The 57671-nt window shown below is 57.0% G+C and carries 49 protein-coding genes and 2 pseudogenes (1 of these 51 running past the window's edge); 35 read left to right on the forward strand and 16 right to left on the reverse strand.

Going from position 1 to position 57671, the window contains the following annotated elements; genetic code table 11:
• Window positions 1-351: 351 nt before the first annotated feature.
• Entirely contained in the window at window positions 352-1653 is a 1302-nt protein-coding gene (locus tag AQ981_RS18235) for an MFS transporter (RefSeq protein WP_058913182.1), read from the forward strand.
• Here AQ981_RS18235 and AQ981_RS18240 read toward each other — a convergent pair.
• The 5 genes from AQ981_RS18240 to trxC all read right to left on the reverse strand — a co-directional run bounded on the left by AQ981_RS18240 (window position 1650) and on the right by trxC (window position 7386).
• Window positions 1650-1958 (reverse strand): YfiM family lipoprotein, encoded by a 309-nt coding sequence (locus AQ981_RS18240; RefSeq protein WP_071608938.1) that lies wholly within the window; start codon window positions 1956-1958, stop codon window positions 1650-1652. The two genes, AQ981_RS18235 and AQ981_RS18240, sit on opposite strands and share 4 nt — an antisense overlap.
• Before the next feature lie 65 nt (window positions 1959-2023).
• Window positions 2024-3379, reverse strand: coding sequence for a CDP-diacylglycerol--serine O-phosphatidyltransferase (gene pssA / locus AQ981_RS18245; protein WP_058913183.1), 1356 nt, complete (start codon window positions 3377-3379; stop codon window positions 2024-2026).
• A gap of 110 nt (window positions 3380-3489) precedes the next feature.
• Window positions 3490-6153 (reverse strand): bifunctional acetate--CoA ligase family protein/GNAT family N-acetyltransferase, encoded by a 2664-nt coding sequence (locus tag AQ981_RS18250; protein ID WP_058913184.1) that lies wholly within the window; start codon window positions 6151-6153, stop codon window positions 3490-3492.
• 33 nt (window positions 6154-6186) lie between these two features.
• The gene (locus tag AQ981_RS18255; RefSeq protein WP_058913185.1) at window positions 6187-6888 is read right to left on the reverse strand and encodes a tRNA-uridine aminocarboxypropyltransferase; all 702 of its coding nucleotides are present in this window, start codon (window positions 6886-6888) and stop codon (window positions 6187-6189) included.
• A gap of 78 nt (window positions 6889-6966) precedes the next feature.
• Window positions 6967-7386: a thioredoxin TrxC gene (trxC, locus tag AQ981_RS18260; protein WP_058913186.1), complete on the reverse strand. Its 420-nt coding sequence runs from the start codon at window positions 7384-7386 to the stop codon at window positions 6967-6969.
• A 210-nt stretch (window positions 7387-7596) separates the two neighbouring features.
• On the opposite strand from trxC, the gene AQ981_RS18265 reads away from it, so the two are divergent.
• The gene (locus AQ981_RS18265; protein WP_058913187.1) at window positions 7597-8637 is read left to right on the forward strand and encodes a tRNA/rRNA methyltransferase; all 1041 of its coding nucleotides are present in this window, start codon (window positions 7597-7599) and stop codon (window positions 8635-8637) included.
• Between the two features lie 49 nt (window positions 8638-8686).
• Here the strand turns inward: AQ981_RS18265 and ung are convergent, their stop codons facing one another.
• Window positions 8687-9376: a uracil-DNA glycosylase gene (gene ung / locus AQ981_RS18270; RefSeq protein ID WP_058913188.1), complete on the reverse strand. Its 690-nt coding sequence runs from the start codon at window positions 9374-9376 to the stop codon at window positions 8687-8689.
• 319 nt (window positions 9377-9695) lie between these two features.
• Between ung and grcA the strand changes: the two genes are divergently transcribed.
• Window positions 9696-10079 (forward strand): autonomous glycyl radical cofactor GrcA, encoded by a 384-nt coding sequence (gene grcA / locus AQ981_RS18275; RefSeq protein ID WP_058913189.1) that lies wholly within the window; start codon window positions 9696-9698, stop codon window positions 10077-10079.
• 93 nt (window positions 10080-10172) lie between these two features.
• Here grcA and srmB read toward each other — a convergent pair whose 3' ends face one another.
• Window positions 10173-11492 (reverse strand): ATP-dependent RNA helicase SrmB, encoded by a 1320-nt coding sequence (gene srmB, locus AQ981_RS18280; RefSeq protein WP_058913190.1) that lies wholly within the window; start codon window positions 11490-11492, stop codon window positions 10173-10175.
• 131 nt (window positions 11493-11623) lie between these two features.
• Between srmB and trmN the strand changes: the two genes are divergently transcribed.
• Window positions 11624-12361: a tRNA(1)(Val) (adenine(37)-N(6))-methyltransferase TrmN gene (trmN, locus tag AQ981_RS18285; RefSeq protein WP_058913191.1), complete on the forward strand. Its 738-nt coding sequence runs from the start codon at window positions 11624-11626 to the stop codon at window positions 12359-12361.
• Here trmN and nadB read toward each other — a convergent pair.
• A pseudogene (nadB, locus tag AQ981_RS18290) lies at window positions 12346-13975 on the reverse strand (L-aspartate oxidase). The gene trmN and the pseudogene nadB overlap by 16 nt on opposite strands.
• Window positions 13976-14412: 437 nt before the next feature.
• Here nadB and rpoE point away from each other — a divergent pair.
• The 11 genes from rpoE (at window position 14413) to acpS (ending at window position 23753) form a co-directional block, all read left to right on the forward strand.
• Window positions 14413-14988 carry an RNA polymerase sigma factor RpoE gene (gene rpoE, locus AQ981_RS18295; protein WP_058913193.1) on the forward strand — a complete coding sequence of 192 codons (576 nt, stop codon included), beginning with the start codon at window positions 14413-14415 and terminating at the stop codon, window positions 14986-14988.
• 31 nt (window positions 14989-15019) lie between these two features.
• Window positions 15020-15667: an anti-sigma-E factor RseA gene (gene rseA, locus AQ981_RS18300; RefSeq protein ID WP_058913194.1), complete on the forward strand. Its 648-nt coding sequence runs from the start codon at window positions 15020-15022 to the stop codon at window positions 15665-15667.
• On the forward strand, window positions 15667-16620 hold the full coding sequence (rseB, locus tag AQ981_RS18305; RefSeq protein WP_058913195.1) for a sigma-E factor regulatory protein RseB: 954 nt from the start codon (window positions 15667-15669) through the stop codon (window positions 16618-16620). The genes rseA and rseB overlap by 1 nt, the downstream gene beginning before the upstream one ends.
• Entirely contained in the window at window positions 16617-17102 is a 486-nt protein-coding gene (gene rseC, locus AQ981_RS18310; RefSeq protein WP_058913196.1) for a SoxR-reducing system protein RseC, read from the forward strand. The genes rseB and rseC overlap by 4 nt, the downstream gene beginning before the upstream one ends.
• A gap of 192 nt (window positions 17103-17294) precedes the next feature.
• Window positions 17295-19094: a translation elongation factor 4 gene (gene lepA, locus AQ981_RS18315; RefSeq protein ID WP_058913197.1), complete on the forward strand. Its 1800-nt coding sequence runs from the start codon at window positions 17295-17297 to the stop codon at window positions 19092-19094.
• Window positions 19095-19110: 16 nt separating this feature from the next.
• Window positions 19111-20073: a signal peptidase I gene (gene lepB / locus AQ981_RS18320; protein WP_058913198.1), complete on the forward strand. Its 963-nt coding sequence runs from the start codon at window positions 19111-19113 to the stop codon at window positions 20071-20073.
• Window positions 20074-20243: 170 nt separating this feature from the next.
• Entirely contained in the window at window positions 20244-20924 is a 681-nt protein-coding gene (gene rnc, locus AQ981_RS18325) for a ribonuclease III (protein WP_058913199.1), read from the forward strand.
• Entirely contained in the window at window positions 20921-21826 is a 906-nt protein-coding gene (era, locus tag AQ981_RS18330; protein WP_058913200.1) for a GTPase Era, read from the forward strand. Before rnc ends, era begins: the two co-directional genes overlap by 4 nt.
• Before the next feature lie 12 nt (window positions 21827-21838).
• Complete coding sequence (gene recO / locus AQ981_RS18335) at window positions 21839-22564, forward strand: DNA repair protein RecO (RefSeq protein WP_058913201.1); 726 nt, start codon at window positions 21839-21841, stop codon at window positions 22562-22564.
• A 77-nt stretch (window positions 22565-22641) separates the two neighbouring features.
• A complete protein-coding gene (gene pdxJ / locus AQ981_RS18340) occupies window positions 22642-23373 on the forward strand; it encodes a pyridoxine 5'-phosphate synthase (protein WP_058913202.1) in 732 nt (243 codons plus the stop codon).
• Window positions 23373-23753: a holo-ACP synthase gene (acpS, locus tag AQ981_RS18345; RefSeq protein WP_058913203.1), complete on the forward strand. Its 381-nt coding sequence runs from the start codon at window positions 23373-23375 to the stop codon at window positions 23751-23753. Before pdxJ ends, acpS begins: the two co-directional genes overlap by 1 nt.
• On the opposite strand, the gene AQ981_RS18350 is transcribed toward acpS, so the two are convergent.
• Both AQ981_RS18350 and AQ981_RS18355 read right to left on the reverse strand, forming a co-directional pair.
• The gene (locus AQ981_RS18350; RefSeq protein ID WP_058913204.1) at window positions 23754-24014 is read right to left on the reverse strand and encodes a YfhL family 4Fe-4S dicluster ferredoxin; all 261 of its coding nucleotides are present in this window, start codon (window positions 24012-24014) and stop codon (window positions 23754-23756) included.
• Between the two features lie 142 nt (window positions 24015-24156).
• Window positions 24157-24762 carry a LysE family translocator gene (locus AQ981_RS18355; protein WP_058913205.1) on the reverse strand — a complete coding sequence of 202 codons (606 nt, stop codon included), beginning with the start codon at window positions 24760-24762 and terminating at the stop codon, window positions 24157-24159.
• A 65-nt stretch (window positions 24763-24827) separates the two neighbouring features.
• Between AQ981_RS18355 and AQ981_RS18360 the strand changes: the two genes are divergently transcribed.
• Complete coding sequence (locus tag AQ981_RS18360; RefSeq protein ID WP_058913206.1) at window positions 24828-25751, forward strand: LysR family transcriptional regulator; 924 nt, start codon at window positions 24828-24830, stop codon at window positions 25749-25751.
• A gap of 10 nt (window positions 25752-25761) precedes the next feature.
• Here AQ981_RS18360 and AQ981_RS18365 read toward each other — a convergent pair whose 3' ends face one another.
• Window positions 25762-26610 (reverse strand): MurR/RpiR family transcriptional regulator, encoded by an 849-nt coding sequence (locus AQ981_RS18365; protein WP_058913307.1) that lies wholly within the window; start codon window positions 26608-26610, stop codon window positions 25762-25764.
• A gap of 122 nt (window positions 26611-26732) precedes the next feature.
• On the opposite strand from AQ981_RS18365, the gene murQ reads away from it, so the two are divergent.
• The 3 genes from murQ to tadA are packed head-to-tail and all read left to right on the forward strand — an operon-like array spanning window position 26733 to window position 28887.
• Entirely contained in the window at window positions 26733-27626 is an 894-nt protein-coding gene (gene murQ / locus AQ981_RS18370; RefSeq protein WP_058913207.1) for an N-acetylmuramic acid 6-phosphate etherase, read from the forward strand.
• Window positions 27627-27679: 53 nt separating this feature from the next.
• A complete protein-coding gene (gene yfhb, locus AQ981_RS18375) occupies window positions 27680-28315 on the forward strand; it encodes a phosphatidylglycerophosphatase C (RefSeq protein WP_058913208.1) in 636 nt (211 codons plus the stop codon).
• A 50-nt stretch (window positions 28316-28365) separates the two neighbouring features.
• Window positions 28366-28887, forward strand: a complete 522-nt coding sequence (gene tadA, locus AQ981_RS18380) for a tRNA adenosine(34) deaminase TadA (RefSeq protein WP_058913209.1) — start codon at window positions 28366-28368, stop codon at window positions 28885-28887.
• Here tadA and mltF read toward each other — a convergent pair.
• Entirely contained in the window at window positions 28884-30428 is a 1545-nt protein-coding gene (gene mltF / locus AQ981_RS18385) for a membrane-bound lytic murein transglycosylase MltF (protein WP_058913210.1), read from the reverse strand. The two genes, tadA and mltF, sit on opposite strands and share 4 nt — an antisense overlap.
• Before the next feature lie 270 nt (window positions 30429-30698).
• Here mltF and purL point away from each other — a divergent pair, with 270 nt between their 5' ends.
• The 5 genes from purL (at window position 30699) to glnB (ending at window position 39047) form a co-directional block, all read left to right on the forward strand.
• A complete protein-coding gene (gene purL, locus AQ981_RS18390) occupies window positions 30699-34586 on the forward strand; it encodes a phosphoribosylformylglycinamidine synthase (RefSeq protein WP_058913211.1) in 3888 nt (1295 codons plus the stop codon).
• 517 nt (window positions 34587-35103) lie between these two features.
• The gene (locus AQ981_RS18395; RefSeq protein ID WP_058913308.1) at window positions 35104-36531 is read left to right on the forward strand and encodes a sensor histidine kinase; all 1428 of its coding nucleotides are present in this window, start codon (window positions 35104-35106) and stop codon (window positions 36529-36531) included.
• Between the two features lie 3 nt (window positions 36532-36534).
• Window positions 36535-37272 carry a two-component system QseEF-associated lipoprotein QseG gene (gene qseG / locus AQ981_RS18400; RefSeq protein WP_058913212.1) on the forward strand — a complete coding sequence of 246 codons (738 nt, stop codon included), beginning with the start codon at window positions 36535-36537 and terminating at the stop codon, window positions 37270-37272.
• On the forward strand, window positions 37269-38606 hold the full coding sequence (gene glrR / locus AQ981_RS18405; protein WP_058913213.1) for a two-component system response regulator GlrR: 1338 nt from the start codon (window positions 37269-37271) through the stop codon (window positions 38604-38606). Before qseG ends, glrR begins: the two co-directional genes overlap by 4 nt.
• Window positions 38607-38708: 102 nt before the next feature.
• Complete coding sequence (gene glnB / locus AQ981_RS18410) at window positions 38709-39047, forward strand: nitrogen regulatory protein P-II (RefSeq protein WP_058913214.1); 339 nt, start codon at window positions 38709-38711, stop codon at window positions 39045-39047.
• A 45-nt stretch (window positions 39048-39092) separates the two neighbouring features.
• Here the strand turns inward: glnB and hmpA are convergent, their stop codons facing one another.
• On the reverse strand, window positions 39093-40283 hold the full coding sequence (gene hmpA, locus AQ981_RS18415) for an NO-inducible flavohemoprotein (RefSeq protein ID WP_058913215.1): 1191 nt from the start codon (window positions 40281-40283) through the stop codon (window positions 39093-39095).
• Window positions 40284-40663: 380 nt separating this feature from the next.
• On the opposite strand from hmpA, the gene glyA reads away from it, so the two are divergent.
• Window positions 40664-41917, forward strand: coding sequence for a serine hydroxymethyltransferase (gene glyA / locus AQ981_RS18420; protein ID WP_058913216.1), 1254 nt, complete (start codon window positions 40664-40666; stop codon window positions 41915-41917).
• 55 nt (window positions 41918-41972) lie between these two features.
• Here the strand turns inward: glyA and AQ981_RS18425 are convergent, their stop codons facing one another.
• Complete coding sequence (locus tag AQ981_RS18425; RefSeq protein WP_058913217.1) at window positions 41973-43172, reverse strand: ROK family protein; 1200 nt, start codon at window positions 43170-43172, stop codon at window positions 41973-41975.
• 115 nt (window positions 43173-43287) lie between these two features.
• On the opposite strand from AQ981_RS18425, the gene AQ981_RS18430 reads away from it, so the two are divergent.
• From AQ981_RS18430 to AQ981_RS18455, 6 genes are all read left to right on the forward strand, one after another.
• The gene (locus tag AQ981_RS18430; RefSeq protein WP_058913218.1) at window positions 43288-46563 is read left to right on the forward strand and encodes a DUF5107 domain-containing protein; all 3276 of its coding nucleotides are present in this window, start codon (window positions 43288-43290) and stop codon (window positions 46561-46563) included.
• 193 nt (window positions 46564-46756) lie between these two features.
• Window positions 46757-47740 (forward strand): substrate-binding domain-containing protein, encoded by a 984-nt coding sequence (locus AQ981_RS18435; RefSeq protein ID WP_058913219.1) that lies wholly within the window; start codon window positions 46757-46759, stop codon window positions 47738-47740.
• 20 nt (window positions 47741-47760) lie between these two features.
• Window positions 47761-49284, forward strand: coding sequence for a sugar ABC transporter ATP-binding protein (locus tag AQ981_RS18440; protein ID WP_058913220.1), 1524 nt, complete (start codon window positions 47761-47763; stop codon window positions 49282-49284).
• Window positions 49285-49311: 27 nt separating this feature from the next.
• Complete coding sequence (locus AQ981_RS18445; RefSeq protein WP_058913221.1) at window positions 49312-50307, forward strand: ABC transporter permease; 996 nt, start codon at window positions 49312-49314, stop codon at window positions 50305-50307.
• A gap of 22 nt (window positions 50308-50329) precedes the next feature.
• Window positions 50330-51391, forward strand: coding sequence for a zinc-dependent alcohol dehydrogenase family protein (locus AQ981_RS18450; protein WP_058913309.1), 1062 nt, complete (start codon window positions 50330-50332; stop codon window positions 51389-51391).
• A gap of 12 nt (window positions 51392-51403) precedes the next feature.
• Entirely contained in the window at window positions 51404-52291 is an 888-nt protein-coding gene (locus AQ981_RS18455; RefSeq protein ID WP_058913222.1) for an aldose 1-epimerase, read from the forward strand.
• A gap of 43 nt (window positions 52292-52334) precedes the next feature.
• Here the strand turns inward: AQ981_RS18455 and AQ981_RS28560 are convergent.
• Window positions 52335-52439, reverse strand: a pseudogene (locus AQ981_RS28560) (hypothetical protein); the annotation flags it as partial.
• A gap of 541 nt (window positions 52440-52980) precedes the next feature.
• On the opposite strand from AQ981_RS28560, the gene AQ981_RS18465 reads away from it, so the two are divergent.
• Window positions 52981-53730 (forward strand): YnfC family lipoprotein, encoded by a 750-nt coding sequence (locus AQ981_RS18465; protein WP_058913224.1) that lies wholly within the window; start codon window positions 52981-52983, stop codon window positions 53728-53730.
• Window positions 53731-53845: 115 nt separating this feature from the next.
• Entirely contained in the window at window positions 53846-55000 is a 1155-nt protein-coding gene (locus AQ981_RS18470; protein ID WP_058913225.1) for a 3-phenylpropionate MFS transporter, read from the forward strand.
• Here the strand turns inward: AQ981_RS18470 and csiE are convergent.
• A complete protein-coding gene (csiE, locus tag AQ981_RS18475) occupies window positions 54982-56262 on the reverse strand; it encodes a stationary phase inducible protein CsiE (protein ID WP_058913226.1) in 1281 nt (426 codons plus the stop codon). The two genes, AQ981_RS18470 and csiE, sit on opposite strands and share 19 nt — an antisense overlap.
• A gap of 121 nt (window positions 56263-56383) precedes the next feature.
• On the opposite strand from csiE, the gene AQ981_RS18480 reads away from it, so the two are divergent.
• Together AQ981_RS18480 and AQ981_RS18485 are read left to right on the forward strand one after the other, a co-directional pair.
• Entirely contained in the window at window positions 56384-57022 is a 639-nt protein-coding gene (locus tag AQ981_RS18480; RefSeq protein WP_058913227.1) for a DUF1007 family protein, read from the forward strand.
• On the forward strand, window positions 57013-57671 hold the 5' portion of the coding sequence (locus tag AQ981_RS18485; protein ID WP_058913228.1) for a nickel/cobalt transporter. Its footprint extends 325 nt past the window's final position; the window shows 659 of its 984 coding nt (coding positions 1-659); its start codon is at window positions 57013-57015; the stop codon falls past the right edge of the window. Before AQ981_RS18480 ends, AQ981_RS18485 begins: the two co-directional genes overlap by 10 nt.

A 57671-nucleotide genomic window follows, 5' to 3' on the forward strand; every position in this document is an offset into this window, starting at 1 on the left:
AAAAGCCTCATGCGCAAGCATGGGGCTTTTTTGTTTGTCAGAAATTACCCGGGGAGTCCGGAACGGGCCCGTGACCATGGTCTGCCGGAGCAGAGAGACAGGGAAGCTTCATGCGCAGGCACGGGGCTTTTTTGCATTTTAAATCCTGGATGTTAAAACGGTAGGTAGTACCAGGCTTGATTTTATTTACTATCAGGCCCCATCTCAACTGAGTCCATTTCATCGTTTCATCAAAATCAGATATTAGTCACAAAAATAATTTATCAAATAATTAACACTTTATTTACCTTTTGCGGTGGCGCACTCTATGCGACTGGCTTTCGCTGGATTTAAAAGCAAGAGAGAAATGTCATGTCTGAGACAACAACCATTAACAACAGGATGACTCAGTCAGGGGATGACACACGGCACCGTATCCGGGCCATTGTAGGCGCTTCTTCAGGGAACCTGGTGGAGTGGTTCGACTTCTATGTTTATTCCTTTTGTTCCATTTATTTCGCCCATATCTTTTTCCCTTCCGGTAATACCACCACTCAGTTGTTGCAAACCGCTGGCGTCTTTGCCGCCGGGTTTCTGATGCGGCCTATCGGTGGCTGGTTGTTTGGTTATATTGCCGACAAGTATGGCCGTAAGCGCTCAATGCTGATCTCAGTGTGCATGATGTGTATGGGCTCGTTGGTCATCGCCTGTCTGCCGGGATACGCCGCTATTGGCACCTGGGCGCCAGCGTTACTGCTGGTTGCCCGCCTGTTTCAGGGATTATCGGTAGGCGGGGAATATGGCACCAGCGCAACCTATATGAGCGAAGTCGCTGTAGAGGGACGTAAGGGATTTTATGCGTCATTTCAATATGTCACGCTGATCGGCGGGCAACTTCTTGCGTTACTGGTGGTAGTGATATTGCAGCAGACGATGGCGGAGAGTTCTCTCAGAGAGTGGGGATGGCGCATTCCTTTTGTCGTCGGCGCCGTGCTGGCGATTGTTGCGCTATGGCTGCGCAGAGCGCTGAATGAGACTTCGCAGAAAGAGAGTCGCAATCTGAAAGAGGCCGGTTCTCTGAAGGGGTTATGGCGAAACCGTAAGGCGTTCCTGATGGTGCTCGGTTTTACCGCCGGTGGGTCTCTCAGCTTCTATACCTTTACGACCTACATGCAAAAATATCTGGTGAATACTGCCGGTATGCATGCCAATGTCGCCAGCACACTGATGACGGTGGCGCTATTTATCTTTATGCTCCTTCAGCCTCTGTTTGGGGCGCTTTCTGATAAAATTGGTCGTCGCTCGTCGATGCTGTGTTTTGGTGCGTTATCTGCTCTGGGCACGGTGCCGATTCTCACTGCATTGCAGAATGTCAGCTCCCCGTGGGTCGCTTTTATTCTGGTGGTTATGGCGTTGCTGGCAGTGAGTTTCTATACCTCGATCAGCGGGATACTGAAAGCCGAAATGTTTCCGCCGCATGTGCGGGCTCTGGGAGTGGGGCTTTCTTATGCGGTGGCGAATGCGTTATTCGGTGGCTCAGCGGAGTATGTGGCGCTGTCGTTGAAATCCATAGGATCGGAAAGCGCCTTTTTCTGGTATGTCTCCGGAATGGGGGCGTTGGCGTTCCTGGTATCGCTGATGCTGCACCGCAAGGGTGGGGGCAGCAAGCTTTAGTAACGACTAAGCTGCCAGAGAGCGTAGCCGGTGGTCGCGCCGGCTACATCCCAGGCGAAATCTTTCCAGCTCCAGCCAGTCCCGGATGGACGACTATCCCAGCTTTCCTTTGCCGCGCCAAGGCTGACAGAGAATAGCAGGCCGAAGGCCGCACTGCGGTCAGCGCTCATTCCCTGATGGCGGGCGTATTCATTACCGGCGGCAGCCAGCATGGCAGAGGCAATAAAATGTTGAGCTTTGTCCTGGCCGGTCCAGCTATCCTGGGCCATATGGCTGCATCCGGTGGTAGCGAAAGTAGTCACCATCAGCAAAACAGGTATGATTTTTCCGGCGCAGGCCCTGCTTCTACAGGGCCATATACGGTGTGCCATTAAAGAATACGGCTGATGAGTTTGTCGATACGGATCCGTCGCAGGCGGCGGATCAGCTTACGCACTTTAACCGGATAGTCGGCAATACTCTGTAGATCCCGGTAGTGCTGAACGACAGTGGTATGAGTGCGGATTTGTTCTAACTCACGGGCTCTGGCCTCCGCCAGTTGATGCTGAGGATCGTGGATCAGGATCGCATTTTCCAGATCCAGGCGCCAGGCGCGGGGGTTGAGGTTATTCCCGGTCAGCAGCATCCACTCATCGTCGACCCACATCCCTTTGAGGTGGTAACTATTGTCCTCGTCTTTCCACAACCGCACTGTGAGCTGACCGCTATTGACGTAATATTGTAAGCGGCTCAGGAAGCGGCGCAGATTGATTTCATACAAGTACGGCAGGGCGCCGATAATTTTAAAAGGCTGATCTTCCGGAATATAGAAGTCGTTTGCCGTTTTATCCCCAACGATGATCTCTACCTGCTTACCGTCCCGCAGTAGCTGGATAATATTGCGCACCAGTACAGCTGGCAGGTTGAAATAAGGCGTGCAGATGGTCAGCTTATGCTCCGCGCAGGGCATCAGGTGATAAATGGCTTTATTCAGCGGGCTGGATTTCCCCAAACCGACCAGTGGGGTAACTGAAAGCTGATCGTTATCGGCATTACCATTATAGTGATAAACCGCATCACGCAGTTGCTGGCGGTACACACGGATATCGTTTTTGATCTCCTGGCTTTTAGGCCGATCGGCGCTGTCCAGCCGGTTAACGGCGCAGCCGTGTACCAGATACTGGCGTACCCAGTCATACATAATATCGGCAAGCTGCGGGTTACGGATCAGATGATAGCGGTCATAGCGATATTTATCGTGCTGATGGAGGTAAACGTCATTCAGACTGGCGCCGCTGTAAAGAACGCAGTCATCAACGATGAAACCTTTAAAATGCAGTACGCCCAGCGCTTCGCGAGTATTGACCGGCACGCCATATACTGGAATATCGACACCCGGATGGTCAGCGGCCATGCGGCAATACCAGTCTGCGTTGGTGTCGGATGCCGCTACGCCGATGCGGCCGCGCTGAGCGCGGTGCCAGTCGACAAGGACGCTGACTTCCAGCTCCGGACGCAGGCGCTTAGCCTGGTACAGGGCGGAAAGAATACCGCTGCCGCCGTCGTCCTGCTCAAGATACAGGGCGACCAGACAGATACGGTGAGTGGCTGATGCAATCTTTTGCAGCAACGTTTCCCTGAAGTCCGCCGGCGAGTAAAAAATAGCGACATCGTCCGCAGACTGAGCAAGCTTCGGTAGTTGGGCAAGGTGTTGTTGGTGCTTGTTACGCTTAAATTTAGACAACATCACAGTGCTTATCTTCTCTATACATTTGATGGCTTTCTGCTCAGGTCACATGACAGAAGCAGACGATAATACCACTACATTCGAAAAATGTGGTTAAGATTTCCAGTACCTTACACATCTTCCTCACGGTTCTGCAGTGGAAGCATCAGGCTGACAATGCCATCTTCCAGCTGTATATCGACATGAAAACCTAACTTTCGCGCCAGAGCGATCATGCCCTGATTGTTTGGCATGGTGATGCCATTAAGCTTGATGATCCCGTGTTCGCGGGTATAGGCGATCAACTTTTCCATTAACCGACGCCCGAGGCCCAACCCCTTGAGATCGGATCTCACCAGCACGGCAAACTCGGCGTCAATATTGTCCGGATCGGAGATGGCTCGGGAGACGCCGATGATCTCCTCTTCGCTGTCACTCTGGCGCACGGCCACAAACGCCATTTCTCGATCGTAGTCGATCTGCGTCATGTTGGCTAAATCATCATGGGTAAATTCGGTTATTTCACTGAAATAGCGGTAATAGAGATCTTCTTTGGTCACCCGGGAAATAAATTGCTGCAGCTTGGGTTCATCTTCCGGCAGGATAGGTCTGAACAGACAACCAGTACCGTTCTTCAGTACAATATCTTCTTCAAGATGGTGCGGATATGGGCGGATAGCGAGCCGGCTGTCGGCATCGCCTTCGAAAGGCGCAAGATTTAGCGTCACATCCAGCAGCGTAAACTCGTTATTACTGGCCAGCAGCGGATGAATGTCCAGGCGACGAATCTGCGGGCAGTCGATAATTAAATTCGATACCTGAACCAGTAACTGGCTTAGCCCGGCAATATCCAGCGGTCGCAGCGCGCTCTGGCCGCGAATCTTTCTTTTCTTTATCGCCTGGATGACCAGATAACGGGCCAGGTTCATGTTCAGCGGAGGCAGGGCGACGGCGGCCTGATCGCCGGATACCCATTCAACGCCGCCTTCTCCCAGCATAATTAGCGGGCCGAAAAGCGGATCGTATTCCACGACGATCCGCAGCTCCTGGGCGCCAGCGCGGTGGGCCATTCCCTGAACCAGCAGGCCGTGAATTCTGGCCTGTGGCCACGCCATCTTAACGCGGTCAAGAATCGCTTCCGCGGCGCGCTGTACCTCGCTGGCGGTGCGCAGATAGAGCATTACCCCCTGAACTTCCGATTTGTGGGGAATATCCGGCGAACGCAGCTTCAGCGCCACCGGGTAACCAATCTGTTCGGCAATATGTACCGCTTCAGCGCTGTCGCCGGCAATCCAGGTGGGGAGTGTGTTCAGCCCGTAGGCCTGGAGAATGGGCTGTACTTCATGGGTGTCCAGCGTAGTGGCGCCGTCCTGCAGCGCCTGGTGGATAAGCTGGTGCGCGGTGGCGGCATTGGCGCCCAGATTGGCCGGCAGAGCAGGGGTCTCGCGCAATTGCTTCTGGTTGCGGTGATATTCCACCATATGCATAAAGGCGGTGACGGTTCCTTCCGGCGTACGGTAAGTGGGAATGCCTGCGTCGCTGAATAGCCGTCGGGCGCCCTGAGATGAGTACTCGCCGCACCAGTTAGTGAGCAATGTGACCATTTTGCCGCGCGGATGGCGCTTTACCAGCTCGATAATTTTCGCAGCGGTTTCCGTAGCGGCCGCTACGGCGCTGGGAGCATGGATAATCATTAAGGCTTCGGCATCGTGGCTGTCGAGCAAAATTTCCAGTGCTTTCAGGTAGCGATCGATAGAGGCGTCATCGCGCAGATCCAACGGATTGGCGGCTTCTACGCCTTCCGGCAGGGCGCTCGTCAGCCGGGACAGCGTCTCTTCGCTCAGGCGAGCGAGTTTTCCATTACGCAGTTCCAGCCCGTCGAGCGCCAGCGCGGCGGGGGCGGCGCCATTGCTGACAATCATCAACTTTTCGCCGCGCAGGGGGCGCATGTGGCTCAGGGTTTCCACGGCGGAAAACAGTTCATGGGTGTCCTGAACGCGCAGCAGACCCGCGCGCTGGATCGCCGCGTCCCAGGCGACATCCATCCCGGGCGGCGTTTTTAATAACGTCTGCGCGCCCGGCGTGCGGCCGCTTTTAATCACCAGAACCGGTTTATTGCGCGAGGCGCTACGGGAAGCGGAAATAAAGCGCCGCGCATCGCTGAGATGTTCGAGATAGAGCAAAATAGCGCTGGTTTTGCTGTCCCTGGCGAGATAGTCCAGCAGTTCATCGACATCGATGTCCAGGCTGTCCCCCAGAGAGATAAAGTACGAGAACCCCATTTCCCGCTGCTGCGCCCAGTCAAGAATGGTATTGGATACTGCGGCAGACTGGGACACAAAGGCCAGCCGGCCTTTCTTGATAGGCACTGGCGAAAAGCTGGCGTTCAGCCCCTGCCAGGGGGCCAGCAGACCGAGGCTATTCGGGCCGAGAATGCGCATTTTCCAGCGGGCGGCGCAGGCCAGCAATTCGCTACGCTGTTCCGGCGGAGAGGAGAGAATGATACAGGTTTTACAGCCTTTCTGGCCCAGCGCTTCCAGCAGCGCGATATTGCGGCGCGCATTGGTACACAGAATAGCCAGATCGGGGGTAAATGGCAGGCTCTCCACGTTCGGCCACGCCAGGACGCCACAAACGGCTTTACGGGTCGGGGTCACGGGTAAAACCGGCCCATTAAAACCGCCGGCGAGCAGATTGCGCATCATCAGGTAACCGGCGCGATCCGGCTTCATCGAGGCGCCGATAACGGCAATCGATCCTGGACGTAACAGAGCTTCTAATCCACGCTGGCTCATGGGCCTTTCTCCTGTGCAAAAGACCCGTTGAGTTTAAACGCTTTCCGTTACCTGCGCTGTGATGGCTCCCGGATGATGCGCTTTTCCTGCCAGGTAGTGTTCACGGAACTGGATGAAATAGTTATTCAGATTATCGGCCGCATGACAGTCGCCGGCCAGTTCCAGCAGCGCCATTGCCACCTCCGCGGTGCAAAGCTGACCGGGAGCGTGGGGTTCCCGCAACTGATAGGCCGACGTTTGCTGTAGGTTGACCGAGATAACTGGCAGGTGATCGAGCCACGGACTTTTGCGGAACATTTTCCGGGCCTCGGTCCAGGTTCCGTCCAGCATAATAAACAGAGGTGGTTTACCGTCTGCGGGGGGCGCGGATAATACCTGGCGAGGAGGCTGTGCATAGCTGGCGGGGAAGACCACCATCGGCTGGCGCCGGGTATCGTTAACCAACTCCAGGAGATCACGGGGTGGTTCGGTACGCGACCACAGAAATGCCGTGGTATCCGGCAAAATATCAGCGATAAGTCGCCCGGTATTACTGGGCTTCATCGGCTCGGTATCGTACATCACCAGGCAGAACTGACTGCGCGCCTGGCTGGGAAGGATGGCGTGGCAAACGCACAGTTTCTGCGCCAGCAGGCAGTGCGGGCAGCGGCGAACCCGGTTGCCCCGGGCCAGAAAAGGTCGAGTGGAACGGGCGATGCGCTCGGCACGCAGGCGCAGGACGGCATTGTCAGTCATGGAGTTTTTAGCGGCTAAAAGCGCTATTCTAACGTGGCAAATAAAAAGGGCACTCTATTTGTGCCCTTTGTGGTGGGATTACAGGCTTTCGTTCAGCCAGCTATCAAAAGGCGCTTTCGGCACCGCGCCGTTAAGCATATCCACGACCTGACCCTGCTTAAAGATCATAATTGTGGGAATACTGCGGATGCGGAAGCGCGCGCTCAGTTCAGGTTCGGCTTCGGTATTTACCTTTACAAAACGGACCTGGCCGCTGCGCTCTTCTGCAACGTCTTCAAAAATCGGCGCGAAGTTACGGCACGGACCGCACCATGGCGCCCAGAAATCCACCACTACCGGCAGATCGTCTTTCAGTAAGGTATCCAGGGTTTCACTGGTAGCATTGATTACATCGCCGTCAAACAACTCATGGCCACAGCGCCCGCATTTTGCGCCATCTTCTTTACGATCTTCAGGAAGACGGTTAATCGCCTGGCAGGCGGCACAAACGGTATTCATAGCTAACCTCTGCAACAACAGATGTAAGAAAAAACCGGCGGCGGCCGGTTGTGTTTCATAATTGTTGCATATTATTGGCATTAATGTTTGCAACAGCAATTTGTTTTATTCGATAAGTACAATAGTTATTAGCTTTTGACGAAAGATAATGGCGCCGCGTGGGTACATCGGGTAATCTGCGCGCTTCGCGCAGAGCTGGTGGAGAGAAGCATGAACGACGAATTTAAAGGTAAAAGCGGCAAAGTCAAAGTGATGTATGTCCGTTCGGATGACAACAGCGACAAACGCACCCAGAACCCGCGTACCGGTAAAGGCGGTGGGCGGCCTGCTGGCGCGTCCCGTTCAGACGGCGGTCGCCGTGGTACCCGTGAGGGTAAGCCCTCCACCGGGCGCGAGCGCGGCGGGGAGACTTCTCCGTGGCGCACTGTTTCCCGCGCGCCGGGCGATAGCGAACCGACTACCCCGGATCATGGCGGCATTAGCGGTAAAAGTTTTATCGATCCGGAAGTGTTGCGCCGCCAGCGGGCGGAGGAGACGCGGGTGTATGGCGAAAACGCCTGCCAGTCGCTGTTTAAAAACCGCCCGGAGTGTATTGTTCGCGCCTGGTTTATTCAGAGTGTTACGCCGCGCTTTAAAGAGGCTCTGCGCTGGATGGCGGCAAACCGCAAGGCCTACCATGTGGTGGATGATGCGGAACTGGCGAAAGCCTCCGGTACCGAACATCACGGCGGCGTCTGTTTCCTGATCAAAAAGCGTAATGGTATTCAGGTTAATCAGTGGCTGGAACAGGCTGATGACAATGACTGCGTACTGGCGCTGGAAGAGATGGGCAATCCCCACAACCTTGGCGGCATTATGCGCACCTGCGCTAATTTTGGCGTCAAAGGGTTGCTGGTGGATGATGCTGCGCTACTGGAATCCGGCGCTGCGGTGCGTACCGCTGAAGGCGGCGCCGAACACGTGAAAGCTATTACTGGTGAAAGCTTCTCTCAGGCGCTGGAAGAGTTCCGGCGCGCCGGGTATGCCATCGTGACCACCTCCGGGCGGCGTGGTACTTCGGTATATCGCGCCAGCCTGCCGAAGAAGATGGTGCTGGTGCTTGCCCAGGAGCGCGATAGTATGGCGGATACCATGGTCAGTGATGCCGATCTGTACTTATCGATTGATGGCTCAGGCAATGTGGAAGGGCTGAATATTTCCGTCGCCGCCGGAGTTCTGCTGGGCGAATGGTGGCGCCAGAACCGCACCTGATGTTTTAGCTGCAGTGAATAAACCCCGGCGTTGCCGGGGTTTTGCGTTTTTAGTTCATTTGGTCCGGTAGCAGCGGCGTCCAGTCAATGGGGGCCTCTCCACGGCTGGTCAGGTACTCATTGGCCCGGACAAAATGTCCACAGCCAAAAAAGCCGCGGTGCGCTGACAGCGGGGACGGATGCGGCGCCTGTAAAACATGATGGCGCTGCCTGTCGATAATGCGTCCTTTCTTCTGGGCATGGGATCCCCACAGCAGGAATACCACCCCTTCACAGTGTTCATTGATCAGGCCAATCACTTTATCGGTAAACGTTTCCCATCCCAGATTGGCGTGGGAGTGGGCCTGCCCCGCTTCAACGGTAAGCACGGTGTTAAGCAGCATCACCCCCTGGCGCGCCCAGCTTTCCAGATAACCATGGGGCGGACGCGCGAAACCGGCGATCGACCCTTCAAGTTCTTTATACATATTGACCAGCGAAGGGGGCGGGGCGATGCCCGGCTGAACAGAAAAGGCCAGACCGTGCGCCTGCCCCGGACCGTGATAGGGATCCTGGCCAAGGATAACCACTTTCACATCGCCGAGTTCGGTATAACGGAAAGCGTTAAACACATCCTTCTGCGGCGGATAAACGGTGACGCCAGCGGCCCGACGGGCGGCGACGCTCTGCAGCGTATGAATGAAGTAGGGCTGTTGCTTTTCATCTGCCAGCACATCGTGCCAGGTAAGTTGACTGGTCATCTCGCGCTCCTGCGATATTTTTCATGGCGATAGCTTAACTGCTTATTCTTCAGGAACAAAATCCACAGGACATTTTCCGGTTATGCCTGTAAAAAAATTTGAAAATTTACAATTTTTCGTAGAAATAAGGCGATGCTAAGTTGATGTAAAACAAATAAATGCATTTATACCCACTTTTGGTGAGTGGTTTTTATTGATTTTAATCAAAGAATGCCGCCGAAACGGCTGGTATACAGAACAACAAAGAAACAAAGGTTTTACCAATTAGCCATGTAGCGGCTAAAAATTATCAAGAATGACGCCCATAGGGAGGCAAATTATGATTACTGGTATCCAGATTACTAAAGCGGCTAACGACAACCTTCTGAACTCTTTCTGGCTGCTGGACAATGAAAAAGGCGAAGCGCGTTGCGTGTGCGCCAAAGCGGGCTTTGCTGAAGATGAGATCGTTCCGGTAGGTAAACTGGGCGAGATCGAGTATCGCGAAGTGCCGATGGAAGTCAAACCGGAAGTACGCGTGGAAGGTGGTCAGCACCTGAACGTTAACGTCCTGCGTCGTGAAACCCTGGAAGACGCCGTTAAGCATCCGGAAAAATATCCGCAGCTGACTATCCGCGTTTCCGGTTACGCTGTGCGTTTCAACTCCCTGACGCCGGAACAGCAGCGCGACGTTATCGCCCGCACCTTTACTGAAAGCCTGTAATTTCCGGGCTGATATAAGCAAACCGCCGGCACAGAGTGTCGGCGGTTTTTTTGTGCCAGAAAAAACTGCCAGACAGGCTGGCGGTCGGTCAGATTATTCGTCACTGGACTGGGCGCTGGGTTTGCGACGCTTACCGATATTTTTAGTATCGCGATGGCGCTTTTTAACCCGTGGTTTGGCTTTTTCCTGTTCTTTTTTCTTTTCTTCGCGTTTAGCCTGCACTTTTTTCGACGGTTTGCCTTTCAGTTTCTCGCTGGGGGCGCGGGTGGAGGGGCGTAACTCGTCGATGACCCGCGCTTTTAACGGCTCCTGAACATAGCGGCCAATTTTACCCAGTAGCAGATGGTCGTGAGCTTCAACCAGCGAAATCGCGGTTCCTTTACGTCCGGCGCGGCCGGTACGGCCGATACGGTGCAGATAAGTATCCCCGCTGCGCGGCATATCAAAGTTAAATACGTGGCTAATATCGGGCACGTCGAGTCCGCGGGCAGCGACATCAGTGGCGATGAGCACGTTCACCCGGCCATCGGCCAGGCGTTTAATGGCTTCATTGCGTTTTACCTGCACCATCTCGCCTTCCAGATAGCAGTTCTGGATACCGGCTGCGCGCAGCCACTCGGCCAGTTCATGTACCCGTTCGCGCTTGCGGACAAACACTATCGAGCGGGTGACTTCCGGCTGCTTTAGCAGGTGAACCAGCAGGGCGGTTTTATGTTCGATATCATCCGCGCGGTAATACCATTGATGGATCTTTTTGCGCTCGCGGGTGGATGGCGTGGCGGAAACCTCAATGGGATCTTCCAGCAGCCGTTCGGCAAACTCCTGCACCGCATTGCCTTCGAGGGTTGCGGAGAACAGCATAGTTTGTTTGCGCCAGCGGGTTTCACCGGCAATATGCTCGATATCCTGAGCGAAACCCATATCAAGCATCCGATCCGCTTCGTCGAGAATCAGCAACTCTACCGCGCGACAGTCAAAGTTTTCTTCTTTTATATACTGCAGCAGGCGGCCGGTGGTGGCGACCACGATGTCCTGGTTTTCACTGAACACTTCGGCGTGGTTCATATAAGCGACGCCGCCAGTGATCGTGGCAATATCCAGATGGGTATGCGCGGCCAGTTCCCGGGCGTGATCGGCAACCTGCATCGCCAGCTCACGGGTGGGGGTCAGAATCAGAACGCGCGGCGGGCCGGACTTTTTACGCGGGAAATCGAGCAGATGCTGCAGCGCGGGTAAAATATAAGCGGCCGTTTTGCCGGTGCCAGTGGGCGCTGAGCCCAGCACATCGCGCCCGTCAAGCGCGGGCGGGATCGCCGCGGCCTGAATAGCCGTCGGGCGAGTGAAACCTTTATCCTGGAGCGCATCCAGCAGGTTTTCATCAAGTTCGAGTTCGGAAAAAGTGGTTACCGTCATGATCTACCTCTGTGTGGGGCGCCGATTATAGACGTTATAGCCGCGATCTTCATCTGTTTGTCGTCAACTTAGCCTTTTCCCGGCGCGTGCTTTCCCCTATGCTACACCGGTTTCAGCGACAGGTAGCGAAGATGTCCCGGCATAAACAGGTTTTGCCCCGTAACGGTTTTACATTCAAACAGTTCTTTGTCGCCCACGATCGATGCGCAATGAAAGTGGGAACCGACGGTATTCTGCTTGGCGCGTGGGCGCCGGTGGTGAATGTCAGCCGCATTCTGGACATTGGCACCGGCAGTGGACTGCTGGCGCTGATGCTGGCGCAGCGCACTGAGGGAAGCGCGCAGATCGACGCCGTGGAACTCGACGCCGACGCCGCGCAGCAGGCCGGTGAAAATGTTCAGGCTTCGCCGTGGCGGGAACGGATTCAGGTGCACTGCGCCGATATTCAGACGTGGGCCGGCCAGCAAACCCGGCGCTATGAGTTGATTATCAGTAATCCGCCTTATTTTGAGAAAGGGGTGCCCTGCGCCAGTGCGGAGCGTGAACTCGCGCGCTACACTGCCACGCTCGATCACGACACGTTACTTGCCTGCGCATCGCAGTTGATCACTGAAGAAGGTTTTCTATGTGTTGTGCTGCCGGAATCAGTAGGGGGCTATTTTGTCCAGCGGGCGCTGGGGCAGGGATGGCACCTGCGTTTTCGCACTGACGTGGCGGAAGCGGAAATGAAGTTGCCGCATCGGGTATTGCTGGGCTTTTCGCCCACGGCGGGAGATCTGTTCAGCGAAAGGCTGGTCATTCGCGGGCCAGACCAGCGCTATTCCGACGCTTTTTGTGGCCTGACCCGGGCTTTCTATCTATTTATGTGATGGTGTGCGGGGCGTCAGCACCGTAGGGCCGGAGACCGCCAGCGGCTGCGGGTAATCCAGTGTGTAATGCAATCCGCGGCTTTCTTTGCGCATCATTGCGCAACGCACAATTAACTCTGCCACCTGCGCCAGATTGCGCAACTCCAGTAAATTATTGGAAACCCGGAAGTTTGCATAATACTCATCAATTTCCTGCTGTAGCAGGGTGATACGCCGTAACGCCCGTTCCAGCCGTTTGGTGGTGCGTACAATCCCGACATAATCCCACATAAACAGACGCAGTTCATGCCAGTTGTGTTGGATAACGACTCGTTCATCTGCGTTGTCGACCCGGCTCTCATCCCATTCCGGCAGCGGCGATACTTCGTGCAGGTGTGTGATGCGCTGATGAATATCCTGTGCGGCGGACCAGCCGTAGACCAGGCACTCGAGCAGCGAATTTGATGCCATGCGATTAGCGCCGTGCAGGCCGGTGTAGGTGACTTCGCCAATCGCATACAGACCATCGACATCGGTTCTGCCATGCTCATCGACCATCACGCCGCCGCAGGTATAGTGGGCGGCGGGCACCACCGGCACAGGGTCGCAGGTCAGGTCGATACCCAGACCGAGCAGTTTTTCATAAATCGTCGGGAAATGATGGCGCACAAATTCAGCCGGTTTGTGGCTGATATCAAGGTACATACAGTCAACCCCCAACCGTTTCATCTCATGGTCGATGGCCCGGGCGACAATATCCCGCGGCGCCAATTCTTCCCGGGGATCGAAATCCGGCATAAAGCGACTGCCGTCAGGCCGTTTCAGGTATGCGCCTTCGCCGCGTAATGCTTCGGTGAGCAGGAAATTGCGCGCCTGAGGATGAAAAAGCGCGGTAGGGTGGAACTGGTTAAATTCCAGATTGGCGACCCGGCAGCCGGCGCGCCAGGCCATGGCGATGCCATCGCCGGAAGAGATATCCGGGTTAGTGGTGTATTGATACACTTTTGAGGCGCCGCCGGTGGCCAGAATCACCGCTCTGGCGCCACAGGTTTCGACTTTTTCCAGGTTACGGTTCCAGATCCAGGCGCCAACCACCCGGCGCGGGCCGGGCAGGCCGATACGATCGGAAACAATAACGTCGACGGCATTGTAGCGTTCCAGAATACGGATATTCGGGTGGTTCAGCGCTTTGCCGACCAGCGTGGTTTCGACTTCTTTCCCGGTTGCGTCGGCGGCGTGCAGGATGCGGCGGTGACTGTGGCCGCCTTCGCGGGTTAAATGATAACCTGAATCGCCATTGGGCTGGGTTTCGGTATCAAAAGCGACGCCCTGATCGATGAGCCACTGTACGCAGTGGCGGGCGTTGCTGGCGACAAACTCTACCGCCTGGCGATCGCAAATACCGGCGCCGGCAACCAGGGTGTCTTCGACATGGGAATCAATACTATCGGTTTCGTCGAAGACCGCGGCGATACCCCCCTGGGCATAGAAGGTAGAGCCTTCGCTAACCGGGCCCTTGCTGAGGACGATAACCTGGTGTTGTAACTGGGCGAGGCGCAGCGCCAGAGAGAGTCCGGCAGCGCCGCTGCCGACTACCAGAATATCGCAGTGAAATGGGGTGCTGTTGTTGGTCATGATCTTTTGTTTAATTTACTAAACATTGTTGACCGAGAATAGCATCGAACTGGCCGGTTTAGTATGTGTTTTTTGTGTTTTTGTCATTCAGGCTAAACATCAGCTGTGGTCCGAAGGATGTACTGGCGATGGGTTGTTCGACAAAATCTCACAGAGCGATCGGTAACTTCAGATTTTGTGATAAAAAAGGTGCATTCGTGCGATACTCTGTTTATCTCTGTCTGTGAATAATTAAAACAGCAAGTGTTCGTCTTTTGTGTTGCGGAACTTATAATGAGAGATAACGCATATTTCGCTAAACATGAGAGAAAAAACAAAGGCGTAACGGAACTTCCTGCATCACCGACACTCTTAGGGGTGCTTGCTCATGCATTTTGGCAACGTTCGGGTGGCATTTCGATTACGCGTGGAATTGGTTTGAGGAGACATTACCTCGGATGAGCGAGCAGTTAACGGACCAGGTTCTGGTAGAACGGGTCCAGAAAGGAGATCAGAAAGCGTTTAACCTGCTGGTGATTCGTTACCAGAACAAGGTGGCGAGTCTGGTTTCCCGATATGTGCCTTCGGGTGATGTACCTGATGTTGTACAGGAATCATTTATCAAAGCGTACCGGGCGTTGAGTTCATTCCGGGGCGAGAGTGCATTTTATACCTGGCTGTACCGCATCGCGGTGAATACGGCCAAGAATTATCTGGTAGCTCAGGGGCGCCGTCCGCCGTCCAGCGATGTGGACGCGATTGAAGCAGAAAACTTCGAAAGTGGCGGTGCGTTGAAAGAAATTTCGAACCCTGAGAACTTAATGTTGTCAGAAGAGCTGAGACAGATAGTTTTCCGTACTATTGAGTCGCTTCCGGAAGATTTACGTATGGCAATCACCTTGCGGGAGCTGGATGGACTGAGCTATGAAGAGATAGCTGAGATCATGGATTGCCCGGTGGGGACTGTGCGTTCCCGTATTTTCCGGGCCCGGGAAGCTATTGATAATAAAGTTCAACCGCTTATCAGGCGTTGAAGATAGCGGGATACTGAAAAAGGTATTTGGTATGCAGAAAGAAAAACTTTCCGCTTTAATGGATGGCGAAACTCTCGATAGCGAACTGCTTAACCAGCTGTCGAACGACAAAGCGTTACAGCAGACCTGGGGGAGTTACCACCTGATCCGCGATACCCTGCGCGGTGATACCAGTGAAGTGATGCATTTTGATATCTCTGCCCGGGTTATGGCGGCTATAGCGAATGAATCAGTTCAGACGGTTACGCCGATCATCCCGGAACAACAGCCTGCGCCGCACCTGTGGCAGAAAATGCCGTTCTGGCAAAAAGTACGTCCCTGGGCGAGCCAGATAACCCAGGTTGGCGTTGCGGCCTGCGTCTCGCTGGCGGTGATCGTTGGCGTTCAGCAATACAACAACACCTCGGATGCGACCGGTCAGCCGGAAACGCCGGTGTTTAATACCCTGCCGATGATGGGCAAAGCCAGTCCGGTGAGCCTTGGCGTACCGTCTGACAATACCGTCGCGACCGGCGCCGGGCAGCAGCAGGCGCAGGAACAGCGTCGGCGGATTAACGCTATGCTGCAGGACTATGAATTGCAGCGTCGCCTGCACGCCGAACAGCTTCAGATGGAGCAGTCGCAGCAGGCTGCCGTTCAGGTGCCAGGAAACCAAACTTTAGGAACCCAATCGCAGTAATGAAGCAGCTTTGGTGTGCCGTGTCTTTTCTGGCTGGCTGCCTGTTATCTACCAACGCCTCGGCGGATACTATTTCGACCGGGGCGTTGTTGCAGCAGATGAATGTGGCAAGCCAGTCACTCAACTATGAGTTGGCGTTTATCAGCATCAATAAGCAAGGCGTCGAATCCTTGCGCTATCGTCATGCCCGTCTCGATAACAAAGCGCTGGCCCAGCTTTTACAAATGGATGGGCCGCGTCGTGAAGTCGTCCAGCGCGGCAGTGAGATAAGCTATTTTGAGCCCGGCCTGGAGCCGTTTACCCTTAACGGCGATTACATCGTCGACTCACTCCCTTCTATTGTTTACACCGATTTTAAACGCCTGGCGGCGTGGTACGACTTTATCGCCGTAGGGCGTACGCGTATTGCCGATCGCCTGTGCGAAGTGATTCGCGTCGTCGCCCGGGACGGGACGCGCTATAGCTACATTGTCTGGCTCGACAGCGAAACCAAATTGCCGCTGCGCGTGGATCTGTTAGATCGCGACGGTGAGACGCTTGAGCAGTTCCGGGTGATCTCATTTACCGTGAACGATCAGGTCAGCAATATGATGCGCGGCCTGGAAAAAGCCAGTCTCCCGCCGCAACTTTCCGTCCCTGGCGGAGAGAAGATCAATTTCAACTGGGCGCCTTCCTGGGTACCCCAGGGATTTAATGAAGTGTCCAGCGGTCGGCGTCCATTGCCAACTATCGACGTGCCGGTTGAATCGCGGCTCTATTCCGACGGATTGTTCAGTTTCTCGATTAACGTCAATCGGGCGGGGACATCGGATGGTGAACAGATTTTGCGTACCGGACGACGTACGGTGACAACGGAAGTACGTAACAGCACGGAAATTACCGTGGTGGGCGAACTGCCGCCGCAAACGGCTAAACGTATCGCGGATAGCGTTAAATTCAGGGCTGCGCCATGATGAAAGAGTGGGCCACGGTTGTTTCGTGGCAGGATGGGCAGGCTGTGGTGCGCTGCGATGTTAAAGCATCCTGCAGCAGTTGCGCCTCCCGGGCTGGCTGCGGTAGCCGGGTGCTGAATAAGCTCGGCCCGCAAAACCAGCACCTCATCACCGTACCCTGTGAACAGCCGCTGACCAGGGGCCAGAAAGTCGAACTGGGGATTGCCGAAAGCAGCCTTCTGGGCTCGGCGGTGCTGGTGTATCTGTTCCCCTTGCTCGGGTTGCTGCTGATGGCCGGGGTTTTCCAGGGGCTGTTCGGCGGCGACCTTGCCGCGCTGTGCGGTGCGGTGTTGGGCGGCGTTGGCGGTTTTCTGGCGGCGAAAGGACTTTCTCCGCGCTTCAGTCAGCGAGAATCCTGGCAGCCGGTGATTCTCAGCATCGGCCTGGACCCGGATGCATTGCGGGTTATTTCGCCATCTGCGGGCGAAAATCACCATCCATAAAGCCATTATGGCCGCTGCCCGTTTAGTTTATCCCTCTCCCTGCCGCTCGTCAGGCTATGCTTGTCTGATGAGCAGTTTCCTCGCTTTCTGGTTGTAGTGTAGAATGCAGCGTTTCAGGCACAAGACAGCCACTATTTGCAGGCTCACGACGCCGGGCCATCTCAGGATTTGTAAGGCATAAAATTACATTATATGAAGAACATACGTAACTTTTCGATCATTGCCCACATTGACCACGGTAAGTCGACGCTGTCTGACCGTATTATCCAGATTTGCGGTGGCCTGTCTGACCGCGAGATGGAAGCCCAGGTTCTGGATTCCATGGATCTGGAGCGCGAGCGCGGAATTACCATTAAAGCGCAGAGCGTCACCCTGGACTATAAAGCCTCGGACGGTAAAACTTATCAGCTGAACTTTATCGATACGCCGGGGCACGTGGACTTTTCGTACGAAGTTTCCCGCTCTCTGGCCGCCTGCGAAGGGGCGTTGCTGGTGGTGGACGCCGGTCAGGGGGTAGAAGCCCAGACCCTGGCGAACTGCTACACCGCGATTGAGATGGATCTGGAAGTTGTGCCGGTACTCAATAAAATCGACCTGCCCGCCGCTGAGCCGGATCGGGTGGCGGAAGAAATTGAAGATATCGTGGGTATTGATGCGACGGATGCCGTGCGTTGCTCCGCCAAAACCGGCGTTGGCGTTCAGGATGTGCTGGAGCGCCTGGTGCGTGATATTCCGCCGCCGGAAGGCGATCCCGATGCACCCCTGCAGGCGTTGATCATTGACTCCTGGTTTGATAACTACCTTGGCGTGGTGTCGCTGATTCGCGTGAAGAACGGCACTCTGCGTAAGGGCGATAAAATTAAGGTGATGAGCACTGGCCAGACCTATAACGCCGATCGTCTGGGGATCTTCACGCCGAAACAGGTTGACCGGACCGAGCTGCAATGCGGCGAGGTAGGCTGGCTGGTATGCGCCATCAAAGACATTCTCGGCGCCCCGGTGGGGGATACCCTGACGCTGGCGCGTAACCCGGCGGACAAAGCGCTTCCGGGCTTTAAGAAAGTAAAACCCCAGGTCTACGCGGGGTTGTTTCCGGTCAGTTCTGATGATTATGAAGCTTTCCGCGACGCGCTGGGCAAACTGAGCCTCAACGACGCTTCGCTGTTCTTCGAGCCGGAAAGTTCTACGGCGCTGGGCTTTGGTTTCCGCTGCGGCTTCCTCGGCCTGCTGCATATGGAGATTATCCAGGAGCGCCTGGAGCGCGAATACGATCTGGATCTGATTACCACCGCCCCGACCGTGGTCTATGAAGTTGAAACCACGGCCGATGAAGTGCTGTACGTGGACAGTCCGTCCAAACTGCCGGCGGTGAACAGTATCAAAGAGCTGCGTGAGCCGATCGCCGAGTGTCACATGCTGATGCCTCAGGAATATCTGGGCAACGTGATCACCCTGTGCGTGGAAAAGCGCGGCGTGCAGACCAACATGGTTTACCACGGCAATCAGGTGGCGCTGACCTATGAGATCCCAATGGCCGAAGTGGTGCTGGATTTCTTTGACCGCCTGAAGTCCACTTCCCGCGGCTATGCCTCGCTGGACTATAACTTTAAGCGTTTCCAGGCTTCCGACATGGTGCGGGTAGACGTATTGATTAACGGCGAGCGGGTTGACGCGCTGGCGCTGATCACCCACCGCGATAACTCGCAGTATCGTGGCCGCGAGTTGGTGGACAAGATGAAAGACTTGATCCCGCGCCAGCAGTTCGATATCGCGATCCAGGCGGCTATTGGTAACCATATTATCGCTCGCTCGACGGTGAAACAGTTACGTAAGAACGTGCTGGCAAAATGCTACGGCGGTGACGTAAGCCGTAAAAAGAAACTGCTGCAGAAACAGAAAGAGGGTAAAAAGCGCATGAAGCAGGTCGGTAATGTCGAACTGCCTCAGGAGGCTTTCCTGGCGATTCTGCATGTGGGTAAAGACGGCAAATAAATTCTAAGGAGCTGGCATGGCTAACATGTTCGCGCTGATCCTGGTGATAGCCACCCTGGTGACGGGCATTTTATGGTGCATTGATAAGTTTATTTTTGCGCCGAAGCGTCGCGAGAAGCGGGCCGCCGCTCAGGCTGCGGCAGGTAATACGCTGGATGCGCAGACGCTGAAAAAGGTCGAACCAAAGCCGGGCTGGCTGGAAACCGGCGCATCGGTGTTTCCGGTGCTGGCGATTGTGCTGGTGGTGCGCTCGTTTATTTACGAGCCTTTCCAGATCCCATCCGGTTCAATGATGCCGACGCTGCTGATCGGTGATTTCATTCTGGTAGAAAAGTTTGCCTACGGGATTAAAGATCCCATCTACCAGAAGACCCTGATTGAAACTGGTCATCCGAAGCGCGGCGATATCGCGGTATTTAAATATCCGAAAGAGCCGACGCTGGATTACATTAAGCGAGTGGTCGGGCTGCCGGGCGATCGGGTTACGTACGATCCGATCAGTAAAGAGGTGACGGTTGAGCCGAACTGCAGTTCCGGTCAGGCCTGCGGTAAAGCGCTGCCGGTCACCTATTCCAACGTCGAGCCCAGCGATTTTGTGCAGACTTTCTCGGCGCGTAACGGCGGGGAAGCCAGCAGCGGCTTCTTCCAGTTGCCGCTCGACCAGACTAAATCCGGCGGTATCCGGCTGGACGAACGTAAAGAGACGCTCGGCGAAGTGTCGCATAATATCCTGATGGTGCCGATCGCCCAGGATCAGGTGGGGATGTACTACAACCGCACCTCAACCTGGATAGTACCGCCAGGCCACTATTTTATGATGGGCGATAACCGCGATAACAGCGCCGACAGCCGTTATTGGGGCTTTGTGCCGGAAGCCAATCTGGTGGGTAAGGCGACAGCTATCTGGATGAGTTTTGAAAAACAAGAGGGCGAATGGCCTACCGGCGTACGTTTGAGCCGTATTGGCGGAATTCATTGAGAATTACCGCAATCAAATAACGACATCCCTTGTCGTTGTGTATAGAATATCCCCCCGAGTTTTCCGGTTGGCTCCCGTAAGGGAGCCACGGCACACGAAACCGTCATTTTGATACTTTTCAGATCGGTTCCGTGTGCTGATCTATCGACGCATTCATTAACTGGTATCGCATGAACCCCATAGTTATTAACCGGCTTCAGCGGAAGCTGGGCTACACTTTTCAACATCAGGAACTGTTGCAGCAGGCTTTAACGCACCGCAGCGCCAGCAGCAAACATAACGAGCGGCTGGAGTTTCTGGGTGATTCTATTTTGAGTTTTGTTATCGCCAATGCGCTCTATCACCGCTTCCCACGCGTGGATGAAGGGGATATGAGCCGTATGCGCGCCACGCTGGTGCGCGGCAATACGCTGGCGGAAATCGCCCGCGAATTTGAACTTGGCGAGTGCCTGCGCCTTGGGCCGGGCGAATTAAAAAGCGGCGGTTTTCGCCGGGAATCTATTCTCGCGGACACCGTTGAAGCGCTGATCGGCGGCGTATTTCTGGATAGCGATATTCAGACCGTGGAACGTTTGATCCTCACCTGGTACCAGACGCGTCTGGACGAAATCAGCCCCGGGGATAAACAAAAGGATCCCAAAACCCGCCTGCAGGAGTATTTGCAGGGGCGCCATCTGCCGCTGCCCTCCTACCTGGTGGTTCAGGTGCGGGGAGAAGCGCACGATCAGGAATTTACCATTCATTGTCAGGTTAGTGGCCTGAGCGAGCCGGTGATCGGTACTGGCTCCAGCCGCCGCAAAGCGGAGCAGGCGGCCGCTGAGCAGGCGCTGAAGAAGCTGGAGCTGGAATGAGCGAACAGAAAACATATTGCGGCTTTATCGCTATCGTCGGGCGCCCGAACGTCGGCAAATCGACTCTGCTGAATAAGCTGCTGGGACAGAAAGTCTCCATCACCTCCCGTAAGGCGCAGACTACCCGGCACCGGATTGTCGGCATCCATACCGAAGGCGCCTATCAGGCGATTTATGTCGATACCCCGGGCCTGCATATGGAAGAGAAGCGCGCCATTAACCGTCTGATGAACCGCGCCGCCAGCAGCTCGATCGGCGATGTGGAACTGGTGATTTTCGTGGTTGAAGGGACCCGCTGGACCCCCGATGACGAGATGGTGCTTAATAAGCTGCGCGACAGCAAAGTGCCGGTCATTCTGGCGGTAAACAAAGTGGATAACGTGGCGGAAAAGGCCGATCTGCTGCCGCACCTGCAGTTCCTTGGCAGCCAGATGAGTTTCCTGGATATCGTGCCTGTTTCTGCGGAAACCGGGATGAATGTTGATACTATCGCGCAGATCGTGCGTAAACACCTGCCGGAGGCGATTCACCACTTCCCGGAAGATTATATTACCGATCGCTCGCAGCGGTTTATGGCCTCAGAAATCATCCGCGAGAAGCTGATGCGTTTCCTGGGCGCCGAGCTGCCGTATTCGGTTACCGTTGAGATCGAGCGTTTTGTCACCAATGAGCGCGGCGGTTATGACATCAACGGGCTGATCCTCGTGGAGCGCGAAGGGCAGAAAAAGATGGTGATCGGCAATAAAGGCTCGAAAATCAAAACGATCGGCATTGAAGCCCGTAAAGACATGGAAGAGATGTTCGAGGCGAAAGTCCATCTTGAACTGTGGGTGAAAGTGAAGTCCGGCTGGGCGGATGACGAGCGGGCGCTGCGCAGTCTCGGCTATGTCGACGATCTGTAGCGGGTAACCGTGATGGAAGGCTGGCAGCGGGCGTTTGTCCTGCATAGTCGACCCTGGAGTGAAACCAGCCTTCTGCTTGATATTTTTAGTGAAGAGTCCGGGCGGATACGCCTGATAGCCAAAGGCGCCCGGGCTAAGCGCTCCAGCCTGAAGGGCGCTTTGCAGCCCTTTACCCCGCTGCTGGTGCGCTGGGGCGGACGTGGGGAGGTCAAAACCCTGCGTAGCGCCGAGGCAGTCTCCCTGGCGTTACCCTTATCCGGCATTGCTCTCTATAGCGGCCTGTATGTTAATGAACTACTTTCCCGGGTTCTGGAACAGGAAATCCGCTTCTCTGAACTTTTTTTCGACTATCTGCACTGCCTGCAGGGACTGGCGGAATCGGTGGGATCGCCGGAGCCCGCGCTGCGCCGTTTTGAACTGGCATTGCTTGGGCACCTCGGTTATGGCGTGGATTTTTTACACTGCGCGGGCACCGGCGAAGAGGTCAGCGATACCATGACCTACCGCTACCGGGAGGAGAAAGGTTTTATCGCCAGCCTGGTGGTGGATAATAACAGCTTCACTGGGCATCAGCTTCGGGCGCTGTTTCACCGTGAATTTCCGGATGCCGACACGCTACGCGCCGCCAAGCGTTTCACACGTATGGCGCTTAAACCTTACCTCGGCGGCAAACCGCTGAAGAGCCGCGAACTGTTTCGCCAGTTTGTCCCGAAAGCGAAGCCCGGCGCCACTTCCTGATGTTAACAGCGTAGCCACGCTTTCCTGCTCCGGTGTACACTGCGGCAATTCTCCCGTCGTTAATCATGAGGACAGTCATGGCTGAGCTATTGTTAGGGGTCAACATTGACCATATTGCCACCCTGCGTAACGCCCGTGGAACCGCCTATCCGGATCCGGTTCAGGCGGCATTTATCGCCGAGCAGGCCGGGGCCGATGGTATTACGGTGCATTTGCGTGAGGATCGCCGCCATATTACCGACAGAGACGTACGTATTTTGCGTCAGACGTTGCACACCCGTATGAATCTGGAAATGGCGGTCACCGAAGAGATGATTGCTATCGCCTGCGAAATCCGTCCTCATTTTTGCTGCCTGGTGCCGGAAAAGCGCCAGGAGGTGACGACGGAAGGCGGTCTGGATGTGGCGGGGCAGCTCGACAAAATGCGCGATGCCTGCCAGCGCCTGGCGCAGGCCGGAATTCTGGTTTCCCTGTTTATTGATGCCGACAAGGCGCAGATTGACGCCGCCGTTGCCGTTGGGGCGCCATATATTGAAATTCACACCGGCTGCTATGCTGATGCGCCGGATGAAGCTACCCGGGCGCAAGAGTTGGCGCGTATCGCCGGCGCCGCCAGCTATGCGGCGGGCAAAGGGCTGAAGGTCAATGCCGGCCACGGGCTTACCTACCATAATGTGCAGTCCATTGCCGCACTGCCGGAGATGCATGAGCTTAACATTGGGCACGCCATTATTGGCCGGGCGGTGATGAGCGGCCTGAAAGAGGCGGTGGCGGAGATGAAGCGCCTGATGCTGGAAGCACGCCGCTGATGGCAATCCTCGGACTGGGTACTGATATTGTGGAGATTGCCCGTATCGAAGAGGTCATCGGGCGTTCCGGCGATCGGCTGGCGCGACGTATACTGACGTCGGCGGAATGGCAGCGCTACCAGGCGCATCAGCAGCCGGTGCGTTTTCTCGCTAAACGCTTTGCGGTGAAAGAAGCCGCGGCGAAGGCGTTTGGTACCGGGATCCGCAATGGTCTGGCGTTCAATCAGTTTGAGGTATTCAACGATGCGTTGGGTAAACCGCAGCTGCGTCTGTCTGGCGCGGCATCGGCGCTGGCCGGGCAACTGGGGGTGACCAGTATCCACGTTTCTCTGGCGGATGAACGCCGCTACGCCTGCGCGACGGTCATTATCGAGAGCTAATCAGAGCTTGTCGGCATGATGGAGCAGCACGAATTTATCCCACAGCTGCTCCTCATTTTCCTGGCGATCGGGATCCTGAATGATAGTATTCGGGATCGGGCACACTTTCTGGCAGGTTGGCGTTTCGTAGTGACCGATGCACTCGGTACAGCGATCGCTGTCGATCTGGTAAATCGCCTCGCCCATCGAAATCGCCTCATTCGGGCATTCCGGTTCGCACATATCACAATTGATACAGCGTTTGGTAATCAATAACGACATTTCACAAATAATATCTGAGTGGTGGTAAATCGGTATCCGGCGCTGCCGGACCGCGATGGCGACGGCGGGAGGCGTCGGGCACGCGAGTGTAGCACAGAAACCGTATCACCCCAATAATGTGATGCTGAACCCATACTGCACTTCAGCGTATGGCCAGCACCAGGCCGAATCCCACCAGAAAGGCGCCAAACAGCCGATCAATCCAGTGGCGCAGGTTGAGCAATGATTCACGAAAGATCCCTGAAGAGAAAAGATACGCGACCAGGCTAAACCAGGCGATATGGGCCACCGAAATAAACGTGCCATAAGCCACCTGACTTACCAGCGGCGTCCGGGGATCCACAACCTGCATAAAGAGGCTAACGATAAAGATCGTCGTTTTGGGATTCAGCACATTGGTGAAAAAACCGCGGCGCAGGGCGGAAAAATCGCTGAGAGGCGCGAGTCGATACTGTGACGTCAGTTCACCGGCACGGCTACGAAGCATTTTTATCCCCAGCCAGATCAGGTATAGCGCGCCGGCAAATTTAATCACATTGAATAGCCATAGCGAATTGCGGATTAATAGTCCAACGCCGACCAGCGTATATGTCACATGAACCACAACACCGAGCCCGATACCCAGAGCAGTGAGTAGCCCGGCGCGGCGAGAAAGGATCAGGCTGTTGCGCGTCACCATCGCGAAATCCGGACCCGGACTGATGATAGCCAGTGTGCTAATGGTGATAATAGCTAACCATTCTGTCATTAAACATATTCCTCTGAGATAATGAATCTGGCAATGTTATCGGTATATTACCTGGATGAATAACGATGATTAGTGACCGTTATGGTGATAAAAAATCACCATTAGAAATTGAGCGGGCGCCGTCACTTAACGCGTTACGCTGCTTTGCCGTGGCCGCTCGTTTTGAAAACTTTACCCATGCTGCAGAAGCGCTGTGCCTGACGCACGGAGCCGTTAGCCGCGCAGTGCGCGCCCTGGAAGATGAGTTGGGGGTGAAACTTTTCGAACGCCGCAGTCGGCGGGTATTTTTAACGCTGGAAGGGAAAGCGTTGGCCCGCGCCGTGGATGAGGGGCTGGCGGTGATTCACCAGGCGACGGAGACACTGCGTGCCAGCGCCAGACAGCCCAGGCCGCTGGTGCTGTCCTGTGAACCGACGTTGCTGATGCGCTGGTTATTGCCGCGCTGGCCGGATTTTCAGGCCCGGTATCCGCAGGCTCGTATACATCTGGTGGCCGGTGGCGGCGCGTTTTCTGCGCGTGATGGGATCGATCTGGCGATTCGCCGTAATGATTTTGACTGGCCGGAAGGCTGGCAGGCTGAGCGGTTGTTTCCTGAAAAAGTTGGGCCAGTGTGCCGCCCGGATAAAGCCAGAGAATGGTTTTTAAGCGAGGGTCGTATATCGCCGCATGCGCCATCTCTGCATACTCACACGCGTCCCCAGGCGTGGCATGAGTGGGAACAGGCGTCCGGGCAGACTTGTCCGTCTGGCCCGGCGCTATTTTTTGATCACTTCTATTTTAGTCTGCAGGCCGCGGTTGTCGGACTGGGGGTTGCTGTGGGGCCCTGGCAACTGGTGCGGGATGATATCGACGGCGGTATGCTGGTGGCTCCGCAGGGTTTTGTGAACGATGGGAGCGGATATTACCTGCTATCGTTGTCAGCGTCGCCTGTGGCAGGCGTTGGTCACGAGCTTTGCGAATGGCTGCGTGAGATAGCCCGGCAGGGGTAAGCTGACGCCCCTACACCAGCTTTTTCACCAGCTCTTCACTGTGACGAATATGTTCAGGAGCATGGTCCAGATCCTGCTGTACCAGCGCCATAAATAACAGATCCGCCAGCATCATTTGGGCGCTGGTGGAGGAGATAGCCGCACTACGGGTGGCCTGCTCTTCAGCGATAGTGTACAGACTATGGGTGGCTCTCTGCTGCAGCGCGTTAGGGGTAAACCCGGTAATGGCGAGGATCTTCGCGCCAACGGCAAACGCCTCTTCCGCCGCCAGATTGATTTCCCGCCGCTCGCCGGAATAGGAGATAGCCAGCAACAGATCCTGCGGCTTCAGGGCCTGGGCGCTGGCCAGCAACGCGTGGGTATCCAGTTCGGCCACGGCATTAATGCCGATCTTCATCAGCTTCCAGGCAAAGTTTTTCGCCACCAGGCCGGAGGCGCCAATTCCAGCCAGCAGAATGCGCCGCGCATCGCGCAGCATCGCCACGCTGTCCAGCAGCTTTTCTTCGCTGTTGATGTCCAGTGTGGCGTGCATAGCGGCGGTATTATCTTTGATCAGCTTTTCCCCCACCATGCGTAGCGGATCGTCGCCGAGGATCGCGTTATGTACCGGTACCGAGTGTGGGGCTGGCGCGCTGGCGAGGGCCTCGCTGATCGCCAGTTTCAGGGCCGGGTAACCTTTGTAGCCCAACTTCTGGGCGAATTTCACCACGCTGGACTGACTGACGCCGGCTGCGGCGGCCAACTGCTGGGAACTGAATTCGAGGGATCTGGCGGCATTCTCCAGCAGAAATTCGGCCAGCTTTCTGTCACTCTGCGCCAGGGCCGGGTAGCGCTGGCGAATACGTATCAGACAATTCACATCACTCTCCGGGAATGCAAATGCGATTTCATCCTGTTGTCCGATGAAATCCACTCGCCAGATTGAATTTTCTATTCCATTATAGGGTTATTATTATGAATTAAATATTCTGAGGCGCAAATATGAATCTTGGCTCGCTGCTGTCGGAAGCGCGTAACCCGCAGACCATGGATTTGGATACCCTTTCAACGCTGGAACTGGTGCAGCGTTTTAATGAGCAGGATGCTCAGGTCGCGGCGGCGGTGGGGGCGACCTTGCCGGAGGTCGCAAAGGCGGTCGACGCGGCGACGACGACGCTGCGTGCCGGCGGGCGCATTATCTATATGGGCGCCGGAACCAGCGGCCGGCTCGGAGTACTGGATGCTTCTGAATGTCCGCCCACCTTTGGGGTTCCGCACGGCCTGGTGATCGGCCTGATTGCCGGCGGCCCTGGCGCGCTGCTCAAGGCGGTGGAGGGGGCGGAGGATAATCCGCAGTTCGGGGAAGACGATCTGGCGGGATTGTCGCTTGAACCACGGGATCTGGTGGTCGGGCTGGCGGCGTCAGGCCGCACGCCGTATGTGATTGGCGGCCTGCGCTATGCGCGCCAGCTCGGATGTACCACCGTCGCAATCTCCTGTAACCCTGCTTCGCCGATCGCCGGGGCGGCAGATATCGCTATCTCGCCGCTGGTGGGCCCGGAAGCGCTCACCGGCTCCACGCGTCTGAAATCCGGCACAGCCCAGAAGCTGGTACTGAATATGATCTCCACCGGCGCGATGGTGAAATTTGGTAAGGTGTATCAGAACCTGATGGTGGATATGAAGGCGACGAATGTGAAACTGATCGATCGCGCCTGCCGGATGGTGATGGAGGCGACGGGCGTCGAGCGCGCCGCGGCGGAAACTGTGCTGCGCCAGACGGATTATGACGTTAAGCCGGCAATATTGATGGTACTCAGCGGCCTTGACGCGACTGCGGCCCGGGAGCGGCTGGCGGCCCATCATGGTTTTCTGCGCGACGCGCTGCGGGCCTGATCTCAGGACTACCCCGGCGCCTCTGGTTTTTCAGGCAGATTCAGGAGTACAGTTTGCAACCTCAGACCCGACGTACGGTTTTCTTCGATCTGGATGGCACTTTGCATCAGCAGGATATGTTTGGCGCTTTTTTGCGTTTTCTAATCCGTCGCTCGCCGCTGAACGGGCTGCTGGCGCTGCCGCTGTTGCCCGTCATTATTATCGCCCTGGCCGTGCAGGGGCGCGCGACGCGCTGGCCAGTGAGTCTGTTGCTGTGGGCCTGCACCTTCGGCCATAAAGAGGCCACGCTACGGCGGCGGGAAGCTGAGTTTGTGCGCTGGTTTCGTGAACAGGTAGTCGCTTTTCCGGTGGTGCAGGGGCGGCTGACCAACTATCTGAAAAAGGGCGATGCGGATGTCTGGCTAATCACGGGCTCCCCTGAATCGCTGGTCCGCCAGGTCTATCATGATTCGCCGTGGCTGCCAGGCGTGCGTCTGATCGCCAGCCAGATGGCGCGCCGCTGCGGCGGCTGGGTGCTGACGTTGCGCTGTCTGGGCCATGAGAAGGTGGCGCAACTGGAAAAGCAGCTCGGTAGCCCACTACAGTTGTATAGCGGCTACAGCGACAGCAGCCAGGATAACCCGCTACTCGCTTTCTGCCTCCATCGCTGGCGGGTGACGCCGGGCGGCGATCTCCAGCAGCTTGAGTAAGCGCCTGGTCCGGGTATAATGCCCGGCCATTGATTTCCCCGGAGACAGGTGTGTCAGCGAACGAATCTATCCATGAATACTGGATGCGTCATGCCTTGGCGCTGGCTGAACGCGCCCGGGAAGAGGGCGAAGTTCCGGTTGGCGCGGTGCTGGTGCATGGCGAGCAGGTGATCGGCGAGGGGTGGAACCGGCCGATCGGGCGTCACGATCCCACCGCCCATGCGGAAATTATGGCGCTGCGCCAGGGGGGAATGGTATTGCAGAATTACCGCCTGCTGGACACCACGCTGTATGTCACGCTGGAGCCCTGCGTGATGTGCGCCGGGGCGATGGTCCATAGCCGGATTAGTCATCTGGTGTTCGGCGCTCGGGATGCCAAAACCGGGGCGGCGGGTTCGTTGCTGGATGTGTTGCATCACCCGGGTATGAATCATCAGGTCCAGGTCAGCGAAGGGATACTGGCCGGCGAGTGCGCGGCGATGTTGAGCGATTTTTTCCGCCAGCGCCGCCAGCAGAAAAAAGCGCTCAGGCAGGCCGCTCGTCAGGCGGGAGAGGAAGACGCCGGCGCTTAATGGCCGGAAAGGGCAAACAGCGCCGATGACGCCTGGCTCGGGAGCGGAAGTGGCGCGAAGCTGGCCAGCGATGCCGGCGCTGGCGCCAGAATCACGTCATGCATTTCCTGCGGCGATACCACCGGATATCCCTCGGCCAGTTTCTCCATTTGCTGCGCTTTGCGCTCTTTTTCCAGCAGATACCCTTCCAGACTCAGTTGATACTTGCGGATATTTTCCACGTAAGCATAGGCTTCGTGGCCGCGCGCGTAGCCATAGGTCGTTTTGCTATACCAGGCTTTCTGGCTCAGCAGCGGCAGGCGCATCTTGACGTCCGCCCAGCGATCCGGATTGCCCTTCTGCTTTGCTGTCAGGGCGACGGCGTCCAGCATATGGGCATAGCCCATATTGTAGGCGGCGAGGGCGAACCAGATTCGCTCTTCTTCCGGCACGCTGTCGGGAACCTTGGCCATCATTTCCTGCAGATAACGGGCGCCGCCGCGAATGCTTTGTTCAGCGTCCAGCCGATCGGTCAGTCCGAGACTCTGGGCAGTATTCCTGGTCAGCATCATCAGACCGCGCACACCGGTCGGCGAGGTGGCCTGGGTATCCCAGTGCGACTCCTGATAAGAGATGGCGGCCAGCAGCCGCCAGTCAATATCGGTGGCGTATTTTTCAAACAGCGGCCGCAGGTCGGGCAGGATATTGTCTACCGCGCGCAGGAAGCTGCGGGTATCCACATAGTCGAAGTCGCCCACGTGACCGAGATACTTTTCTTCGAGACGCGCCAGGGTGCCGTCTTCATTAATGTGGTTAAAAAAATCGAGCAGCGCGGCAGAAAGCGTATCGTCGCGATCTCTGGCGCTGAACCAGGTGACCGGCTGTTCTTCCGAAACGTCAAAGGCCACCGCCAGCTGTGGGTGGACGCGCTGGAAAATACTAATCGCCACAGAATCTCCGATGGTGTAGCGAATCGAGCCGTCCACGACTTGCTTCATCAGGTTAACGCTGTTTTGTTCTTTATCGACAATCCACGACAGGTCGGGGTATTTCTCTGCCTGAAGCTGCTGCAAATCCGACAGCACGGCATGACCGGATGAGATTACCAGTTCGTCCGGCTTCAGGTTATCTAACTGGCGTGGGCGAACGCTACCCATTTTATAAACCAATTGCTGGGAGACGGAATAGAAGGTCGGACTGGCCTGGTAACGGCGACTGCGTTCAACATTATAGACCAGGCCGGCCGCCAGTAAATCGGCGTGCCCGCTGTCAAGGTCGTCAAACAACTGGCTGAAGTTCTGGCGCACGGTGACCTGTAACTCCACGCCCAAATAATCGGCAAACTCCCGGGCCAGTTCATAATCCAGCCCGGCAGGTTTATCGCCGATTTTTATCCAGGTCAGGGGGGAGTTGACGGTACTGATACGCAAAACCCCCCGCGACTGAATCGCGGCGATACGGTTTTCGGCTTTTCCGAACCAGGGAATGGAGGGCCAGAGCGCCACTGCCAGCAACAAGGTAACGACACCGATAAGCAGATAGTTAATCTTTAATTTTTTCAATAAGTTAATTCTCTGCGATGCGACGAATCTCAGCTGGTAATGACCATATAACACACAACAATGTAACGGGAATGGACGGCATTTTGCTTAACAATACGCCAGTTGGCAACCAGGCAGGGCAATTTATGCATATAATGCATAACCGCAATCGGTAATTTTATTTCTACGCAAACGGTTTCGTCGCCGCGTCGGATTCTCTATAATATCGCCCGTTTTCCCCCCTTTGCGCCCCTGTGAGCGTCACATAGCGCTTCGAAGACGAGAGATCTGATGATGGAAATTCTGCGTGGTTCCCCTGCTTTATCGGCATTTCGTATTAACAAACTGCTGACTGGATTCAGGGCGGCTCAACTCCCGGTAGATGATATCTATGCCGAATATGTGCACTTTGCCGATCTCGATGCGCCGCTGAGCGATGAAGAGCTCACACGATTGCAGCGTCTGCTGAAGTATGGCCCGAGCCTGGCGGAGCACGCGCCGACCGGGCAGCTGATTCTGGTCACGCCTCGTCCCGGCACCATTTCTCCCTGGTCTTCCAAAGCGACTGATATCGCCCATAACTGCGGTCTGCAGCAGGTGAAACGCCTGGAGCGCGGCGTGGCTTACTATATCGAAGCCCGTTCGTTGACCCCGGAGCAGCGCCTGGCGGTAGCCGCCCGGCTCCACGATCGCATGATGGAAACTGTCTTCGCCGATCCGCAGGAGGCGCAGCAACTGTTCGCCCACCATCAGCCGGCGCCGGTACAGAGCGTCGATCTGCTGGGCAAGGGGCGCGGCGCGCTGGAAGAGGCCAACCTGCGTCTCGGCCTGGCGCTGGCCGACGATGAAATTGACTATCTTCAGCAGGCCTTTATGGCGCTGGGGCGTAACCCGAATGATATCGAACTGTACATGTTCGCGCAGGCGAATTCAGAGCACTGCCGCCACAAAATTTTCAACGCTGACTGGGTGATTGACGGCGAACAGCAGCCGAAGTCGCTGTTTAAAATGATCAAGAACACCTTTGAGACAACCCCGGACTACGTGCTGTCGGCCTATAAAGACAACGCCGCGGTGATGGAAGGTTCTGACGTTGGGCGCTTCTTTGCCGAACGCGGTAGCGACCGGTATGACTATCATCATGAGCCCGCCCATATTCTGATGAAGGTGGAAACCCATAACCACCCGACCGCTATCTCTCCGTGGCCGGGTGCGGCAACCGGATCCGGCGGTGAAATTCGCGATGAAGGGGCGACCGGTCGCGGCGCTAAACCGAAAGCCGGGCTGGTGGGGTTCTCGGTATCCAATCTGCGTATCCCGGGTTTTGAGCAGCCCTGGGAAGAGGATTTCGGTAAGCCGGATCGGATCGTTTCGGCGCTGGATATCATGACTGAAGGCCCGCTGGGGGGCGCGGCGTTCAACAACGAATTCGGCCGTCCGGCGCTTAACGGCTACTTCCGTACATACGAAGAGCAGGTAAACAGCCATAACGGCGTTGAACTGCGCGGCTACCATAAGCCGATCATGCTGGCGGGCGGTATTGGTAATATTCGCGCCGAACACGTGCAGAAAGGCGAAATCACGGTGGGCGCCAAACTGATCGTGCTCGGCGGGCCGGCGATGAATATCGGTCTTGGCGGCGGGGCGGCTTCCTCAATGGCCTCCGGCCAGTCGGATGCCGATCTGGATTTTGCCTCGGTACAGCGCGATAACCCGGAAATGGAGCGCCGCTGTCAGGAGGTGATTGACCGCTGCTGGCAGCTTGGCGACGCCAACCCGATCCTGTTTATTCATGATGTCGGGGCCGGCGGGCTGTCGAATGCGATGCCGGAACTGGTGAGCGACGGCGGGCGCGGCGGGCGCTTTGAGCTGCGCGATATTCTCAGCGACGAACCGGGCATGAGTCCGCTGGAAGTGTGGTGTAACGAATCTCAGGAGCGCTATGTCCTGGCGGTAGCACCGGAGCAAATGGCGCTGTTTGATGAGCTGTGTCGCCGCGAACGCGCGCCCTATGCGGTGATTGGCGAAGCGACGGCCGAGCAGCATTTGACGCTCAACGACAGCCATTTTGACAATCAGCCGATCGATATGCCGCTGGATGTGCTGCTCGGTAAAACCCCGAAGATGACGCGTCGCGTTGAACGCCTGCAGGCGCAGGGGTGTGAACTGGATCGCCGGGGTATTTCTGTGGCGGAGGCGGTGAAGCGCGTTCTGCATTTGCCGGCAGTGGCGGAAAAAACCTTCCTGGTGACCATTGGCGACCGTACCGTAACCGGGATGGTGGCCCGCGACCAGATGGTTGGCCCGTGGCAGGTGCCGGTAGCGAACTGTGCGGTGACTACCGCCAGCCTTGACAGCTATTACGGCGAAGCGATGGCGATGGGCGAGCGCGCGCCGGTGGCGCTGCTTGATTTTGCCGCTTCGGCGCGCCTGGCGGTCGGCGAAGCGCTGACCAATATTGCCGCCACGCAGATTGGATCGCTGAAGCGCGTGAAGCTGTCCGCTAACTGGATGGCCGCTGCCGGCCACCCTGGCGAAGATGCCGGTTTGTATGAAGCGGTGAAAGCGGTTGGCGAAGAGTTGTGCCCGCAACTGGGTCTGACGATTCCGGTCGGCAAGGATTCAATGTCCATGAAAACCCGCTGGCAGGAGGGCAACGAACAGCGCGAAATGACTTCGCCGCTGAGTCTGACCATCTCGGCGTTCGCGCGGGTGGAAGATGTGCGTCGTACCGTCACTCCGCAGCTCAGCACCGGCGACAACGCGCTGCTGCTGATCGATCTGGGCAACGGCGTTAACGCGCTGGGCGCGACCGCGCTGGCGCAGGTTTACCGCCAGCTCGGCGACAAGCCGGCGGATGTACGCGATGTGGCGCAACTGAAAGCCTTCTGGGACGCAATACAGGAACTGGTCGCGCAGCAGAAGCTGCTGGCCTACCATGACCGCGCCGACGGTGGTCTGCTGGTGACGCTGGCTGAGATGGCCTTTACCGGCCACTGTGGTGTGGAAGCGGACATTGCCACGCTGGGCGACGATCGTCTGGCGGCGCTGTTCAGCGAAGAACTGGGCGCGGTGATCCAGATTGCCGCTCAGGACCGGGCGGCGGTGGAAGCGCTGCTGAGCGCCCATGGTCTGACGGATTGCGTACACTACCTTGGCCGGGCGGTGGCAGGCGATCGCTTTACCATTACCGCCGACGGTCACCCGGTGTTCAGCGAAAGCCGCACTACGCTGCGGGTCTGGTGGGCGGAAACCACCTGGCAGATGCAGCGCCTGCGCGACAACCCGCAGTGCGCCGACCAGGAGCATGAAGCGAAGAAAAACGACAGCGATCCGGGGCTGAACGTCGAGTTAACTTACGATATTAATGAAGATGTCGCTGCGCCGTTTATCGCCCGTGGAGTGCGTCCGAAAGTGGCTGTGCTGCGTGAGCAGGGGGTGAATTCCCACGTTGAAATGGCGGCGGCTTTCCACCGCGCCGGATTTGACGCCATTGATGTGCATATGAGCGATCTGTTGTCCGGCCAGCGTGGCCTGGAGGATTTCCATGCGCTGGTGGCCTGTGGCGGCTTTTCGTATGGCGATGTGCTGGGGGCCGGGGAAGGTTGGGCGAAGTCGATCCTGTTTAATAACCGGGTGCGCGATGAGTTCGCTACCTTCTTCCATCGTCCGCAGACCCTGGCGCTCGGGGTATGCAACGGTTGCCAGATGATGTCTAACCTGCGTGAGCTGATCCCGGGCAGCGATTTGTGGCCGCGCTTTGTGCGTAACCAGTCCGATCGTTTTGAAGCGCGCTTCAGTCTGGTGGAGGTGACCGCCAGCCCGTCCCTGCTGTTGCAGGGGATGGTCGGCTCCCATATGCCGATTGCCGTTTCACATGGCGAAGGGCGCGTGGAGGTGCGTGACGACGCCCATCTGGCGGCGCTGGAGAGCAAAGGGCTGGTGGCGCTGCGCTATATCGACAACGCGGGTCAGGTTACCGAAACCTATCCGGCCAACCCGAACGGCTCGCCGAACGGTATTACGGCGCTGACCAGCGAAAGCGGGCGGGTGACGATTATGATGCCGCATCCGGAGCGGGTATTCCGCACCGTCAGTAACTCCTGGCATCCGGCGGAGTGGGGGGAGGATAGCCCGTGGATGCGTATCTTCCGCAACGCCCGTAAACAGTTGGGCTGACAGCGGCAGGGCGGCGCTGTTGTTATTTGACGCCGCCGCCCGGGGTTGAGTGTCTCCATAAGGAGACATTTAACTGGCTGATTTTATTGAAGTGCTTTTGCCGTTGTCAGCAGTGTCGCTCTGCGGAGACATTTCAGGCGTCGGTATGCGAGGGAATTGCCAGAGCTCTTATTTCATCGTATTGAAAATAAAAGATAAATTTAATTTTCTTTTGTTTTGGCACGGTATGTGCATAATATAACGCAGTGGCTCATTCACCTCCTTATGTCAGCCCCTTGCGGTTGTGCTACATAAAACACCGAATGACGCACTCACAGGTGCCTGCCGTCCAACTTTTGATAACAGTCGGTTTTACCGCTTTATCATGCATCGGGCGAAACGTTGAGTTAGGCACCGCCTGTTTCTATAGCAAAGGCAGAGTTTTTAACTCTGCCTTTGCTGTTTCTGATGTTCTTCTTTCCTGTCCCGGCTGGCTCGGTTAGCATTTGTCCTTTGACTTGCCATGCGAGGTTATCTGGTGAACCGCTGGTCTGTTTTCCCCCGCTCTTTGCGCCAACTGGTCATCATGGCGTTTTTGCTGGTGCTGGTGCCTTTACTGGTACTGGCATGGCAGGCATGGCAGAGTCTCAACGCTCTTAGCGCCCAGGCGGCGCAGACCAATCGCACCACTCTGGTAGAGGCCCGGCGCAGCGAGGCGATGACCAATGCGGCGCTGGAAATGGAGCGCAGTTACCGCCAGTACTGTGTGCTGGATGACCCGACGCTGGAAAAGGTTTACCAGAGCCAGCTGCGGCGCTATGTCGGTATGCTTGATGCCCAGGTTGGCGTACTGCCGGATAATCACATCTGGCAGGCGCTGCGTGACGATCTCGACCAGCTCAGCGAGTTAACCTGCCATAACAGCAGCCCGACGCCGTCGGCGGCAACGCGGCTGGAGTCTTTTGCCGATGCCAATGCGCAGATGGTTCAGGCGACCCGGGCTGTGGTCTTCTCCCGTGGGGAGCAGTTACAGCAGGCGATAGCTGAACGCGGGCAGTTTTTCGGCTGGCAGGCGCTGGTACTGTTTCTGGTGAGCCTGGCGCTGGTGATGCTGTTTACCCGCATGATTATCGGTCCGGTGAAGGGCATTGAGCGGATGATTAACCGCCTCGGGGAAGGGCGATCCCTGGGGCAGGATGTGGTATTTAAAGGGCCCCGCGAACTGCGTTCCGTGGGGCAGCGCATTATCTGGCTTAGCGAGCGCCTGGCGTGGCTGGAATCGCAGCGTCACCAGTTTTTGCGCCATATCTCCCATGAACTGAAAACCCCGCTGGCCAGTATGCGCGAAGGCACCGAACTGCTGGCCGATCAGGTGGTTGGCTCTTTGACGGCGGAGCAGAAAGAGGTGGTGGAGATCCTTGATGAGAGTAGCCGTAACCTGCAGAAGCTGATTGAACAACTGCTGGATTACAACCGCAAACTGGCAAACGGCAGCGTCGAGCTTGAGAAAGTGGATCCTGCGCCGCTGGCGGAAATGGTGATTTCCGCCCATAGTCTTCCCGCCCGGGCTAAGCTGATGCACACTGAGGTATCGCTGGCGCCAGCCTGCTGCATCGGTGAACCGATGCTATTAATGAGCGTACTCGACAATCTCTACTCCAACGCAGTGCACTACGGCAGCGAATCCGGTAACATTTACATCCGAAGCAAAACGGCTGGAAATCAGCTACATATTGACGTAGCCAATACCGGAACCCCAATCCCTGAAGCAGAACGCAACATGATTTTCGAACCTTTTTACCAGGGAAGCCAGCAGCGTAAAGGCGCCGTTAAGGGAAGCGGCCTGGGGCTCAGCATCGCGCGGGACTGCGTGCGGCGTATGCATGGAGAACTTCATCTGGTGGACGACGGCGAAGACGACGTCTGCTTTCGAATTACACTGCCCGTTTTTACCGGGAATGAATAACTAATGATACAAAAGCGTTATTTTTTGCTGTGGCGGCTATGGCCGCAGTTTGTTCGTTTCAGTACCGCGGCGGCGCTGCTGGCGTCGCTACTGCTGACTGGCTGTGTGCAGGGGAGCGCCACCAGTGTTATCAATCCGGAGCGCCAGCTTGCGCAGCCGGATCACCAACTGGCGGATTACCTGATTACCGATTGTGCGGATATCTGGCAACTGAGCGGCAGTGTGGTGGAGTCGAATCCGCTTTACTGGCTACGCGGGATGGACTGCGCCGCGCGTCTGCTGCCGTCAGAAGCGCGGGCCGCCGCCCGGCAATGGTCGGACGATACCTGGCAGGCGGCATTTCGCCGCGGCATTTTATTGTCGGACGCCCGCATTACGCCGCTGGAGCGTCGGCGCTATATGACGATTCTCAACGCGTCGGTCTCTGAAGTGCCCGCTCCGGTGCGGGCGCTGTTTGAAGTCTGGCGCGAAGGGCAGAACCGCGAACTACGCCTCGCCGATGAGCGCAGCCGTTATGCGAAGCTTCAGCAGTCTGCGGACAGCGAGCTCGATCATCTGCGCCAGCAGGAACAGCAGTTGCGCGGCGAGCTGGAGGTGACTACCCGTAAACTGGAAAACCTGACCGACATTGAACGTCAGCTTTCCAGCCGCAAACCACGCGCCAGCGATATTCAGGACAGCCATAGCGCGGCAGACGATAAAGCGCCGGCCGCCGCAGCGCAGGAGAAACCCGCCCCATGACCCAATACCCCTCCGCTCGCCTGTTACTCGTCGATGACGATCCCGGTTTGCTGAAATTGCTCGGCCTGCGCCTGAGCAGCGAAGGCTATGTGGTCGTCACCGCGGCCAGCGGTCCGGAAGCGCTGCGAGTGCTGGGACGGGAAAAAATCGACCTGGTGATCAGCGATTTGCGTATGGATGAGATGGACGGTATGCAACTGTTCAGCGAAATTCAGAAAGGCTGGCCGGGGATGCCGGTAATTATCCTTACCGCCCACGGCTCGATTCCCGATGCCGTGGCCGCTACCCGCCAGGGAGTGTTCAGCTTCCTCACTAAACCGGTGGACAGGGACGCGTTATATAAAGCGATTGATGATGCGCTGTCCCATACCGCCACCGTGGCGGATGACAGTTGGAAGGGCAACATTGTCACCCGCAGCCCGCTGATGCTGCGGTTGCTGGATCAGGCCCATATGGTGGCGCAGTCTGACGTCAGCCTGTTGATTGCCGGCCAGAGTGGTACCGGGAAAGAGGTACTGGCCCGGGCTATCCATAACGCCAGCCCGCGTAGTACAAAGCCCTTTATCGCCATTAACTGTGGGGCGCTGCCGGAGCAGTTGCTGGAATCAGAGCTGTTTGGTCATGCGCGCGGCGCTTTTACCGGCGCGGTGAGCAGCCGGGAAGGGTTGTTCCAGGCCGCGGAGGGCGGCACGCTGTTCCTGGATGAAATTGGCGATATGCCGGCTCCGCTGCAGGTGAAATTGCTGCGGGTATTGCAGGAGCGTAAAGTGCGGCCCCTGGGCAGCAACCGGGATATCGATATTAATGTGCGGATTATCTCCGCCACCCACCGCGATCTGCCGAAAGCGATGGCGCGCGGCGAATTCCGGGAAGATCTTTTCTATCGTCTGAATGTCGTCAGTCTGAAGATCCCCACGCTTCAGGAGCGCGCCGAAGATATTCCTCTGCTGGCTAACCATCTGCTGCGCGAGGCGGCGAACCGCCACAAGCCTTTTGTACGCAGCTTCTCCACCGACGCGATGAAGCGGCTGATGACCGCCAGTTGGCCTGGCAATGTGCGCCAACTGGTGAATGTTATCGAACAGTGCGTGGCGCTGACTTCGGCGCCGGTGATCGGCGATGCGCTGGTGGAGCAGGCGCTGGAGGGAGAAAACACGGTGCTGCCGACCTTTGTCGAAGCCCGCAGCCAGTTTGAACTGAACTATCTGCGCAAACTGCTGCAGATAGCCAAAGGCAATGTCACCCATGCGGCGCGAATGGCGGGACGTAATCGCACCGAATTCTATAAGTTGCTGGCGCGTCATGACCTGGATGCCGGCGATTTTAAAGAGTAGTTTTGTTACCGCAAAATTGACCAGGATATGGTAACTTGAGCGACCACTGAAACGTTCACCGCTGCTTCGGCCCGGCGTGCTGAGGAGATTTAAGGATCCACCATGAAAAAGATTGATGCGATTATTAAGCCTTTCAAACTTGATGACGTGCGTGAAGCGCTGGCGGAAGTCGGTATCACCGGCATGACCGTCACGGAAGTGAAAGGCTTTGGCCGCCAGAAAGGCCACACCGAGCTGTATCGTGGCGCGGAGTATATGGTTGATTTTCTGCCGAAAGTGAAAATTGAAATTGTCGTTAGCGACGATATTGTCGATACCTGCGTGGACACCATCATTCGCACTGCCCAGACCGGTAAAATCGGCGACGGGAAAATCTTTGTCTTTGATGTGGCGCGCGTGGTGCGTATCCGTACTGGCGAAGAGGACGACGCGGCTATTTGACCGCGCCCTGTCCCGGCCCGTCAGGGCCGGGGAGCCGCAGAGTTCTTACAGAACTTTATGCGGCCCGAAGCATTCGTAGTGAATACGCGCGCTATCCACACCCAGCTTTACTAACTGCCCCGCGGCATACTGCATAAAGCCGACCGGTCCACACAGGTAAAATGCCATATTCGGAACGCTGAAGGCGCTCTCCAGCGGGCTGAGATCCATCATTCCTTCACTGTCGAATCGCCCCAGTTGGCGATCCTGCCGATCTGGCATCCGGTACCAGACATGGCGACTGAAATCCGCCAGCGTATTGCCCAGCGTCTCCACTTCGTCGGCGAAAGCGTGTACGGCGCCGTTTTCCGCGGCATGGAACCAGTTGACCCGCGGCTGGTGGCGGTTTTTCGCCAGCGTATCCAGCATTGCCAGCATCGGCGTCTGGCCGACGCCGGCGGAGATCAGGGTGACAGGCGTGCCGGGTTCCACGACGAGGAAGAAATCCCCGGCGGGAGCGACCAGTTGCACGACATCGCCGGGGCGGGCGTGGTCGTGCAGCCAGTTTGATACCTGGCCTTGCGCTTCGCGCTTCACGGCGATGCGATAGCCTTTACCGTCCGGCCGGCGGGTCAGGGAGTACTGGCGAATTTCCTGATGCTCAAAGCCTTCCGGTTTAATCCAGATACCGAGATATTGACCCGGCTGGTAATCTGCGACTGCGCCGCCGTCCAGCGGTTCAAATTCAAAGCTGGTGATCAGGGCGCTGCGCGGCTGTTTGCTGACGATACGGAACGGGCGCGTGCCCTGCCAGCCGCCATTTTTATCCGCGTGTTCCTGATAGATTTCCCCTTCGCGCTGGATAAATACGTCAGCCAGCACGCCGTAAGCTTTGCCCCAGGCGTCCAGTACTTCCTGGCCGGGGCTGAGCATCTCGTCGAGCGTCGCCAGCAGGTGGCTGCCGACAATGTGGTATTGTTCCGATTTTACCTGAAAACTGGTGTGTTTCTGAGCGATTTTTTCCACTGCCGGCAGCAGGGCCGGAAGATTCTCGATATTGGTGGCATACGCGCAGATGGCGTTGAACAGCGCTTCGCGCTGATCGCCATTACGCTGGTTGCTCATATTAAAAATGTCTTTGAGCTCCGGATTGTGTTTAAACATCCGGTCATAAAAGTGGGCCGTCAGTTTCGGGCCGGTTGCCGCCAGCGCCGGGATGGTGGATTTCACAATAGCGATGGTTTGCGCGTCTAACATAAGAGCTTCCTTAGTACACTGTTATTTAAAGTTGTATTTTTAATGAATCTTATAAAAAATACCCCTGGCTTGTAAATGGGGTTTGCTGATTTATGTTATCTCGCGTCGGACATGAAAATTTCGCATCATCAACCTGAAAAGAAATCCGTTGACCCGCAGGCGCTTTTATCGGCGAAAAACCCTTGTATTCCGGCCAGCCAATCGTTTGCGTAAAAACCTTTGTCAAGACCTGTTATCACAATTTTAATCAGTTATACTGTTCACCGTTGCCTGAAAGACCCCCACCGATGGTTATCGCTGCCGCTGTTGTTCCCCCGGAACCGCGTGGCCGGGAAAGGTCTGATGATGAATATTATTGTTAGCTGAGTCAGGAGATGCGGATGTTAAAGCGTGAAATGAACATTGCCGATTATGATGCCGAACTATGGCAGGCTATGGAGCAGGAAAAAGTACGTCAGGAAGAGCATATCGAACTGATCGCCTCCGAAAACTACACCAGCCCGCGCGTCATGCAGGCGCAGGGTTCTCAGTTAACCAATAAATATGCTGAAGGCTATCCGGGCAAGCGCTACTACGGTGGCTGCGAATATGTGGATATCGTTGAGCAACTGGCTATCGATCGCGCTAAAGCGCTGTTCGGCGCCGATTACGCTAACGTTCAGCCGCATTCCGGCTCTCAGGCTAACTTCGCTGTTTATACCGCGCTGCTGGAGCCGGGCGATACGGTTCTCGGCATGAACCTGGCCCACGGCGGCCACCTGACTCACGGTTCCCCGGTTAACTTCTCCGGTAAACTCTACAATATTGTTCCTTACGGCATCGATGAATCCGGCAAGATCGACTATGACGATCTGGCAAAACAGGCTGAACGCCACAAACCGAAAATGATCATCGGCGGTTTCTCTGCCTATTCCGGCGTAGTGGATTGGGCGAGAATGCGCGAAATTGCCGACAGTATCGGCGCTTATCTATTTGTCGACATGGCTCACGTAGCCGGTCTGATCGCCGCTGACGTTTATCCGAACCCGGTGCCGCACGCGCATGTGGTGACCACCACCACTCACAAAACTCTGGCGGGTCCGCGCGGTGGCCTGATCCTGGCGAAGGGCGGTAGCGAAGAGCTGTACAAAAAACTCAACTCCGCGGTGTTCCCGGGCGGCCAGGGCGGCCCGCTGATGCATGTGATCGCCGGTAAAGCGGTAGCGCTTAAAGAAGCGATGGAGCCTGAATTTAAAACCTACCAGCAGCAGGTCGCGAAAAACGCCAAAGCGATGGTCGAGGTGTTCAAAGCGCGCGGCTACAAAGTGGTTTCTGGCGGTACCGAAAACCATCTGTTCCTGCTCGATCTGGTGGACAAAAACCTGACCGGTAAAGAAGCAGACGCCGCTCTGGGTCGCGCTAACATCACCGTAAACAAAAACAGTGTGCCGAACGATCCGAAGAGTCCGTTCGTGACTTCCGGTATTCGCGTAGGTACCCCAGCCGTTACCCGTCGCGGCTTTAAAGAAGCGGAAGTGAAAGAACTGGCCGGCTGGATGTGCGATGTGCTGGACAGCATCAATGATGAAGCAGTGATTGAGCGCGTCAGGAAACAGGTGCTGGATATCTGCGCCCGCTTCCCGGTTTACGCCTGATTTATCTTTAGCATCTCGTCTGTTATCGGCCCCGCGGCAATTGCTGCGGGGTTTTTTATATCGCGTTCAGCATCTCTTCCACATACAGATAGCCAATGCCTAACACCTGCTGCGCGCGGTTTAGCCGGCCGAACTCAATTTGAGTGGCCCGGCTTTTCGGGGCGTCGCCGTGGTCGAAAGGGTTAAAGCCTGACTGACGTCGGATGGCGTCCAGCCAGGGCTCGCCAAACGCGCAGCAGCGTCCGTACAGCCAGATCTGGTTAATATTCAGGATATTGAGAAAATTATACAGGCTCAGCCCGATAGCGCTGGCGGCGCCGTCGGCCCATGTCTGTAGCCAGGGATTGCCGTCCTGCCAGGCCTGGATGAGCTGCTCTGAGGTGAGCGCTGCGGGGTCCAGCCCACCGCCGGCGTTGGGGTGGGTTTTCAGCCAGGTGCGCGCCTGCTTTTTTAGGGCGTTCAGGGAAGCTATCGTTTCCAGACAGCCATAGCGCCCGCAATCGCAGGGCAGGCCGTCCGGATTGACGATGGTATGTCCTATCTGGCCGCTACCGTACAGGCTGCCGCGGTAAATCTGGTGATTAATAACGAACGAAGAGCCAATGCCATAATCAACGTTGATCACGCAAAAGTCCTGAGGGGCGGCGGCGTTCTGCCATTTTTCCGCCAGCGCCAGCATGACGCAGTCGTTGTCGACCAGTACCCGGATGCCGAGCTTTTCTTCCAGCAGATACTTTATTTCCAGCGTGGTTTTCCATGGCGCCTGGGGCATGGTTTGCGAAGCGCCGGTCACCGGGTCGACCTGGCCGTGAACGCCCAGGGCAAGATTAATGGTTCGCCCGGGCCAGAGTTTGCACTGGCGGCGCCAGTGGTTTTCGATTTCGGCGAGCAGCGCCTGCGGCGTTGGCGCGTTTACCGCATCGCGCCGGAAACCGCCCTGTGGCACCAGCCGGGCATCCGCCAGCTGGCTTTCAATATAGCGCGGGGTGACCGCCATACACAAAATCCAGTCGCCCTGTGGCGTTATCTGATACAGCCCTGCGCTATGGCCGCGCTGGCGCTGCGGCGCAGGCTGCTGTATCACGCGCTGTTCTGCGGTCAGTTCGTCGAGAATCTTGCTGACCGCCGGAATGGAAAGCTGCGCCAGGCGCGCAAGGGTGGATTTCGCGGCGCATTTCTCGCGGTATAAATGTTCCAGCAGCACACATTTGTTATAGCGGCGGATATGCTGGTTATTAATGCTTACTCTCGCCATTCATTAAACTCTGTTTAGTTTATTGCGTGATTATTGTGCAAAAAGGCGCCGATTAAGTCTATTAGACTGCCCTCATTGTGTTACTTCAGTATCTTTTATTTACTTTGAGGGTGTTATGAATAAGGTAAACGTGTGGCAGGAGTGGGTCGCCATTCCGGCGTATGAAACGGGGCCGCAGGATGTCCATCCTATGTTTCTCGAGCATCGGGTTTATCAGGGGTCATCCGGTGCGGTTTACCCCTACGGCGTGACGGATACGTTGACCGACTCCCGGGTAGAGAAAAACTGGCAGGCGGTGTGGCTGGAAAACGACTACCTGAAGATTATGATCCTGCCGGAACTTGGCGGGCGCGTTCACCGGGCGTGGGATAAAGTCAAACAGCGTGATTTCGTCTACCACAATGATGTGATCAAGCCGGCGCTGGTCGGATTGCTCGGGCCATGGATTTCTGGTGGCATTGAGTTTAACTGGCCGCAGCATCACCGTCCCACCACTTTTATGCCGGTGGACTTTACGCTTCATGAGAGTGACGACGGCTCGGCGACGGTGTGGGTTGGCGAAACGGAGCCGATGCACGGTTTGCAGGTCATGACCGGCTTTACGCTGCATCCACAGCGTGCGGCGCTGGAAATCAGCAGCCGGGTCTTTAATGCCAATAACACGCCGCGCCACTTCCTGTGGTGGGCGAATCCGGCGGTAAAAGGCGGCGATGGTCACCAGAGCGTATTTCCACCGGATGTCACCGCGGTATTCGACCACGGCAAACGCGCGGTGTCATCTTTCCCGATCGCGACCGGTACCTATTACAAAGTGGATTACTCCGCCGGCGTGGATATCTCGCGCTATAAGAACGTTCCGGTGCCGACCTCCTACATGGCGGAAAAATCAGAATACGATTTTGTCGGCGCCTGGTGCCACGATGAAGACGGCGGGCTATTACATATTGCCGACCACCATATTGCGCCGGGCAAGAAACAGTGGAGCTGGGGCTATAGCGAATTCGGCCAGGCCTGGGACCGCAATCTGACCGATGAAAATGGCCCATATATCGAGTTGATGACCGGAATTTACGCCGATAATCAGCCGGATTTTACCTGGCTTGATCCGTTTGAAGAAAAGCGCTTCGTCCAGTATTTCCTGCCTTACCACACGCTGGGCATGGTGCAGAACGCCTGCACTGACGCGGTACTGAAACTGGAGCGGGGCGAGGCGGGGGTTATCTGGGGCGCGTATGCTATTGCGCCGCTGGAAGGATGGCGGTTGATCGTCTGCGATACGCGGCGTACGCTCCTTGACGAGCCTATCAATCTTGCCCCCTGCGAGGTGCTGAAAGGGACGCTGGCCGCTGAGGTAGCAGGGCGGCTGACTATCACGCTGTATGATGCCGACGGTAAAGCCGCACTGTGTTATGTCGAGCACCAGCCTCAGGCGGTACCGCTGCCGGAGGTCGCGCAGGCGCCGCTGGCGGCTGCGGCCATTACCAGCAGCGACGAAGCCTGGTTTATCGGCCAGCATCTGGAGCAGTACCACCACGCCAGTCGCTCGCCCTTTGATTACTACCTGCGCGGGCTGGAGATTGATGCGCTGGATTACCGCTGTAACCTGGCGCTGGCGACGCTGGAATACAATCGTGCCGATTATTCTGCGGCGGTACGCTATGCCTCGCAGGCGCTGCGGCGCGCCCATGCGCTGAACAAAAACCCGCAGTGCGGCCTGGCCAGCCTGATCCGCGCCTGCGCCCGGGAACGCCAGCAGCAGTGGTCGGCGGCGCGGGAAGATTTCTGGCGCGCGGTCTGGAGCGGCAATAGTAAAGCTGCCGGTTATTACGGGCTGGCGCGTCTGGCCGCGCGCAGCGGCGCTGATGACGAAGGTCTGGAATTTTGCCGGCACAGCCTGCTGGCCCTCCCCTCCAATCAGGAGGCTATCTGTCTGCAAATCCTGCTGCTGACGCGCAGTGGAAAAATCGCCGACGCGCAGCGCCAGCTAACAGAGAGCCTGCGCCAATACCCGCTGAATACCACCCTGTACTGGCTACGGTGGCACCAGCAGCGAGATGAACAGAGTCTCGTCGCCTGGCGGCGCATCGCCGGCCAGCGCGATATCAATGCGTTACTCACCGCCAACCAGTTGCTGAACTGGGGGATGGATGAGCTGGCGCGGGAGGCGCTGGCGATGCTTGATTGCTGTTGTACGCTGCCGCGTTATCTCCAGGCCAGCCTGTTGCCCGCGACACAGCGCAGCGCGCTGCTGGCTGAGGCCCGACGCGCATTCCCCGCTTTTGTCCGTTTCCCGAATACCCTGGATGAAGTGGCGATGCTGGAAAAGCTGGACGAATGCTATTTCGCGCACCATCTGCTGGCCTGCTTCTACTACAGCAAACGCAGCTATGACAAAGCACTGGCGCTGTGGCGCCAGTGCTGCGACAGGCAGCCTGATTTTGCCGACGCGTGGCGCGGGCTGGCGATTCACGCCTGGAATAAACGGCGTGATGCCGCGGCAGCGGCACAATATCTCGACACCGCCTGCCGGCTACAGCCTCGGGATGCCCGGCTGCTGTTTGAGCGCGATCTGCTGGATAAGCTGACCGGTGCCGCGCCGGCAGATCGCCTCGCGCGGCTGGAGGACAGCCTGGAGTGCGCGCTGGCCCGCGACGATCTCACCGCCGAACTACTCGGCCTGTGGCACCACGCCGGCGAACTGGACAGGGCGGCGCAGGTACTGGCCCGGCGCAAATTCCACCCCTGGGAGGGCGGGGAGGGCAAGATAACCGGCCAGTATGTTCTCAATCGCCTGCTGCGCGGTATTCAGGCGATTTCCGCAGGGCGCTATGGGCAGGCCAGCGAACTGCTCCATGAGGCGCTGCACTATCCGCTGAACCTGAGCGAAGGGCGGCTACCGGGGCAGACGGATAACGATATCTGGTTCTGGCTCGGGGTCTGCGCCCGGTCCGCCGGTCAGTCGGCGCTGAGCGAGGAGTATCTGCGCAAAGCGACGCAAGGTGACCGTACCATCAATGTACACAGTTATTACAACGACCAACCGGTGGACTACCTGTTCTGGCAGGGGATGGCGCTGCGGATGCTGGGTGAGAAGGCGCAGGCTGACGAGCTATTCGCCGCGATGCGGCGTTGGGCCGAACAGATGGCGGACAGCGAGGTGGAGGCGGACTTCTTCGCGGTATCGCAGCCGGATCTGCTGGCTCTGGATAGCGATCTGATTCAGGCGCACCGCGAGAAATGTCTGTTTATTCAGGCGCTGGCGGCGGCCGGGTCTGGCGAGCGAGCGCGCTGGCAGCAGTTGCGCGATCGCCTTACCGCCAGCAATCCTGCCTGGCCAAAGGCCTGTTTATTTAACCTGGCGATGGAGCCGCTGTGGTCGCTGGTTCACTAAACCCCGTTAACTGTAATCTGCGAGCGGCATGAGCGCCGCTCGCCAGAGAGATGTTTACACTGGGTGAACTATCCGTAAGCCTGGCGGGTGATAATCGCTAACCCACTGGTCAACCTCAGGAAAATAATTATTAAGAACTCGCCCGAATACCTTTAAGGAGCGGGTTCAGAGTCCAACCCTACGGAGGCAAGGTATGTTCGGAAAAGTCAAAACCTGGGTTTTTTCTTTGTGCATGCTGTGTTTGGCAAGTACCGCACTCACGGTCGTTGCAGCGGAAAAGACCCTTACCGTCGGCGCCATTTATCTGGATACCCAGGGCTATTACGCCGGCGTACGCCAGGGCGTTCAGGATGCCGCCGCCCGCTCTGGCGTTAAGGTACAACTGATTGAAACCAATGCGCAGGGCGATATTTCTAAAGAGAGCTCTTTTATCGATACCCTGGTGGCGCGCAATGTGGATGCCATCATTCTGTCAGCGGTTTCGGAAAACGGCAGTAGCCGAACGGTACGTCGCGCCAGCGAAGCCGGGATCCCGGTGATTTGTTACAACACCTGTATTAATGCCAAAGGCGTGGAGAAATACGTCGCCGCTTACCTGGTGGGCGATCCACTGGAGTTTGGTCGCAAACTGGGTAACGCCGCCGCCGATTATTTCCTTGCCGCGAATATCAGCCACCCGAAAATCGCGGTCATTAACTGTGAGGCGTTTGAAGTCTGCGTCCAGCGCCGCAAAGGGTTTGAAGAAGCGCTAAAGGCCCGGGTGCCGGGGATGCAAATTGTGGCTAACCAGGAAGGGACGGTACTGGACAAAGCGATTTCAGTTGGCGAGAAGCTGCTGATTTCCTCTGCGGATATCGACGCCATTATGGGCGAATCGGGAGGCGCGACCCTCGGAGCTGTCAAAGCGGTGCGCAACCAGAACAAAGCGGGAAGAGTGGTGGTGTTCGGTTCCGATATGACCACGGAAATCGCCCAGGAGCTGGCGGACTTCCAGGTGCTGAAAGCGGTCGTCGATATTTCTGGCAAGAAAATGGGTACTGAAGTGTTCGCTCAGACCCTCAACCTGCTCAATCACACCCCGCCGGAAAATAAAGTGATTCCGGTGGCGATTGATCTGTACGGCAAACCGGAAGACGGCAGCCAGTGGCTGAAAACCCATCCTGATGGTTTACCGTAAGGCTTCCTCAAGGAGGGCGTATGACAGCGGTATTAACACAACAGGCTGATGACGCCGCGCCGGTGGCCAGTATCCTCAATGGCTGTAAGCGCTACCCCGGCGTAGTGGCGCTGGATAATGTGACTTTCCATCTGCGCAGAGGAGAAGTACGCGCCCTGTTAGGGAAAAACGGCGCCGGTAAATCGACGCTGATCCGCATGCTGACCGGGAGTGAACAGTTGGACAGCGGTAGCGTGACGCTGTCCGGCACACTGCTCGAAGGCCGCGAGGCCACGTTGACCCGCCGCGCCGCTGCGCTGGGCGTCAGGGCGGTCTACCAGGAGTTGAGCCTGGTGGAGGGGCTAACGGTCGCGGAAAATCTGTGTCTTGGGGAATGGCCGCGTCGCGGCGGCATGATCGATTTCAGCCAGATGGCGGCGCAGGCGCGCCACAACCTGAGCCAGTTGGGGATCGTCGTGGATCCGCTGGCGCTTGTGGAATCGCTCAGCCCGGCGCAAAAGCAACTGGTGGAGATCGCCCGGGTGATGAAGGGCCGGCCACAGTTGGTGATCCTCGACGAACCGACCAGCTCGCTGGCCAGCGCCGAAGTTGAACTGGTCATTGAAGCGGTAAAAAAGATGTCTGCCCTGGGCACGGCGGTGATTTATGTCAGCCACCGCATGGACGAAATCCGTCGTATCGCCTCTTCGGCGACCATCATGCGCGACGGTCGCGTAGCCGGGGATGTGGCGCTGCAAAACACCACCACCCACCAGGTGGTGGAGCTGATGCTCGGCGGAGAACACAGCGCGGATCTTCCGGTACAGCGGGCCGTCAGCGACGATGCGGTCCTGGAGGTGCGCAATCTGAACCATCCGCCGCGACTGGATGACATCTCTTTTACTCTCCATCGCGGAGAGGTTTTGGGCATCGCCGGGCTACTGGGATCCGGGCGCAGTGAATTGCTGAAGGCGATCGTCGGGCTGGAGCCCTTCACCGCGGGGGAGATTATCTTCAACGGCCAGCGTCTGGAGCAGCCAGACTATGCCGATATGTTACAACGCGGCTTTGGCTACACCCCGGAAAACCGCAAAGAGGCCGGTATCATCCCGCTGTTGGGGGTGGATGAGAACACCGTGATAACTAACCGCCATCGGGTCAGCGACCGCGGAGTACTGCGCTGGCCGCGTATCAAAGCACTGACCGGGGAGATCATGCGCCGCATGTCGGTAAAGGCGGCCAGCAGCGTGACGCCGGTCGGTACGCTATCCGGCGGCAACCAACAAAAGGTGGTGATTGGCCGCTGGGTTTACGCGGGGAGTCAGGTTCTGCTGCTGGACGAACCGACCCGCGGGGTGGATATCGAAGCCAAACAGCAGATCTACCGTATCGTGCGCGAGCTGGCGCAGGAAGGGAAAAGCGTGGTGTTTATCTCCAGTGAAGTGGAGGAACTCCCGCTGGTCTGCGACCGCATTCTGCTATTGCAGCACGGGGTACTTACCCGCGAGTTTGTCGCCCCGGTCAACGCCGATGAGCTGATGTCGGCCATTCTGTCCGTTCACTGACGGCGTTATTAACCTGAGGAAATTACGATGTCTGCCTCATCACTTTCTTTGCCGGAATCTCAACGCGGCACGCTGAAACACCTTGTCAGTCAGCACATCAATGAAATGGGGCTGCTGGCGGTGATCGCCGTTCTGTATCTGGTGTTTACTCTTAATGCTCCGGGCTTTATCTCATTGAATAATCAGATGAATGTCCTGCGTGACGCCGCGACGATCGGTATCGCCGCATGGGCGATGACGCTGATCATTATTTCCGGAGAAATCGACGTCAGCGTCGGGCCGATGGTGGCGTTCGTCTCGGTCTGCCTGGCGGAATTGCTGCTGTTACAGGTGCCGCTGGCGGTGGCCTGCCTGCTGGTACTGCTGCTGGGCGCCGGGCTGGGGACACTGGCTGGGGTACTGCGCGGGATATTTAATGTGCCGAGTTTTGTCGCCACGCTGGGGCTGTGGAGCGCGCTGCGTGGCATGGGGCTTTTCATGACGAATGCGCTGCCGGTGCCGATTGATGAAAGCGCGGTGCTGGACTGGCTGGGCGGCCAGGTTATCGGCATCCCGGTTTCCGCGCTGATCATGATGATTTTTTTCGCGCTGTTTGTGTTTATTAGCCGTAAAACCGCGTTTGGACGTTCGGTATTCGCCGTCGGCGGCAATGCCACCGCCGCCCAGTTGTGCGGTATCAACGTTAAACGGGTGCGCATTGTGATTTTTACCCTGTCCGGTCTGCTGGCGGCGATTACCGGCATCCTGCTGGCGGCGCGCCTGGGTTCGGGAAACGCCGGCGCGGCGAATGGTCTGGAGTTCGACGTGATTGCCGCCGTGGTAGTGGGGGGGACCGCATTATCAGGCGGGCGCGGCTCGCTGTTCGGCACGCTGCTGGGGGTACTGGTGATCACGCTGATCGGCAACGGACTGGTGCTGCTGGGCATCAACTCCTTTTTCCAGCAGGTGGTGCGTGGGGTGATCATCGTCGTGGCGGTACTGGCGAATATTTTGCTGACTCAACGTAACGCAAAAAAGAATTAACACATTGAAGAATGAGGGAATGATGAAAACGATGTTAGCGGCCTATTTGCCGGGTAATTCTACCGTCGAACTGCGGGAAGTGCCGGTTCCGGTACCCGGGATCAACCAGGTGTTGATCAAAATGAAGTCGTCAGGGATCTGCGGCAGCGATGTGCACTATATCTACTATAAACACCGCGCCACCGCGGCGGCACCGGACAAGCCGCTGTACCAGGGGTTTATCAATGGCCATGAACCCTGTGGGCAAATTGTCGCTATCGGGCCGGGGTGCCGCCATTTTAAAACCGGCAATCGGGTACTGGTTTACCATATTTCCGGCTGCGGTTTTTGCCCCAATTGCCGGCGCGGATTCCCGATTTCCTGTACCGGCGCAGGAAAAGCCGCCTATGGCTGGCAGCGCGACGGCGGCCACGCTGAGTATCTGCTGGCGGAAGAAAAGGATCTAATTCTGCTGCCGGATGCCCTGAGCTATGAAGACGGCGCCTTTATCAGTTGCGGCGTGGGAACCGCCTATGAAGGTATTTTACGCGGCGAAGTCTCCGGCAGCGACAATGTGCTGGTGGTCGGCCTGGGGCCGGTGGGGATGATGGCGATGATGCTGGCGCGCGGTCGCGGCGCCAAACGGATTATCGGCGTTGATATGCTGCCGGAACGGCTGGCGATGGCGAAACAGCTTGGGGTGATGGATCACGGCTATCTGGCGACCACTGCGGATTTGGCGCAGATTATCGCCGGACAGACCCATGGCGGGGCCGATGTGGCGCTGGATTGTTCCGGTAATGCCACCGGACGCCTGCTGGCGCTACAGTCCACCGCCGACTGGGGGCGCGTGGTATATATCGGCGAAACCGGGAAAGTGGAGTTTGAAGTCAGCGCCGACCTGATGCATCACCAGCGGCGAATTATCGGTTCCTGGGTGACCAGCCTGTTCCATATGGAAAAATGCGCCCACGATCTCACGGACTGGAAACTCTGGCCGCGCAATGCCATCACCCATCGCTTCACGCTGGAGCAGGCGGGAGAGGCCTATGCGCTGATGGCCAGCGGCAAGTGCGGCAAAGTGGTGATCAACTTCCCGGATTAACGGAGCGGGGGCATGGAAATTTTCACGCTGGAAAACAGCGCCCTGCGCCTGGAGGTATCCAGCCAGGGCGGAACGATAGAAGGGCTGTGGTGGAAACGGGGCGCTGAGCGCGTTGCCCTGCTGCGTCCGGGAAAGAAAAATGGCGTGGCGGTGGCGGCGTCCTGCTTTCCGCTGGTGCCGTTTGCTAACCGGGTGAGCGGTAACCGTTTTACGTTCGCGGGGCGGGAATATCAACTGGCGGCCAACACCGACTGGGACAGTCATTATCTGCACGGCGATGGCTGGCTGGCGGCATGGCGCTGTGTGGCTCACGACGATCGGCAACTGACGCTGACCAGTTGCCAGCGCAGCGGTGTATATCACTACGACGCCGTTCAGCGCTTCCGTCTGGGTGATGACGCGCTGGAGGTTACCCTTGAGGTGACTAACCGGGGCGCGGAAACGCTGCCGTTTGGCCTGGGCTGGCACCCTTACTTTCCCCTGACGCCGCAAACCCTTCTCCAGGCGCCGGCTAACGGCTACTGGCTGGAGCGTGAGCAGTGGCTGGCAGGCGACTTTCAGCCGCAACTCCCGACCGGGCTGGATTTTAACCAGCCCGCCGGACTGCCGCGGCGCTGGGTGAATAACGGCATTGCCGGCTGGGATGGCGCTGCGCGGATTATCTGGCCGGAAGCGCGATGCGCGCTGCAGGTGCGTACTGAGCCGCCGGCGCCATACTACTTTATTTTTGTCTCGGATCCGCAGTTTGACCCCGGCTATGCCTTTGATTTCTTCTGCATTGAACCGATGAGCCACGCCCCGGACGATCATCACCGCCCCGGCGCCGGTCGGTTAATTCCGCTGGCGCCGGGCGAGGAGACGCGCCTGACAATGCGCCTGCAGGCGCAGGCATACGGGTAAATAAAGGCGACGATAGCCAGAGACTCGTGGGGCGCCGGTGAGATCAGATATTCTCCTGGCTAACCCCGCGGGTTTTTGGGCTGAAAATCCCGACCGACAGCATGACCATCAGCACGCTGGCGTCAATAAACAGCCCGGGAAAAGCGGCGCAGGTGAAAGTCGCCTGATCGGCCAGACCAAAAATCCCCTCGCTGCCGGCATGAAAGGCCTGTTCCGCCACCAGGACGGTACTGATATCGCCGGCCTGGAATAGAGCGTAGGGTTCAAAAAAGCCGCCGAAGGACAGCCGCGCCATACAGCCCGGGGCAGGATGGAAGGGCGCCAGTACGCTGAATTAATTCCCGGGAAGGGGTGGGCGACATACCGGAAATGTCGCGCCCGACCGCTCAGGTGGCGTTTATTTTATCGTTATCCTCATAATCGCATGTTTGCCTGGTCAATGTTAATTTAATGTAAACAAAACTGTTTGCTTAACAAATTAGCCTGCAAATAAATTGCAGAGTCTTACGCGGTGTTGTTTTCGACTACAGTTTTATATGCTGAATATGGCGGCTCGCGTGCCGTCAGTGCCGGATAATGCCCTGTCCTGTAAAAAACAGGGAACCGCCGGGCATTGCGCTTGCCAAAGTAAAATGGCGCTCTGACAAAGAGCGAAGACTCACCAGACAGGCAACCAGGGAGAACAACGGATGGCGAAACCGGCGGGAAAATGGGTGATAGTGGGGGGGCTGGCGATGGCGCTCAGCACTTTTTCTGCCCTGGGGGCGCTGAAATCTGAACCGTTCAATCCGATCATGGCCAGTTTTTCTAATGAGCTGGATTTTGATGCGTTGCGCGGCCAGGTGAAAAGCTTTGAGCAGGCGATGTATAACGATCAGAACAAACCGGTGATGTATGCCAAAGCCAGCTTCGATCAGAAAGGTTGTCTGAACAGCTATGAAAAGGTCGACTCAATTAATAACGGTAAAATCAAGCTGGTGCGCGATGTGAAAACCAACCGTTTGATCTCCAATTATGATGCATCGCGGGTTATCTCCCTGAACAGCGACTGCCAGATAGTTCAGGTCAGCGGAGAGGGTAAAGAACCGAAACAGTACATCTATGACAAGGGATTTCTGGTTAAAGTGAAAGGGGCCAGGGACGCCTGGGTTTACAAAGAATATTTCTATACTGCGGAAGGAATGCCGAAAAGCATCGTGTTTTATGGCGATGAGCGGGATTTCTTGCTAATCCAGGAACCGAAGAAAAAGTTAAGCGACGGCTGGGACTATATTACCGAGGGATTTGACGAGGGCAAGCCGGTCTACCAGTCGGTGAAAAAGTGCAGCTATGACGCTAAGTCCAACCCCACCGAATGCTGGTTTGTCACCGCAACCCAGCAAAACGGCCTGGAAAAGAAAAAAGTCGAGCGTATTCGTTACGCGGTGACCTACTACTAAACCTCCTCTCAACTGTCCGGCGCTCTGCCGGACAATGCGCTCTCTGGTTTTCAGATAAAGACTTGCCTGTTAAGAGCCGCTACTCCACACTAGCGGCTCCACAACGGGAGGGAGCATGGTTCTGCAATCCACGCGCTGGCTGGCGCTCAGTTATTTCACCTATTTTTTTAGCTACGGCATATTTTTACCATTCTGGAGTGTCTGGTTAAAAGGCGTTGGACTGCCCCCTGAAACCATTGGCTTACTGTTAGGCGCCGGGCTGGTGGCCCGTTTCCTTGGCAGCTTGTTGCTGGCTCCCCGGGTCCAGGATCCGGCGCGGCTGGTTTTCGCCCTGCGCCTGCTGGCGTTATTAGCCCTGCTGTTTGCGCTGGCATTCTGGCTCGGCCACAGCGCGATCTGGCTGTTGCTGGTGATTGTCGGCTTCAACCTGTTTTTCGCGCCGCTGGTACCGCTCACCGATGCGCTGGCCGGAACCTGGCAGCGTCAGATTGCCATGGACTATGGCCGGGTGCGGCTGTGGGGGTCGCTGGCGTTTGTTATCGGCTCGGCCCTGACCGGTAAACTGGTGAGCGTATTCAGCTCCCAGGCGGTACTGGTGATGTTATCGATTGGCGTGATGTCCATGTTGCTGGGGATGCTGCTGCGTCCGTCGGTGATGCCGCAGGGGGAATCCCGGGCTCAGGCCTCCGCCGGCTGGCCCGCGTGGCGCAAGTTAGCCCGCGAAAACTGGCGTTTTCTGTGCTGTGTATCATTGCTACAGGGGGCGCACGCCGCCTACTACAGTTTCAGCGCTATCTACTGGCAGGGGGTTGGCTATTCCGCTTCGACAGTCGGGTATCTGTGGTCGCTGGGAGTGGTGGCGGAGATCGTTATTTTCGCCCTCAGCAATAAACTTTTCCGCCGCTGGAGCGCCCGGGATTTGCTGTTGCTTTCCGGCGTCGCCGGGATTGTGCGCTGGGGGCTGATGGGCTGGACCACCGAACTACCGTGGCTTATCGCTATGCAGATTCTGCACTGTGGCAGTTTTACCGTCTGCCATCTGGCGGCGATGCGCTATATCTCGGCCCGCCAGGGAGGGGAAGTGATTCGCCTGCAGTCGGTCTATTCGGCGGTGGCCACCGGCGGCGGTATCGCGGTGATGACCATGTTCTCCGGCTTCCTCTACCAGCACCTGAGCGGCGGTGTTTTCTGGGTGATGTCTCTGGTGGCATTGCCGGCGCTGTTCCTGCGCCCCCGGATACAGCCGCGGACTCAGGACTCCAGTATCTGACGAATCCGCTGCTGTTGCTGCTCCTCCAGCGGCGGCGTGGCGTGCACCAGCGGTGGCGAAAACAGCGGCAGCGTGGTCGGGTACGGCGTAATCACCAGGGCGACCTCGCCGGGGGCGCCCTGGTGCTGAAAGGTATGTAATGTCAGATGTTTAATGTTGAGCGGCAGCAGCGTCAGTTCGCGAATCTGGCGCTCCAGTTGCTGTTCCAGTTGCGGGTTATTACCGGTCAACAACAACACCTGTTTCTCATGAAGCGCATTTTCCTGCATCAGCCAGGCGCCAAAAATCACCGCCACCAGCCCCAGTTCCTCTTCGGAAAAACGCAGCGCGAAACGATGTTCAAACGCCAGCAATGCCTCGCGGGTCGTGCGCATCAGTTTCGGGTACAAACGGTGAATTTCATCCGGTAGGCTATTGTCGATGCCGATGCGAAATACGCTACGGTTCAGGGCCTGAGCGAGATGGATATACAACTGGTTGCTGAGCCCCTGTTCATCGCTGAATCGCATACCGGACAGGTGACGAAAACGGGTAATGATATCGTATACGGCGCGGCGCAGCCGTACATCTTCGCGGTGAGCGTCGCGCTGGGGATGGGGGATGCGCAGCATCATAAACAGCACCGCCAGAAAAAGATGCTCGTCATCCGGCGGCGGTGCGTTGACCCGGCGCCGCCAGTGGCGAATGATGTCGCTGGCGGCATGGTATTCCGGGCGATCCCGGGTCCAGTCGCGCTGGTGTTGGGTGAAGTCAGGCACCAGCCCGAGCTGACACTGCATCAGGCAATATTGCAGGTAGATGCGCAGGAACTGGGTATCCCGGGCGTCAAACTGGCGCTCCATACGCCGGGCGCACAGGTTGACCAGCGCGTGGAGATTGGTATCGTCATACAGCGCTTTTGCCGTCGCGCTGTGTTTCAGTACCGTTTTGACCGCCGGGGTAAACTGATCGGCCACAAAATGGGGGCAAATGCGCAGCGCCCGACGCAGCCAGTGCAGCAGGCAGAGCCGGTTATCCAGTGCGCTACCTTCAATCCGGTAGCTGCCGTCCTGCCGGGGGGCGATCCTGAGCCGGTGGTAACGCTCGATTTCCTGGCCGGTGTCGGCGATGTCCTGCCGGACGGTGTCATCGTCCACGCCGTTGAGGCATCCCAGGGTTTCCGGGGTGACGGTGTATCCGGGAAGATTGAGCATTAACAGCAGGTGGCAGCGGCGCTGCGGACTGGAGAGCGCAGATGTGGAAGGGCGCAATGGCGTCATCATCTGTCGTCCAGTTTTGGGTTTACCGGTAAGAATAGTCAAAACTTTGCCGCCCGCTGGCGGCGGTGCTGGTTTTTATTGCGGAATAATGGCTGGCTCACAGAATTTTCGACCTGAGGGAAAGATGCGCGCAAAAATAATTGGCATAGGGGGGGCGCTGGCGCTGGCGAACATCACGGCGGCACAGGCCCATCCGCACAGCTTTATTACGCTGCATACGGCGATTGTCGCCGAAAACGGGCAGATGACCGGGCTGAAAATGCGCTGGACGATGGATGAAATCACCTCGGCGGATCTGCTGTATGACGCCGGTAACGCGGCGCCGGGATCGCCGGTGTGGAAAAAACTGGCGGCGGAGGTGATGGCTAACGTGCTGGCGCAGCACTATTTCACTGAATTCTGGCACAACGGTCGCAAAGTGAAATTCGCCGGCAGCCCGATGGAGTACGGGCTGGGCCGGGAGGAACATCAGGCGGTACTCAGCTTTGTTTTGCCACTGGCTGAACCACAGCCGCTGGCCGGGCAAAACTATACTTTCTCGACTTTCGATCCCACCTATTACGTTGATATGTATTACGAAGAAGCGGGCGCCCTGACGCTACCGGACGCCCTGCAAAGCGCCTGTTCCGTCACACTGCACACCCCAAAACCCAACGCCGATATTCAGGCTTATGCGCTGGCGCTCGATAAAGAGGATGCTCCGCAGGAGGATATGGAGCTGGGTAAACAGTTTGCTCAGCAGGTGACGCTGACATGTCGTTGATGAGCGTGGCGCCATCCGGTTCGCGTCGCTGGCTGGCGCTGTGGCCGCTGGCGCTATTTCTGGCGTTGACGCTGCTGGGGGCGATTGCCCTGTGGCAATATTGGCCGCAGGTGATGGCGCACAGTACCCTCTGGCAGCGCGACGTCAACCAGCAGTTGAGCACTCTGCTTAAACAGGTGACGGCGGATCCTGTCCGGGCCGGCTGGTCGCTAATGGGATTCAGTTTTATCTATGGCGTGCTGCATGCGCTCGGGCCTGGGCATGGCAAGCTGGTGATTACCGCCTGGCTTGCCACTCATCCTTCGCGACTGAAATCGAGCCTGTGGCTGACGTTTTGCGCTTCGCTGTTGCAGGGGCTGGTAGCGATTGCCCTGGTGGTAGTGGTACTGACACTGCTGCAGTTGCCGGCTCGCCAGTTGCATCAGAGCAATTTCTGGCTGGAAAAAGGCAGTTACCTGCTGGTCGGCGTCCTGGGGATGATGCTGTGCTGGCGGGCGCTGAAACGGCTGCGTCTGCTGCTGCGTAACCCGCAAAAGTTCCGGGCGTTTGTTGCCTGCCATCAACACCATGAAAACTGCGGCTGCGGTCATCAGCATTTGCCGACCCGGGAACAGATGCAGCACAGCGATGACTGGCGGGCGCGGCTGAT

This window comes from Entomohabitans teleogrylli (assembly GCF_001484765.1).
Taxonomy (GTDB): domain Bacteria; phylum Pseudomonadota; class Gammaproteobacteria; order Enterobacterales; family Enterobacteriaceae; genus Entomohabitans; species Entomohabitans teleogrylli.

Excerpts from the sequence above, each read along its gene's own strand:
- AQ981_RS18235 (WP_058913182.1), top strand. The coding sequence starts at position 352 with ATGTCTGAGACAACAACCATTAACAACAGGATGACTCAGTCAGGGGAT.
- AQ981_RS18240 (WP_071608938.1), bottom strand. The coding sequence starts at position 1,958 with ATGGTGACTACTTTCGCTACCACCGGATGCAGCCATATGGCCCAGGAT.
- pssA (WP_058913183.1), bottom strand. The coding sequence starts at position 3,379 with ATGTTGTCTAAATTTAAGCGTAACAAGCACCAACAACACCTTGCCCAA.
- AQ981_RS18250 (WP_058913184.1), bottom strand. The coding sequence starts at position 6,153 with ATGAGCCAGCGTGGATTAGAAGCTCTGTTACGTCCAGGATCGATTGCC.
- AQ981_RS18255 (WP_058913185.1), bottom strand. The coding sequence starts at position 6,888 with ATGACTGACAATGCCGTCCTGCGCCTGCGTGCCGAGCGCATCGCCCGT.
- trxC (WP_058913186.1), bottom strand. The coding sequence starts at position 7,386 with ATGAATACCGTTTGTGCCGCCTGCCAGGCGATTAACCGTCTTCCTGAA.
- AQ981_RS18265 (WP_058913187.1), top strand. The coding sequence starts at position 7,597 with ATGAACGACGAATTTAAAGGTAAAAGCGGCAAAGTCAAAGTGATGTAT.
- ung (WP_058913188.1), bottom strand. The coding sequence starts at position 9,376 with ATGACCAGTCAACTTACCTGGCACGATGTGCTGGCAGATGAAAAGCAA.
- grcA (WP_058913189.1), top strand. The coding sequence starts at position 9,696 with ATGATTACTGGTATCCAGATTACTAAAGCGGCTAACGACAACCTTCTG.
- srmB (WP_058913190.1), bottom strand. The coding sequence starts at position 11,492 with ATGACGGTAACCACTTTTTCCGAACTCGAACTTGATGAAAACCTGCTG.
- trmN (WP_058913191.1), top strand. The coding sequence starts at position 11,624 with ATGTCCCGGCATAAACAGGTTTTGCCCCGTAACGGTTTTACATTCAAA.
- rpoE (WP_058913193.1), top strand. The coding sequence starts at position 14,413 with ATGAGCGAGCAGTTAACGGACCAGGTTCTGGTAGAACGGGTCCAGAAA.
- rseA (WP_058913194.1), top strand. The coding sequence starts at position 15,020 with ATGCAGAAAGAAAAACTTTCCGCTTTAATGGATGGCGAAACTCTCGAT.
- rseB (WP_058913195.1), top strand. The coding sequence starts at position 15,667 with ATGAAGCAGCTTTGGTGTGCCGTGTCTTTTCTGGCTGGCTGCCTGTTA.
- rseC (WP_058913196.1), top strand. The coding sequence starts at position 16,617 with ATGATGAAAGAGTGGGCCACGGTTGTTTCGTGGCAGGATGGGCAGGCT.
- lepA (WP_058913197.1), top strand. The coding sequence starts at position 17,295 with ATGAAGAACATACGTAACTTTTCGATCATTGCCCACATTGACCACGGT.
- lepB (WP_058913198.1), top strand. The coding sequence starts at position 19,111 with ATGGCTAACATGTTCGCGCTGATCCTGGTGATAGCCACCCTGGTGACG.
- rnc (WP_058913199.1), top strand. The coding sequence starts at position 20,244 with ATGAACCCCATAGTTATTAACCGGCTTCAGCGGAAGCTGGGCTACACT.
- era (WP_058913200.1), top strand. The coding sequence starts at position 20,921 with ATGAGCGAACAGAAAACATATTGCGGCTTTATCGCTATCGTCGGGCGC.
- recO (WP_058913201.1), top strand. The coding sequence starts at position 21,839 with ATGGAAGGCTGGCAGCGGGCGTTTGTCCTGCATAGTCGACCCTGGAGT.
- pdxJ (WP_058913202.1), top strand. The coding sequence starts at position 22,642 with ATGGCTGAGCTATTGTTAGGGGTCAACATTGACCATATTGCCACCCTG.
- acpS (WP_058913203.1), top strand. The coding sequence starts at position 23,373 with ATGGCAATCCTCGGACTGGGTACTGATATTGTGGAGATTGCCCGTATC.
- AQ981_RS18350 (WP_058913204.1), bottom strand. The coding sequence starts at position 24,014 with ATGTCGTTATTGATTACCAAACGCTGTATCAATTGTGATATGTGCGAA.
- AQ981_RS18355 (WP_058913205.1), bottom strand. The coding sequence starts at position 24,762 with ATGACAGAATGGTTAGCTATTATCACCATTAGCACACTGGCTATCATC.
- AQ981_RS18360 (WP_058913206.1), top strand. The coding sequence starts at position 24,828 with ATGATTAGTGACCGTTATGGTGATAAAAAATCACCATTAGAAATTGAG.
- murQ (WP_058913207.1), top strand. The coding sequence starts at position 26,733 with ATGAATCTTGGCTCGCTGCTGTCGGAAGCGCGTAACCCGCAGACCATG.
- purL (WP_058913211.1), top strand. The coding sequence starts at position 30,699 with ATGATGGAAATTCTGCGTGGTTCCCCTGCTTTATCGGCATTTCGTATT.
- qseG (WP_058913212.1), top strand. The coding sequence starts at position 36,535 with ATGATACAAAAGCGTTATTTTTTGCTGTGGCGGCTATGGCCGCAGTTT.
- glrR (WP_058913213.1), top strand. The coding sequence starts at position 37,269 with ATGACCCAATACCCCTCCGCTCGCCTGTTACTCGTCGATGACGATCCC.
- glnB (WP_058913214.1), top strand. The coding sequence starts at position 38,709 with ATGAAAAAGATTGATGCGATTATTAAGCCTTTCAAACTTGATGACGTG.
- hmpA (WP_058913215.1), bottom strand. The coding sequence starts at position 40,283 with ATGTTAGACGCGCAAACCATCGCTATTGTGAAATCCACCATCCCGGCG.
- glyA (WP_058913216.1), top strand. The coding sequence starts at position 40,664 with ATGTTAAAGCGTGAAATGAACATTGCCGATTATGATGCCGAACTATGG.
- AQ981_RS18425 (WP_058913217.1), bottom strand. The coding sequence starts at position 43,172 with ATGGCGAGAGTAAGCATTAATAACCAGCATATCCGCCGCTATAACAAA.
- AQ981_RS18430 (WP_058913218.1), top strand. The coding sequence starts at position 43,288 with ATGAATAAGGTAAACGTGTGGCAGGAGTGGGTCGCCATTCCGGCGTAT.
- AQ981_RS18435 (WP_058913219.1), top strand. The coding sequence starts at position 46,757 with ATGTTCGGAAAAGTCAAAACCTGGGTTTTTTCTTTGTGCATGCTGTGT.
- AQ981_RS18440 (WP_058913220.1), top strand. The coding sequence starts at position 47,761 with ATGACAGCGGTATTAACACAACAGGCTGATGACGCCGCGCCGGTGGCC.
- AQ981_RS18445 (WP_058913221.1), top strand. The coding sequence starts at position 49,312 with ATGTCTGCCTCATCACTTTCTTTGCCGGAATCTCAACGCGGCACGCTG.
- AQ981_RS18450 (WP_058913309.1), top strand. The coding sequence starts at position 50,330 with ATGAAAACGATGTTAGCGGCCTATTTGCCGGGTAATTCTACCGTCGAA.
- AQ981_RS18455 (WP_058913222.1), top strand. The coding sequence starts at position 51,404 with ATGGAAATTTTCACGCTGGAAAACAGCGCCCTGCGCCTGGAGGTATCC.
- AQ981_RS18465 (WP_058913224.1), top strand. The coding sequence starts at position 52,981 with ATGGCGAAACCGGCGGGAAAATGGGTGATAGTGGGGGGGCTGGCGATG.
- AQ981_RS18470 (WP_058913225.1), top strand. The coding sequence starts at position 53,846 with ATGGTTCTGCAATCCACGCGCTGGCTGGCGCTCAGTTATTTCACCTAT.
- csiE (WP_058913226.1), bottom strand. The coding sequence starts at position 56,262 with ATGATGACGCCATTGCGCCCTTCCACATCTGCGCTCTCCAGTCCGCAG.
- AQ981_RS18480 (WP_058913227.1), top strand. The coding sequence starts at position 56,384 with ATGCGCGCAAAAATAATTGGCATAGGGGGGGCGCTGGCGCTGGCGAAC.